Origin of the sequence: Pseudarthrobacter sp. 1C304, assembly GCF_052245515.1 — a bacterium.
Lineage (GTDB): Bacteria > Actinomycetota > Actinomycetes > Actinomycetales > Micrococcaceae > Arthrobacter.
On sequence record NZ_JBQQCH010000008.1, the window covers coordinates 55,368 to 109,652 of the forward strand.

Annotated in this window: 61 protein-coding genes (2 of these 61 running past the window's edge); 29 read left to right on the forward strand and 32 right to left on the reverse strand. The window is 67.7% G+C overall.

Annotated elements, in window-relative coordinates:
* Positions 1-973 carry the 3' portion of an ABC transporter ATP-binding protein gene (locus ACTWQD_RS14565; RefSeq protein ID WP_443196965.1) on the forward strand. The gene continues 452 nt to the left of window position 1, outside the view, so 973 of the gene's 1,425 nt are visible here — the last part of the coding sequence; its start codon lies beyond the left edge, outside the window; the stop codon is at positions 971-973.
* Positions 974-982: 9 nt separating this feature from the next.
* Here the strand turns inward: ACTWQD_RS14565 and ACTWQD_RS14570 are convergent, their stop codons facing one another.
* From ACTWQD_RS14570 to ACTWQD_RS14580, 3 genes are all read right to left on the reverse strand, one after another.
* A complete protein-coding gene (locus tag ACTWQD_RS14570; RefSeq protein ID WP_443196836.1) occupies positions 983-1,357 on the reverse strand; it encodes a nuclear transport factor 2 family protein in 375 nt (124 codons plus the stop codon).
* 139 nt (positions 1,358-1,496) lie between these two features.
* Positions 1,497-2,039 carry a DM13 domain-containing protein gene (locus ACTWQD_RS14575; RefSeq protein ID WP_443196837.1) on the reverse strand — a complete coding sequence of 181 codons (543 nt, stop codon included), beginning with the start codon at positions 2,037-2,039 and terminating at the stop codon, positions 1,497-1,499.
* Entirely contained in the window at positions 2,036-2,560 is a 525-nt protein-coding gene (locus ACTWQD_RS14580) for an alpha/beta fold hydrolase (protein ID WP_443196838.1), read from the reverse strand. The genes ACTWQD_RS14575 and ACTWQD_RS14580 overlap by 4 nt, the downstream gene beginning before the upstream one ends.
* Positions 2,561-2,622: 62 nt before the next feature.
* On the opposite strand from ACTWQD_RS14580, the gene ACTWQD_RS14585 reads away from it, so the two are divergent.
* From ACTWQD_RS14585 to ACTWQD_RS14600, 4 genes are all read left to right on the forward strand, one after another.
* Positions 2,623-3,195, forward strand: a complete 573-nt coding sequence (locus ACTWQD_RS14585) for an MOSC domain-containing protein (protein WP_443196839.1) — start codon at positions 2,623-2,625, stop codon at positions 3,193-3,195.
* Positions 3,196-3,611: 416 nt separating this feature from the next.
* Positions 3,612-3,785 (forward strand): hypothetical protein, encoded by a 174-nt coding sequence (locus tag ACTWQD_RS14590; RefSeq protein ID WP_197410654.1) that lies wholly within the window; start codon positions 3,612-3,614, stop codon positions 3,783-3,785.
* Between the two features lie 174 nt (positions 3,786-3,959).
* Positions 3,960-4,562, forward strand: a complete 603-nt coding sequence (locus tag ACTWQD_RS14595; protein ID WP_443196840.1) for a TetR/AcrR family transcriptional regulator — start codon at positions 3,960-3,962, stop codon at positions 4,560-4,562.
* Positions 4,559-5,539 carry a DMT family transporter gene (locus ACTWQD_RS14600; RefSeq protein ID WP_443196841.1) on the forward strand — a complete coding sequence of 327 codons (981 nt, stop codon included), beginning with the start codon at positions 4,559-4,561 and terminating at the stop codon, positions 5,537-5,539. Before ACTWQD_RS14595 ends, ACTWQD_RS14600 begins: the two co-directional genes overlap by 4 nt.
* Before the next feature lie 12 nt (positions 5,540-5,551).
* On the opposite strand, the gene ACTWQD_RS14605 is transcribed toward ACTWQD_RS14600, so the two are convergent.
* Positions 5,552-6,385 (reverse strand): GOLPH3/VPS74 family protein, encoded by an 834-nt coding sequence (locus tag ACTWQD_RS14605; RefSeq protein WP_443196842.1) that lies wholly within the window; start codon positions 6,383-6,385, stop codon positions 5,552-5,554.
* 226 nt (positions 6,386-6,611) lie between these two features.
* Positions 6,612-6,854 carry a hypothetical protein gene (locus tag ACTWQD_RS14610; protein ID WP_443196843.1) on the reverse strand — a complete coding sequence of 81 codons (243 nt, stop codon included), beginning with the start codon at positions 6,852-6,854 and terminating at the stop codon, positions 6,612-6,614.
* 106 nt (positions 6,855-6,960) lie between these two features.
* Between ACTWQD_RS14610 and ACTWQD_RS14615 the strand changes: the two genes are divergently transcribed.
* Positions 6,961-9,063 carry an FG-GAP-like repeat-containing protein gene (locus tag ACTWQD_RS14615; RefSeq protein ID WP_443196844.1) on the forward strand — a complete coding sequence of 701 codons (2,103 nt, stop codon included), beginning with the start codon at positions 6,961-6,963 and terminating at the stop codon, positions 9,061-9,063.
* Positions 9,064-9,296: 233 nt separating this feature from the next.
* Here the strand turns inward: ACTWQD_RS14615 and ACTWQD_RS14620 are convergent, their stop codons facing one another.
* The 9 genes from ACTWQD_RS14620 to ACTWQD_RS14660 all read right to left on the reverse strand — a co-directional run bounded on the left by ACTWQD_RS14620 (position 9,297) and on the right by ACTWQD_RS14660 (position 13,476).
* Positions 9,297-9,665, reverse strand: coding sequence for a hypothetical protein (locus ACTWQD_RS14620; RefSeq protein WP_443196845.1), 369 nt, complete (start codon positions 9,663-9,665; stop codon positions 9,297-9,299).
* On the reverse strand, positions 9,662-10,294 hold the full coding sequence (locus tag ACTWQD_RS14625; RefSeq protein ID WP_443196846.1) for an Asp23/Gls24 family envelope stress response protein: 633 nt from the start codon (positions 10,292-10,294) through the stop codon (positions 9,662-9,664). The genes ACTWQD_RS14620 and ACTWQD_RS14625 overlap by 4 nt, the downstream gene beginning before the upstream one ends.
* Positions 10,291-10,878 carry an RNA polymerase sigma factor gene (locus ACTWQD_RS14630; RefSeq protein WP_443196847.1) on the reverse strand — a complete coding sequence of 196 codons (588 nt, stop codon included), beginning with the start codon at positions 10,876-10,878 and terminating at the stop codon, positions 10,291-10,293. The genes ACTWQD_RS14625 and ACTWQD_RS14630 overlap by 4 nt, the downstream gene beginning before the upstream one ends.
* 106 nt (positions 10,879-10,984) lie before the next feature.
* The gene (locus tag ACTWQD_RS14635) at positions 10,985-11,215 is read right to left on the reverse strand and encodes a CsbD family protein (RefSeq protein WP_443196849.1); all 231 of its coding nucleotides are present in this window, start codon (positions 11,213-11,215) and stop codon (positions 10,985-10,987) included.
* Between the two features lie 54 nt (positions 11,216-11,269).
* On the reverse strand, positions 11,270-11,875 hold the full coding sequence (locus ACTWQD_RS14640) for a hypothetical protein (protein WP_443196850.1): 606 nt from the start codon (positions 11,873-11,875) through the stop codon (positions 11,270-11,272).
* Entirely contained in the window at positions 11,872-12,453 is a 582-nt protein-coding gene (locus ACTWQD_RS14645; RefSeq protein WP_443196851.1) for a DUF6286 domain-containing protein, read from the reverse strand. The genes ACTWQD_RS14640 and ACTWQD_RS14645 overlap by 4 nt, the downstream gene beginning before the upstream one ends.
* On the reverse strand, positions 12,450-12,803 hold the full coding sequence (locus ACTWQD_RS14650) for a hypothetical protein (RefSeq protein ID WP_443196852.1): 354 nt from the start codon (positions 12,801-12,803) through the stop codon (positions 12,450-12,452). Before ACTWQD_RS14650 ends, ACTWQD_RS14645 begins: the two co-directional genes overlap by 4 nt.
* Positions 12,800-12,991: a DUF2273 domain-containing protein gene (locus ACTWQD_RS14655; RefSeq protein WP_443196853.1), complete on the reverse strand. Its 192-nt coding sequence runs from the start codon at positions 12,989-12,991 to the stop codon at positions 12,800-12,802. The genes ACTWQD_RS14650 and ACTWQD_RS14655 overlap by 4 nt, the downstream gene beginning before the upstream one ends.
* Positions 12,988-13,476 carry an Asp23/Gls24 family envelope stress response protein gene (locus ACTWQD_RS14660; RefSeq protein WP_443196854.1) on the reverse strand — a complete coding sequence of 163 codons (489 nt, stop codon included), beginning with the start codon at positions 13,474-13,476 and terminating at the stop codon, positions 12,988-12,990. Before ACTWQD_RS14660 ends, ACTWQD_RS14655 begins: the two co-directional genes overlap by 4 nt.
* 212 nt (positions 13,477-13,688) lie before the next feature.
* On the opposite strand from ACTWQD_RS14660, the gene ACTWQD_RS14665 reads away from it, so the two are divergent.
* The 3 genes from ACTWQD_RS14665 (at position 13,689) to glgX (ending at position 17,757) form a co-directional block, all read left to right on the forward strand.
* On the forward strand, positions 13,689-14,885 hold the full coding sequence (locus ACTWQD_RS14665) for an NAD(P)/FAD-dependent oxidoreductase (protein ID WP_443196855.1): 1,197 nt from the start codon (positions 13,689-13,691) through the stop codon (positions 14,883-14,885).
* Positions 14,886-14,970: 85 nt separating this feature from the next.
* A complete protein-coding gene (locus tag ACTWQD_RS14670) occupies positions 14,971-15,606 on the forward strand; it encodes an ANTAR domain-containing protein (protein WP_443196856.1) in 636 nt (211 codons plus the stop codon).
* A 99-nt stretch (positions 15,607-15,705) separates the two neighbouring features.
* A complete protein-coding gene (glgX, locus tag ACTWQD_RS14675) occupies positions 15,706-17,757 on the forward strand; it encodes a glycogen debranching protein GlgX (RefSeq protein WP_443196857.1) in 2,052 nt (683 codons plus the stop codon).
* Here the strand turns inward: glgX and ACTWQD_RS14680 are convergent.
* Together ACTWQD_RS14680 and xylA are read right to left on the reverse strand one after the other, a co-directional pair.
* Complete coding sequence (locus ACTWQD_RS14680; RefSeq protein WP_443196858.1) at positions 17,697-19,247, reverse strand: xylulokinase; 1,551 nt, start codon at positions 19,245-19,247, stop codon at positions 17,697-17,699. The genes glgX and ACTWQD_RS14680 overlap by 61 nt on opposite strands.
* A gap of 19 nt (positions 19,248-19,266) precedes the next feature.
* Positions 19,267-20,457, reverse strand: coding sequence for a xylose isomerase (gene xylA / locus ACTWQD_RS14685; RefSeq protein ID WP_443196859.1), 1,191 nt, complete (start codon positions 20,455-20,457; stop codon positions 19,267-19,269).
* A 216-nt stretch (positions 20,458-20,673) separates the two neighbouring features.
* On the opposite strand from xylA, the gene ACTWQD_RS14690 reads away from it, so the two are divergent.
* Positions 20,674-21,900, forward strand: coding sequence for an ROK family protein (locus ACTWQD_RS14690; protein ID WP_443196860.1), 1,227 nt, complete (start codon positions 20,674-20,676; stop codon positions 21,898-21,900).
* A gap of 100 nt (positions 21,901-22,000) precedes the next feature.
* The gene (locus tag ACTWQD_RS14695; RefSeq protein ID WP_443196861.1) at positions 22,001-23,386 is read left to right on the forward strand and encodes an MFS transporter; all 1,386 of its coding nucleotides are present in this window, start codon (positions 22,001-22,003) and stop codon (positions 23,384-23,386) included.
* 111 nt (positions 23,387-23,497) lie between these two features.
* Here ACTWQD_RS14695 and ACTWQD_RS14700 read toward each other — a convergent pair whose 3' ends face one another.
* On the reverse strand, positions 23,498-23,896 hold the full coding sequence (locus tag ACTWQD_RS14700) for a hypothetical protein (RefSeq protein ID WP_443196862.1): 399 nt from the start codon (positions 23,894-23,896) through the stop codon (positions 23,498-23,500).
* Positions 23,897-24,166: 270 nt separating this feature from the next.
* Here ACTWQD_RS14700 and ACTWQD_RS14705 point away from each other — a divergent pair, with 270 nt between their 5' ends.
* Positions 24,167-26,377: a hypothetical protein gene (locus ACTWQD_RS14705; protein ID WP_443196863.1), complete on the forward strand. Its 2,211-nt coding sequence runs from the start codon at positions 24,167-24,169 to the stop codon at positions 26,375-26,377.
* 77 nt (positions 26,378-26,454) lie between these two features.
* Here the strand turns inward: ACTWQD_RS14705 and ACTWQD_RS14710 are convergent, their stop codons facing one another.
* Entirely contained in the window at positions 26,455-26,886 is a 432-nt protein-coding gene (locus ACTWQD_RS14710) for a hypothetical protein (RefSeq protein WP_443196864.1), read from the reverse strand.
* A 232-nt stretch (positions 26,887-27,118) separates the two neighbouring features.
* On the opposite strand from ACTWQD_RS14710, the gene ACTWQD_RS14715 reads away from it, so the two are divergent.
* The 4 genes from ACTWQD_RS14715 to ACTWQD_RS14730 all read left to right on the forward strand — a co-directional run bounded on the left by ACTWQD_RS14715 (position 27,119) and on the right by ACTWQD_RS14730 (position 31,808).
* Positions 27,119-27,895, forward strand: a complete 777-nt coding sequence (locus ACTWQD_RS14715) for an electron transfer flavoprotein subunit beta/FixA family protein (protein WP_443196865.1) — start codon at positions 27,119-27,121, stop codon at positions 27,893-27,895.
* A 12-nt stretch (positions 27,896-27,907) separates the two neighbouring features.
* Entirely contained in the window at positions 27,908-28,891 is a 984-nt protein-coding gene (locus tag ACTWQD_RS14720) for an electron transfer flavoprotein subunit alpha/FixB family protein (protein ID WP_443196866.1), read from the forward strand.
* Between the two features lie 2 nt (positions 28,892-28,893).
* Positions 28,894-30,684, forward strand: a complete 1,791-nt coding sequence (locus tag ACTWQD_RS14725) for a cytochrome b/b6 domain-containing protein (RefSeq protein WP_443196867.1) — start codon at positions 28,894-28,896, stop codon at positions 30,682-30,684.
* A 98-nt stretch (positions 30,685-30,782) separates the two neighbouring features.
* Positions 30,783-31,808, forward strand: coding sequence for a DUF808 domain-containing protein (locus ACTWQD_RS14730; protein ID WP_443196868.1), 1,026 nt, complete (start codon positions 30,783-30,785; stop codon positions 31,806-31,808).
* Between the two features lie 32 nt (positions 31,809-31,840).
* On the opposite strand, the gene ACTWQD_RS14735 is transcribed toward ACTWQD_RS14730, so the two are convergent.
* The 5 genes from ACTWQD_RS14735 to ACTWQD_RS14755 all read right to left on the reverse strand — a co-directional run bounded on the left by ACTWQD_RS14735 (position 31,841) and on the right by ACTWQD_RS14755 (position 35,019).
* Positions 31,841-32,188, reverse strand: coding sequence for a hypothetical protein (locus ACTWQD_RS14735; RefSeq protein ID WP_443196869.1), 348 nt, complete (start codon positions 32,186-32,188; stop codon positions 31,841-31,843).
* A gap of 36 nt (positions 32,189-32,224) precedes the next feature.
* On the reverse strand, positions 32,225-33,010 hold the full coding sequence (locus ACTWQD_RS14740; RefSeq protein ID WP_443196870.1) for an ion transporter: 786 nt from the start codon (positions 33,008-33,010) through the stop codon (positions 32,225-32,227).
* Between the two features lie 62 nt (positions 33,011-33,072).
* Positions 33,073-33,963 carry a helix-turn-helix transcriptional regulator gene (locus tag ACTWQD_RS14745; RefSeq protein ID WP_443196966.1) on the reverse strand — a complete coding sequence of 297 codons (891 nt, stop codon included), beginning with the start codon at positions 33,961-33,963 and terminating at the stop codon, positions 33,073-33,075.
* A gap of 145 nt (positions 33,964-34,108) precedes the next feature.
* Positions 34,109-34,339 carry a zinc-ribbon domain-containing protein gene (locus tag ACTWQD_RS14750; RefSeq protein ID WP_443196871.1) on the reverse strand — a complete coding sequence of 77 codons (231 nt, stop codon included), beginning with the start codon at positions 34,337-34,339 and terminating at the stop codon, positions 34,109-34,111.
* 17 nt (positions 34,340-34,356) lie between these two features.
* A complete protein-coding gene (locus tag ACTWQD_RS14755; RefSeq protein ID WP_443196872.1) occupies positions 34,357-35,019 on the reverse strand; it encodes a GntR family transcriptional regulator in 663 nt (220 codons plus the stop codon).
* A 116-nt stretch (positions 35,020-35,135) separates the two neighbouring features.
* On the opposite strand from ACTWQD_RS14755, the gene ACTWQD_RS14760 reads away from it, so the two are divergent.
* Together ACTWQD_RS14760 and ACTWQD_RS14765 are read left to right on the forward strand one after the other, a co-directional pair.
* Positions 35,136-35,792 carry a flavin reductase family protein gene (locus ACTWQD_RS14760; protein WP_443196873.1) on the forward strand — a complete coding sequence of 219 codons (657 nt, stop codon included), beginning with the start codon at positions 35,136-35,138 and terminating at the stop codon, positions 35,790-35,792.
* Entirely contained in the window at positions 35,789-37,174 is a 1,386-nt protein-coding gene (locus ACTWQD_RS14765; protein ID WP_443196874.1) for an MFS transporter, read from the forward strand. The genes ACTWQD_RS14760 and ACTWQD_RS14765 overlap by 4 nt, the downstream gene beginning before the upstream one ends.
* A 110-nt stretch (positions 37,175-37,284) precedes the next feature.
* Here the strand turns inward: ACTWQD_RS14765 and ACTWQD_RS14770 are convergent, their stop codons facing one another.
* Positions 37,285-38,064: a GOLPH3/VPS74 family protein gene (locus ACTWQD_RS14770; RefSeq protein ID WP_443196967.1), complete on the reverse strand. Its 780-nt coding sequence runs from the start codon at positions 38,062-38,064 to the stop codon at positions 37,285-37,287.
* 143 nt (positions 38,065-38,207) lie between these two features.
* On the opposite strand from ACTWQD_RS14770, the gene ACTWQD_RS14775 reads away from it, so the two are divergent.
* From ACTWQD_RS14775 to ACTWQD_RS14785, 3 genes are all read left to right on the forward strand, one after another.
* Positions 38,208-38,426 carry a DUF2945 domain-containing protein gene (locus ACTWQD_RS14775; protein WP_443196875.1) on the forward strand — a complete coding sequence of 73 codons (219 nt, stop codon included), beginning with the start codon at positions 38,208-38,210 and terminating at the stop codon, positions 38,424-38,426.
* Between the two features lie 4 nt (positions 38,427-38,430).
* Positions 38,431-39,630, forward strand: coding sequence for an NAD(P)/FAD-dependent oxidoreductase (locus ACTWQD_RS14780; RefSeq protein WP_443196876.1), 1,200 nt, complete (start codon positions 38,431-38,433; stop codon positions 39,628-39,630).
* 81 nt (positions 39,631-39,711) lie between these two features.
* On the forward strand, positions 39,712-40,035 hold the full coding sequence (locus tag ACTWQD_RS14785) for a hypothetical protein (protein ID WP_443196877.1): 324 nt from the start codon (positions 39,712-39,714) through the stop codon (positions 40,033-40,035).
* Positions 40,036-40,086: 51 nt separating this feature from the next.
* On the opposite strand, the gene ACTWQD_RS14790 is transcribed toward ACTWQD_RS14785, so the two are convergent.
* Positions 40,087-40,914 carry an alpha/beta fold hydrolase gene (locus ACTWQD_RS14790; RefSeq protein WP_443196878.1) on the reverse strand — a complete coding sequence of 276 codons (828 nt, stop codon included), beginning with the start codon at positions 40,912-40,914 and terminating at the stop codon, positions 40,087-40,089.
* Between the two features lie 118 nt (positions 40,915-41,032).
* On the opposite strand from ACTWQD_RS14790, the gene ACTWQD_RS14795 reads away from it, so the two are divergent.
* Positions 41,033-41,275, forward strand: coding sequence for a hypothetical protein (locus ACTWQD_RS14795; RefSeq protein WP_443196879.1), 243 nt, complete (start codon positions 41,033-41,035; stop codon positions 41,273-41,275).
* A gap of 148 nt (positions 41,276-41,423) precedes the next feature.
* Here ACTWQD_RS14795 and ACTWQD_RS14800 read toward each other — a convergent pair whose 3' ends face one another.
* The 3 genes from ACTWQD_RS14800 to ACTWQD_RS14810 form a co-directional block, all read right to left on the reverse strand.
* A complete protein-coding gene (locus tag ACTWQD_RS14800; RefSeq protein WP_443196880.1) occupies positions 41,424-42,332 on the reverse strand; it encodes a hypothetical protein in 909 nt (302 codons plus the stop codon).
* 47 nt (positions 42,333-42,379) lie between these two features.
* Positions 42,380-43,237 carry a phosphatidylinositol-specific phospholipase C/glycerophosphodiester phosphodiesterase family protein gene (locus ACTWQD_RS14805; protein WP_443196881.1) on the reverse strand — a complete coding sequence of 286 codons (858 nt, stop codon included), beginning with the start codon at positions 43,235-43,237 and terminating at the stop codon, positions 42,380-42,382.
* Between the two features lie 243 nt (positions 43,238-43,480).
* Entirely contained in the window at positions 43,481-43,960 is a 480-nt protein-coding gene (locus ACTWQD_RS14810; protein ID WP_443196882.1) for a GNAT family N-acetyltransferase, read from the reverse strand.
* A gap of 174 nt (positions 43,961-44,134) precedes the next feature.
* Between ACTWQD_RS14810 and ACTWQD_RS14815 the strand changes: the two genes are divergently transcribed.
* Positions 44,135-44,869 carry a DUF3592 domain-containing protein gene (locus ACTWQD_RS14815; protein ID WP_443196883.1) on the forward strand — a complete coding sequence of 245 codons (735 nt, stop codon included), beginning with the start codon at positions 44,135-44,137 and terminating at the stop codon, positions 44,867-44,869.
* Positions 44,870-44,899: 30 nt separating this feature from the next.
* Here ACTWQD_RS14815 and ACTWQD_RS14820 read toward each other — a convergent pair whose 3' ends face one another.
* Positions 44,900-46,900, reverse strand: a complete 2,001-nt coding sequence (locus tag ACTWQD_RS14820; RefSeq protein WP_443196884.1) for a hypothetical protein — start codon at positions 46,898-46,900, stop codon at positions 44,900-44,902.
* Between the two features lie 27 nt (positions 46,901-46,927).
* Entirely contained in the window at positions 46,928-48,316 is a 1,389-nt protein-coding gene (locus ACTWQD_RS14825; protein ID WP_443196885.1) for a sigma 54-interacting transcriptional regulator, read from the reverse strand.
* 93 nt (positions 48,317-48,409) lie between these two features.
* On the opposite strand from ACTWQD_RS14825, the gene ACTWQD_RS14830 reads away from it, so the two are divergent.
* The 6 genes from ACTWQD_RS14830 (at position 48,410) to ACTWQD_RS14855 (ending at position 52,794) form a co-directional block, all read left to right on the forward strand.
* Positions 48,410-49,081, forward strand: coding sequence for an MSMEG_4193 family putative phosphomutase (locus ACTWQD_RS14830; protein WP_443196886.1), 672 nt, complete (start codon positions 48,410-48,412; stop codon positions 49,079-49,081).
* A gap of 25 nt (positions 49,082-49,106) precedes the next feature.
* Positions 49,107-49,808, forward strand: a complete 702-nt coding sequence (locus tag ACTWQD_RS14835; RefSeq protein WP_443196887.1) for an SCO1664 family protein — start codon at positions 49,107-49,109, stop codon at positions 49,806-49,808.
* 104 nt (positions 49,809-49,912) lie between these two features.
* Entirely contained in the window at positions 49,913-50,287 is a 375-nt protein-coding gene (locus tag ACTWQD_RS14840; RefSeq protein ID WP_443196888.1) for a hypothetical protein, read from the forward strand.
* Between the two features lie 104 nt (positions 50,288-50,391).
* Positions 50,392-51,609: a glycosyltransferase gene (locus ACTWQD_RS14845; RefSeq protein WP_443196889.1), complete on the forward strand. Its 1,218-nt coding sequence runs from the start codon at positions 50,392-50,394 to the stop codon at positions 51,607-51,609.
* A gap of 70 nt (positions 51,610-51,679) precedes the next feature.
* Positions 51,680-52,144, forward strand: coding sequence for a phage tail protein (locus ACTWQD_RS14850; RefSeq protein WP_443196890.1), 465 nt, complete (start codon positions 51,680-51,682; stop codon positions 52,142-52,144).
* Between the two features lie 191 nt (positions 52,145-52,335).
* Positions 52,336-52,794 (forward strand): hypothetical protein, encoded by a 459-nt coding sequence (locus tag ACTWQD_RS14855; RefSeq protein WP_443196968.1) that lies wholly within the window; start codon positions 52,336-52,338, stop codon positions 52,792-52,794.
* 20 nt (positions 52,795-52,814) lie between these two features.
* Here ACTWQD_RS14855 and ACTWQD_RS14860 read toward each other — a convergent pair whose 3' ends face one another.
* Positions 52,815-53,303, reverse strand: a complete 489-nt coding sequence (locus ACTWQD_RS14860; RefSeq protein WP_443196891.1) for a hypothetical protein — start codon at positions 53,301-53,303, stop codon at positions 52,815-52,817.
* A 92-nt stretch (positions 53,304-53,395) separates the two neighbouring features.
* Positions 53,396-54,285, reverse strand: the 3' portion of a protein-coding gene (locus ACTWQD_RS14865; RefSeq protein ID WP_443196892.1) for a sugar kinase. 52 nt of this gene lie beyond the right edge of the window; 890 of the gene's 942 nt are visible here — the last part of the coding sequence; its start codon lies off the right edge, out of view — the gene reads right to left on this strand; it ends in the stop codon at positions 53,396-53,398.

Sequence of the window (54,285 nt, forward strand, 5' to 3'; positions counted from 1 at the left end):
ATTCGCCGCGGCCACCATCGGCGGCGCCCGGGTGCTCATTGCGGACGAACCGTCCAAGGGACTGGACCGGAGGGCCCGCGCCGAACTGGCGGAAATCCTGACCCGGCACGTTGACGGCGGCGGCATCCTGCTGACCATCACCCACGATCTGGACCTGGCCCGCGAGCTCGGCGGCCACGTGCTGGTGATGAAGGACGCGCACGTCCTGGAACAGGGTCCGGCCCTGCACGTGCTCACGGACCCCGCCCACCCCTACACACGGCGGCTGCTGGCGGCCGAACCCGCCCGCTGGAAATACTCGTGGATGCGCGCCGCAGCACCGGCAACAGACACCGGTGCACCGCTCATCTCCGGAAAAGGGCTGACCAAGACCCTCGGCGGGCAGCAGCTTTTCACAGACTTCTCCGTCTCCGTCGGCGCCGGTGAGCGGGTGTCGATCAGCGGCCCCAGCGGCAGCGGTAAAACCACTTTGGGCAATGTTCTGCTCCGGCTGCTGCCGCCGGACAACGGATACGTTGAACACTCCGGGACGCTCCGCGGGGGCCGCCTGCAGAAGCTTTACCAGGATCCGGCTCTGGCCTTCGCGTCGCGTATCCGGCTGGGGGACTCCTTCAGAGACGTTCTCCGCCGCCACCGGCTGGAACCGGACCGGCTCGAGGAGCTCATGGCCTCCCTCCGGCTGGCCCCCGCCCTGCTGCAGCGCATGCCGGGGCAGGTCTCCGGAGGGGAACTGCAGCGGCTCGCCATCATCCGGTCCATGCTGCTGGAGCCCGCCCTGGTCTTCGCCGACGAGCCCACTTCACGGCTGGATCTCATCACGCAGGAGGAAACCATCAGCTGCCTCATGGACCGGGTGGAACGCCTCGGTTCCGCCCTGCTTCTGGTCACGCACGACGAGGCCCTGGCCGACGCCGTCACGCATCGCCGGATACCGCTCGGCCTCGACGTCGGAGCCGGGGCAGCTGCACCATGAAACCCACAGCTACGTTTTTTCCACCCACTGGGCACGCCAGGCGGGCGGCTCGAAGGCCTCGCTCCAGTACGCCGTTTCCTTCGCGATCTTGCCGTCCCGGAACTCGAAGATGAAGACGGTTTCATACGTCGGGCCGTCGTAGTCCAGGGTCGCCTCAAGCACCACCAGGTCCCCTCCGCTGACCAGCCTGCGGGGCGTGATGGTGGGCAGCTGCGGGAACGAGCTGTAGATCGCCCTCCGGTTTTCCGCGCCGCGCACCACTTCCCCGGATTGCGGCCAGTGCATCACCGCATCGTCATGGAACAGTTCGTCCATAAGCTCAACGCGGCGGTCATTGAGGCACCCGATGAGCCGTTTGACCACGTTCTCGTTGGGAGATTCCACAGCGCTCACGTTCCTTTCCGTTGATGTTTCGCATTGTGCTCCTGGACACCTGCTTTGCGCCATAGGAGGAAACCTTCCGCAGCACCGCGGCTGGGGCGAGGGTATTGCGGGCCTGTGGGGCCAGCCGTTGGCCTGATGCCTAAACGGCCAGCTCGGCGGAAGCGAAGGATACGGCGAAACGCGCGCACCAGATACTGACTGAGCTGTAATCCGCCAGATTCGCCGCGGGCGGGATCGGATAGTTCTGGTCGCCCTTGTTGGCTTTGAGCGCACCCAGATCGAGATAGGCACCATCGTCAAAGACTTGCCAGCCGGCCGCACCTTCGATCACGGGGGCGTCGCTGAGCCAAACCCGAAGATCCGGGCCGTCGGACGTATCGAGGCCTTCGAGCCTCAGAATCCGGCTGCCGTCGGCGAGTTCGAGGATTTTCACGGTTCCGGAGCTGGCATGTTCATGGCTGATGAGTTCGCCGGCCACCAGCACACGCGGTGCGGTGGCGGAGGGTGCATTTGTTGGCTGCGCCGCTTGGGTGGCGGATTGGCTGGGCGCCGCAGCGACTGGAACGTCCTCAGTCACGGTGGAACTCGTGAAAATCCGCCACGGCTGGAACAGATACAGCCCGACGGCGACCGCGATGGCGGCGAGGATAAGCACGGCCGACACGACAGGGCGTCTTTTCATGCCCCTCCAACGTCCGGGCCGGCAACGAGGTTCCGGTCACGTTCCAAACGCGTCACCCCATGACAACGGAGCTCAGGAACGCCGCCGCCGGGACCGGTGAGGCGGTCGACGTCGTCCATGAAGGCCGGCCGGCCCCGCAGGCTCAAGGGAGAGCCCACCAGGACAAGCGCCGCGACGCGCTCCGGATGCGTGGCGGCCAGCTGCTGTGCCACATAGCCGCCGCTGGAGGAGCCGGGGACGGCGGCCCTGGGCACGTCGAGGGCATCGAGAATGGCGGCGGCGTCCCCGGCCTGTTCGGCCAGCGAATAGCCGCCAGCCGGTTTGTCGGCGTCGTCCTGGCCCCGGAGGTCAGGCGCGTAGACCCGGAAACCGGTCAGCCGGGGCACAAGGCGGTCGAAGCTGCGGCGGGATTCGCCCCAGGCGTGCAGCAGCAGCAACGGCCGCGCGTCCGGGCGTCCATGGACAAGGCACGGCACCGTGATGCCAGTAGTGAGGCGCAGGTTCCTGACCTCGGAGTCCATAGGCCCAGGGTACGCTCACCGCCCGGCTGTGCCGCCCGCTGCGGGGAGGATAGTTTGGGGGCATGACGGCAAACTACCGGTACGACGTCGAGATCCTGCACCTGCTCGTCTCGCCCGCCCATGCGTACTTCGGGCGCGCCCGCGACGGTGCGGCCGAGGTGCCCACGACGGACGCGGACCGGGTGGACGTGGTGGCCGGCAAGGGCCTCGCGGGCGACCGGTTCTTCGGCAAGGCCGCGCACATGGACGCCGCGGTCACTCTGCTCGCCGTCGAGGCGCTTGAGGCGATGGCCGCGGAGCTGGGCGCCGGGCCGTTCGACCCGCTTCTGGCCCGCCGCAACGTGGTCCTCCGGGGCGCCCAGCTGGCTCCGCTGCTGGGTGGCGACTTCGCCCTCGAATCGGGCGGCGGTCAAGTCCGCTTCCGGGCCGGACGTCCCGCGCACCCGTGCGCGTGGATGGACCGGATGCTTGCGCCGGGGGCGCACGCCGCCATGCGCGGGCGGGGCGGCGTGCGCTGCCAGCCGCTCTCCGACGGCGTCCTGCACCGGGGGCCGGCAGTACTGGTCAGCCCCGTGCCCCTGGAGCCCGCGCTCGCCGGTACGCCCAGCCTGCTGCGGCCGTCCCGCCTGCCGTAGCGGCTGCAGCAGGCGGACCTGACCGCTCCCATTCTGTTCACCGCCGTCAGCGGGGCCTTGGCGTGGGCAGGCCTGGTTGACAGCGGCGCCAGCCCTGTCTGCGCCCTGGCGCCGTCGGCACTCCTGTGATGAGACTCACGCGTATTTTTCGCCATCTGGCTTGAGCCGCCCGCGCCACGCTGTGCACTATGGAAATGCACGGCAGGGACACAATGTCTCCACCGCGCAGCCCCGATAAACCCGCTGGCGCGGCGCGCCACGGCACATCAGGGGCACCCATCCTGGTGGACGCAATGAGGCCAAACCGGTGAGCTCGCAGAGCTGCCAAGGTCTCAGGCGTTCCCGGTTTGGCCCTCGGCGGCTCCGCATCGGTGCGGCAGCCGGACCTCCGGATCTAGAAATGGAAGCACTGAACAATGACGTTTGAATCTCCCAACTCCGTTACCCACAAGCTCTGGGACCGCGCCACCATGCACCACGAGCTGGACGCCCTGATCCACGACCTGTCGGAACGCCACAACACCGCCAAGAGCAACATCGCCGTCCACGCGAGCGGCCCGAACACCTTTACGCTCAGCCTGAACCAGTAGGCTCTGGGCCCAGCCAGCCACAAAACGCCGGAGGACGACGGCGGGAGTCAACTCCCGCCGTCGTCCTCCTTTGTGTTAAAGACCCGGACTGAACGGCGTTCCCACACTTCCGCGCGCCGCGCGTGGGTAGGTAGACTGGTCTACCTACCCACCGCCGACACGTCAGGGCCCGTCATGACACCGCACCAGGATGCACCCGCAAACCCGCGCAGGAGGCCCGCCCGCGAGGCGCTGCTCGCCGCGGCGTCACGGCGCTTCTATGCCGACGGCCTGGCGGGAACAGGTATCGACTCCATCACCGCCGAGGCGGGTGTGGCCAAGAAGAGCCTCTACAACAACTTTTCGTCGAAGTCCGATCTGGTGACCGCGTACCTGCACGCCCGGCACCAGGAGTGGCTGGAACTGTACCGGGCACGTGAGGAGGGTGCTGCCACCGCCGCAGACCGCGTCCTGGCCGTCTTCGACGCCTACGCAGACCACGCCGGCTTCGCCTACGACCGCGGCTTCCGCGGGTGCGGCCTCTTGAATGCCGCGGCCGAGCTCCCCGCCGGCGATCCCGGACGGGCGGTAGTCCGGCGGCATAAGGAAGAGGTGGAAACACTGCTGGCCGGCCATGTGGCCGAGCTTCTGCCGCACTCCCCCGAGCGGGCGGGCTCCTTGGCCCGGCACCTGGCGTTTCTCCTGGAGGGTTCCATGGCCCGGGCCGGCCTGGAGGGTGACGACGGCTGCCTCCGGGAGGCCCGCCGGATCGCCGCCGCGCTGATCGGCAACCTGTGAGACCGGCGGGTTTCCAGGGCGCCGCGTGGGGCGCGGTGTTCGTCCTCGCGGCATCCGTCCTGTGGGGCACCACCGGCACTGCAGCCACCTTCGCCCCGGACGTGAGCCCCCTCGCGATCGGAGCAGTGGCGATGGGCTTCGGCGGGCTGCTGCAGGCCGCAATCGCCACCCGGCCCCTGGCCGCCCATCGGTCGTCCCTGCTGGGCCGGTGGCGCATGGTGGGACTGGGGGCGGCGTCCGTTGCGCTGTATCCGCTGGCCTTCTACTCCTCCATGCAACTGGCCGGCGTGGCGGTGGGGACCGTGGTCTCCATCGGTTCGGCACCCCTCGCGTCGGCCGTGATCGAACGCGTCGCGGACAAGCGGCCGTTTACGGGCCGATGGGCGGCCGGGGCGGCCCTCGGCGTCACCGGCGCCGCGCTGTTGTGCATCGCCGACGCCGGCCACGCCGGCGCCGCGGCTCGCGGCGAATGGTCCACGCCGGCGGGCGTTGCCCTGGGCCTGCTGGCCGGACTGAGCTACGCCGTCTACTCGTGGGCCGCGCACCGCCTGATCAACGAAGGGCTGCCGTCGCGGGCCGTGATGGGCGCCGTCTTCGGAACCGGCGGGCTGCTGCTCATGCCGGTGCTTGCGGCCACCGGCGCACCCCTCGTCGGGTCCTGGCAGAACTTCGCAGTGGGTGCGTACATGGCGCTCGTGCCGATGTTCGCCGGCTATGTGCTGTTCGGCTGGGGCCTGGCCCGGGTGCGCGCCAGCACGGCCACCACCCTGTCCCTCGCGGAGACCGTGGTGGCGGCCATCCTCGCAGTGCTGGTGGTGGGCGAACGCCTTCCCCTTCTCGGCTGGGCCGGCGCCGCCCTGATCGCCGGCAGCCTGTTCGTCCTGACGCTGCCGGCCCGGGCGCCAGGGAGGCGCCTGGGCACGTCCGAGGATCCTGCCGGCCAGCGGGAAGCAGCAGTTACGCCGCGGTGCGGCTAAGGCCCGGCAGCGTCACAGGGTCGCTTCTTCTTCTTCCGCGATCCGGGTCAGGCGAAGTTCGTCATCCACCGCACGGGACGGCCAATGGCCCGTCGACAGCGCCATGACGCGGCCCGGATCAGCTCCCGGGAACAGCCTGCCAAGCCGCCCGGCCGCCTGCAGCAGGGCGATCAGCGCCGTGGTCCTGGCATCGGGGGCGTTGCTGGCAGCTTTGGCGTCGGGAGCCTTGGGACCCGGCGCCGCGTCGCCCGGTTTGTCCGTGTCGGGCGTCGGTGCGTCGGACGCAGTGGCGTCGGTTGCCGCCGTTTCGGGCGCCGCGTCGACGCCGGTCGCGCTCTCCGGCGTCTCCACTTTCGGCTCCGTCGGCCCTGGCGTTGCCGCAGCCGACGTCGATCCGTTGAGTGCCGCTTCGATCTTTTGCAGGAGCGCTGCCTCCGGGCCGTGGTTCTTCTCCGGATACCGCGTGGACCTGAACAGGCCGAGGTGCTTTTCCCCGACATGTTCCACGATCCCCAGGGACACCATTCCCTCGTAGATGCGTTGCACTTCAGCGCGGCCTTCCAGGATGGAGACCCACTGCTTGGGGGTGTGCGGCCGGGATTTGCCCCGGATGAGTTCCAGCTCGCGCTGGTAGTCCGTCGCGGGGGTGGAGCCGGTCGCTTTGACGTGTTTCCCCTGCAGTTCGATCGCGCCGAGCAGGTCCAGTTCGGCCAGTACCGCCCCTGCCACAGCGCTCCTGAGCGCGAACACGGGCACTTCAGGTTTGCCGTCCTTGTCGCTTGTTGCCAAAAGGAGGAAAGCCTGGGGAAGGCTCAGCTCCGCTGTCTGGGGTGATTCAGCATCCATAGCTTCATGGTGGACCCGTTGCACCGCCACCACAACGGGGATGTGGCCGCACCGTGAATGCGGCCGGCCGGATCTTATGTGGAGGCATCCGCCGGAACTAATGCGATCGGGTCCGAAAGCAGTGTCGTGAGTATCTATTACTTGGGTGGGTGGCACGTCTCTACTTGGGTCTTCATAAAGGCCTACCTGCGAACCACGCATCATCCGGAAATGGTTTACGCGGACACTAATTTCGGGAAAAAATTTCGTTGAGTTTCACCGATTTTGTCCTGATACTGGTCAGGTACGCCGACGGGTTGTCAAGGTCTTGGTTCTCGGGGTACGCCGCAGCCAAATCAGAGGGTGCCACGGCGGTTGCGGGTTCAGGACGGGCGGACTTTCGGGCCTCGTCCGGCCGGGCGCCCAGGGGGAATATCGCGGATTCCATGGCAGTTCTTTCTTCGCCAAGAAAGAATGCAGAAAATTCCAAGAACGGAAGAATACCTTTTCACTGCCGACGAAAGTGACCAGCAGCACCCACTCAGCAGAATAACCATGGAAACGGCGATCAACGCGTGAAGGAAACGGCGATTAATATGAAACGTACCGTCCGCTGGCTCAGCCAGACCTTGGTAATGGCACTGGTAGTGACCGCAAGCGTCCTGGGAGTCACCAGCTCCGCAACGGCTGCTTCGGACTATGGATATGCCGGCAACAGCTTTAGCGGGGTGAGCAACCCGCCGACGTCGGACAAACCGCAGAGCAAACTCTGGTGGCACGACGGTTCCTGGTGGGCGGATATGTGGACCACCGGCACGGGCTGGCAGATCTACCGGCTGGATGTTCCCACGAAGAAGTGGGTGAGCACCGGCATCACGAACGACACTCGGGCCAGTACCCTCGCGGACACGCTGTGGGACGGCACGCATCTTTACATTGCGTCCCACGTCACAGCGGTCTCCGGTGACACCACCCCGGTGCCGTCGGTTTCGGGCCAGCAGGCCAGGCTTTACCGGTACAGCTACTCCGGCGGGACGTTCCGGCTGGACAGCGGCTTTCCGACGACCATCATGAACAACAGCAGCGAGTCGATGACCATCGACCAGGACAGCACCGGCGCCATGTGGGCCACCTGGACACAGGTCGCCGGCAACGCCACGGACGGTTACACCAACACCGTCTACGTCAACCGCTCCGCGGCCGGTGGAACCGGCTGGAATACGCCGTTCGTGCTTCCCGTGACCAACCCGAACCTCGCCCCGGACGACATCTCGGCAGTGGTGGCCTACGGCGGCAACAAGATCGGGATCATGTGGAGTGACCAGCTGACAAGTTCTGTCAGGTGGGCCACCCGCACGGACGGGACCAATGCCACGGCCGCATCGTCGTGGAAGGTGCAGGACGCCGTCAAGGGCAACGGGCTCGCCGACGACCACATCAACGTCAAGACGCTCCAGTCGGACAATGCCGGCCGGGTCTTCGCCGCCATCAAGACAGGACTCAACGACCTCCCCGGCAACCAGAACCAGGCAGAGATCATGCTGTTGGTGTTCCGGCCCGGCACGGGGAATTTCACCACCTCCACGATCGCTAAAGTGTCTGACTGCGTTTCCCGCCCGCAAATCGTCCTGGACACCGAGAACAACGAGATCCATGCCTTCCACACGGGGCCCAGCAGCGACGTCAGCGGCTGCGCGTTCTCCGGCACCCCGGGCGCGATCTACGAAAAGACCGCGTCCATGGACAACCCCGTCTTCCCTGAGGGCCGGGGCACGCCGATCATCCAGGACGGCGCGTCCGCGAACGTGAACGACGTGACCACCAGCAAGCAGAGCGTGAACAACACCACCGGTCTGGTGGTGCTGGCCAGCAACAATGTCACCAAGCGCTACTGGTTCTCCTACCGCACCCTCGGCGGCGATCCGCCCGCCCCCGGCGAATCAATGCGGCTGAACGACTTCAACGGTGACGGCAACACGGACGTGATCGCCCGTGACGGGTCCGGCCAGCTGTGGCTGTACCCGGGCACGGGGACAGGTGACTGGTTCACCCGGATCAACCTCGGCGGCGGCTGGAACGTGATGACCTCGATTGTCAGCGCCGGTGATTTCAACGGCGACGGCGACGCGGACGTGATCGCCCGGGACACCAATGGGCAGCTGTGGCTCTACCGGGGCACCGGCTCCGGTGACTGGCTGCAGCGCCAAAGCCTCGGCGGCGGCTGGAACGTCATGACCTCCATCGTCGCCCCGGGTGACTTCAACGGCGATGACCGGCCGGACCTGATCGCCCGGGACAGCAGCGGACGGCTCTGGCTATACCCGAACAACGGTGCCGGTGACTGGTTCACCCGCGTCGACCTGGGCGCCGGGTGGAACATCATGAGTTCCATCGTGGCCCCGGGCGACTTCGACGCCGACGGCAACGTGGACCTGATCGCCCGCGACTCCAGCGGCGAGCTGTGGCACTACCCGGGCAACGGCCAGAACGAATGGTTCACCCGGGAGAGCCTGGGCAGCGGCTGGAACACGCTGAACGCCATCACCGCTCCGGGCGACATGAACGGCGACGACCGCCCGGATGTCATCGCCCGGGACACCACCGGAGAGCTCTGGCTCTACCCGAACAACGGTGCCGGTGACTGGTTCAAGCGGATCGACCTGGGCGGAGGCTGGAGCCAGATGACCGCAATCCTGTAACGGCAGGCTCTTCCCTGTAGGGAGCGCTGAACAGGTCCACACCAAGGAAGGTCCCCCGCATTCCAAATGGGAAGCGGGGGACCTTTCCAGTGGGCGGCCGGTCAAGTTGGTGGCGCAGGATCCGGCCGCTGGATCACCGAATGTCAGCGGACGACGGCGGGAGGCCCCGCCGTCGTCCGCTTGCGTTGGGTGCCGCCCGGCGTGCCTGCGGCTGGCAAGGCAGCGGGCTGCCGTCAGGCGCTGATCTGGACCACCACAATCTGCACGGCGCAGGGCCGCGGGCTGAGGTGCTGCCGGACAGCGCCGGCCGCGGCCCGGACCACCGACGGCGCGGGACGGGTTGCGTCCACACCGATCCGGGCCTTCACCGTGAGGCCGGCGTCGGAGTCTTCGAGCGCCACCAGGGCCGGCCGCTCCCCCGTCATGGCGGAGACCGCCGCCCCGGCAATGCTCTGCCACAGCGGCTGGGCCGGATAAAGTGCCGTCACGCCGTCGACCGCCCGGATGACCTCCTGCAGGTCGGCCGCCAGCTGCTCGCGGGACTCCGCACCGGCGGCCACGGCAGCGGCCCCGGCCTCGCCGGGTACTGAAGGCTGGGTCATGGCTTCTCCTCTGGGGTCGGGGGGTGCTCCGCCTGTGCGGCGCCGGAGGCGGGCCGGGGGCCCGCGGGCTCCAGGACATCGGTGATGGTGACGTCAATGGCCGTGATGTTCAGTTCCGTGTGCCGCGCCAGCGCATCAGCCAGCTGCCACCGCAGCGCGGCGGCGCGGTCCTCCATCGGGTGCCCGTACACGACGGCGAGTTCGACGCTGACGGTGACCGGCGCGCCGGGCTCCGTCACGTCCCCGTAGAGGCGGCACTTGCCCGCGGCGGTGCCGGGCAGTCCGTCCGCGATGGACCGGATCAGCGCGGAGACGGACCCTTCCGTTTCGGAGAGGACATCCGCGGGGTCATCGGCGCGGACCGGAATGCTCCGGCCCGGCCGGAGCTCGAGGCGCAGGTTGCCCAGGATGGCCTGCATCCAGTCGTCGGTGCCACTGCCGGCCTCGGTGATGTCGGCGTCGAGCAGGTCGTGGCCGAGGGCGGAGAGCCGGCGCAGTGAGGCCAGGCCGGCCTGGCATTCAGGGCACTGCGCCAGGTGCTCGGGATGGCGGGTTATTCCGGTGTCCAGGTATTCGCTCAGGTCCTCAAGGCTGTGCCCGCAGCCGAGGGTGTCGTCGGATGTGCTCATCGCCATGCCTCCATTTCGCGCGCCAGGGTGATCCGCGCCCGTGCCAGCCGTCCGCGGACGCTTGCGGTGCTGATGTTCAGGGTCCGCGCAATGTCCTCATAGCTCTGGTCGTTGAATTCCTTCAGCACCCAGCATCGCCGCTGCTCCTCGGGAAGGGCAGCCAGCGCGGCTTTCAGGGCCTCCACGCGGGAGCCGCTAACGGCGGCGGACTCGGGATCCGCGCTGCCTTGCCGTCCTGTGCCGACCTCCACCGAGTCTTCCACCTCGGTGACGTCGGCGTGCAGCCGGCGCCTACGGAGGTGGTCGATGCTGCGGGTTCCGGTGATGCGCAGCAGCCAGCCTTTCACCGCCGCCGGGTCCCGGAGGGTATCGAGCTGCCGCCACGCCTGCATCAGCGATTCCTGCACCACGTCGTCGGCGTCGGCGAGCGAGCCGGTAAGCCGGCGGGCGCTGGCCCGCATCAGGGGCCCGTGGCGCCGGGCCAGGGCCTCGAAAGCCGCGGTGTCGCCGTCGGCCGCGCGTCCGGCCAGCAGCGCATCCGGAACCAGATCCAGCTGGTGCGGCGCCGGGGGTGAACCAGTCACGTGTCAGTCACTTTCATCGCGGGGGTGAAGGGGTCCGATGGGGCCGGGCCGCGGCCGGGCCGGTTCCGCCGAGGGCGGCCCGGCCCGGGTACGCGGCGCGCAGGCCCTAGTCCTTGCGGAAGCCGTCCTTCAGCTTCCGGGCGGCGTCTTTGACGTTTTCGCCGACGCCGGCAGCCGCGTCCTTGACCGACTCCGCAGCTTCCTGCAGCTTGGCCTGGGCCTGGTCACGCTGACCCTCGCGCTCAAGCCGGTCGTTGCCGGTCACTTTGCCAGCCCCCTCCTTGGCCGCGCCGAGGTGGTTGATGACCGTGTTGTTGACCTTGTCGTCGATTCCCATAATCTCGTTTCCTCTTCTGTGGTTTGTGCTCTTGGAACTACTGTTGCCGGTGGCCTACCGGGCGCGGCTCGGTTCCGCCACGGCGGATTTAGCTCCGCCGGTGATTCGCACCAGCACCGGAACCGGATGGCCCAGGAGGGCGTCGATGCCGCGGACCAGTTCCTCGGCCGTGTCGGCCAGCTCGCGCGGGGATGTGCCCTTGCGAGCCTGCAGCCGCAGCCGCAGACCGGTGCCGCGCCGGCTTTCCCAGGCCGAGACCGCGGAGCCGAGCACCAGGCGGTTGTTCTCCAGCGCCTGGCTGACGGCTGCCCCGATGAGTCCGGCGTCCACCACGGTGGCGCCCTGGTCCCCGTCGGATTCCCGGGCAAGCCGGGGTGTCCGGCCGCCGCCCTGGGAGGCGATCCAGGCGATGCACAGGCCGGCAGCCAGGAGCAGCCCGGCGACGCCGGCAACTGCCCACCAGCTGCGGGCCGGCCCGGGAAGGGGAGCCGCGGCAAGGGCGTTCCGGAATTGGCCCGAGAGGTTGTTCCCCGTCTCCGCCCACGCGGCCGCCACGCCCGGCACCAGTCCGGCGGCGGCAACGGCGGCGCCGGCCGCCAGCAGCGCCAGCCCTGCCAGGGCCAGCAGGATGCGGTTGAGTGCCCTGTTGGTGTTGCTCACTGTGCCAGCGCTCCTTCCCTCATGACCTGCACCGTTGGTGAGACGCGGCGGTCCAGCTGGTAGGCGAGGAGTTCCCCGTCAACGGCTGCCTGCACCGCCTCCCGGTCCACGGGCAGGCCCGACGTCGGGCGCACCCGGACCCGGACGGACCGGCCGGAGACCGTGGTGGTCACCTGCCCGGGGCTGAGCCCGGCGGCGAGACCCGCCCGCCGCGACACCGCGGCGGCGATGACCTCGTCATCAACCACCACGGCGCTGCGGTCGCTGCGCAGGGCGCGCCGGGACCGGCGGCCGCCCGCCAGGGCCGCCCCCAGCAGGAGCAGACCCAGGAGGGCCAGGCCCGCACCGGCGGCGACCATCCCGGCGGGGATGGTGTTGGCCGGCAGGCCGGTCAGCCAGCGCACCAGCTGGCCGGGGCTGGCGAGCGCCGGGTCTTCCCCGAGCAGCGCCAGAACGGATTCGAGGGCCAGCCAGAGGAACACAGCGGCAAGGACCATAGCGGTCAGCGCGGACGCGGCGGCGCGGGACGAGTGGGTTTCCCGGCGGACCAGCCGCCGGATGGATCGCTCCTGCTTCATGCCACCTTCCTTTCCTGATAGCCGGGTGCCGCCGGTGCCGGCTTCGACCCGCTGAGCCGGATGTCCACCCGGCCGATCGACCTGCCGGTGAGCTCCTGGCCGATGGCCGTGATGGCTGCCCGCGCGGTCCGCGACCGGTCGAAGAGGCTGCCCTGGCCGGCATCCTGCCGGGTGCCCAGCAGGTCCGGAAGCGCCAGCCGGACTGTGACGGCGGCGGCCAGCCGGCCGGCGTCGTCCTCCAGGTCCGCTGTGACGCTCCGCAGCGGAACACCAAAGGCGTGCGCGGTGATGGCCTCGATGGTGTGCCGCAAGGCCGTCCGCGTGATGCGGGTGTGGCCGGGCCGGGTCATGAGGAGGAGCGCTTGCCGCGCAGGGCGTCCAACACTCCGGCGAGGTCCAGCCGGCCTTCGGCCGCCCGGCCAAGCACAGCACCGACGCCCATAAACAGGCCCGTCAGCAGCAGGCCCCAGAACCCGAAGGCCAGCGCCGCCAGAGCGAGGACCGCTCCGGCGGCCATGCCGGTTACCGCGGGGCTCATGCGACCCTCGGCTCGCGCTCGGCGTCGTCGGTGTCGTCGTCATCGGAGGGGACGTGGATGTCGGTGATGGTGATGTTGACCTCGGTGACTTCCATGCCCACGAGGTCCTCGACGGCGGTGTACACCGCGTCGCGGGCGTTGTCCGCGACCTGCTGGAGCGGGTGCGGGTACTCGACCACGAGGGTCACGTCCACGGCCACCTGGGTCTGGCCGACCTCGACGCTGACGCCCTGGGTGAGGTCCTTCTGGCCGACCTTTTCGCGCAGGTTGCCGAGAGCGCGGGCGGCTCCGCCGCCGAGGGCGTGGACGCCGTCAATCTCCTGGATGGCGATGCCGGCGATCTTGGCCACGACGCCGTCGACCACTGTGGTGGCGCCGCGGCCGTCCTTGCCGGCGGGCTGCGCGGGCTTCGCCATTGCCGTAGTTGCGGACTTGGCGTCGGTCTTGGCCTGAACGTCTGCGGGGGTGTGCGTCTGGGTGGTCATGGCATTCTCTCCTGTTCGTAGGGGGGAGGCGCCGTGAAGCGCCGTCATAAGTAGGACGGCGCCCGGCCTGCAATCCTCACGGTCGAATCAACGTGAGCTGGGTCACGCGCGATCAGGCGTATACAGAAATACCCCCCGGGGTATAAAGTGAAAGGCATCACGGTGCTGATCCGGCGCCGCGGGCGCTCGATTTCCAGAGAGGCGATGTAGCCATGTCTATTCACCACGAGATCCTCATCATCGGAGGCGGCAATGCGGGCCTTAGCGTTGCCGCGCGGCTCCGCCGGGCCGGCCGCACCGACATCGGCCTGATCGAGCCCAGCGAACAGCACTATTACCAGCCGCTGTGGACCCTGGTGGGCGGCGGCTCCGCCAGCCAGTCGGAAACGGTCCGGCCGCAGGCCTCCGTGATGCCCCAGGGTGTGGCCTGGATCAAGGACGCTGCCACGGACATCGATCCCGAGCGCCGCAGCGTTGCGCTGGCCTCCGGAGGCTCCGTCACGTACGACTATCTGGTGGTGGCCCCCGGCATCCAGCTGGACTGGGACAAAATCCCGGGCATGGCCGAAGCCATGGACTCCCCCGCCGCATCAAGCAATTACCGCTTCGACCTGGCGCCGAAAACCTGGGACATGATCCGGAACCTGAAGTCAGGAACGGCCATTTTCACGCAGCCTTCGGGGCCGATCAAGTGCGCTGGCGCGCCGCAGAAGATCGCGTACCTGGCGGCCGATTACTGGCAGAAGCAAGGGGTACTGGAGAACATCCGCGTTGTGATGGTCCTGCCCACCCCTGGCATGTTCGGGGTCAAGGTCTTCGCCGAGGAGCTGGAGCGGGTGGTGGCCAAGTACGGCATCGAGGTCCGCTTCAACAGCGAAATGACGTCCGTGGACCCCGCTGCCGGCGTGGCGGTCATCCGGGACAACGCGGCCGGAGCCGAGGAACGGCTGCATTACGACCTTCTCCATGTGGTGCCGCCGCAGTCCGCGCCGGACTGGCTCAAGCGCACCAGGCTCGCTGATCCGGCCAACCCGGCAGGCTATGTGGACGTGGATAAGAACACCCTGCAGCACAAGCGCTACCCGGAAATTTTTGCCCTGGGCGACGCGGGCTCCACCCCCAACTCCAAGACCGGAGCGGCGATCCGCAAACAGGCCCCGGTGCTGGTAAAGAACCTGCTGGCCGCCATCGAAGGCGCCGCCCCGTCCACCCAGTACGGCGGGTACGCCTCCTGTCCGCTGACCACGGCGCGGGGGAAGATGCTGCTGGCCGAGTTCGACTACAGCCTCCAGCCTGCCCCCAGCATCCCATTCATCGACACCACCAAAGAACGCAGCGACATGTGGCTCCTCAAGCGTTATGGGCTCCCGTTCATGTATTGGAACCTGATCCTCAAAGGCAGGGCCTAAGGGCGGCCGGAGGGTGCTATATTCTGGTGCCATCAGGCCTTGGCAGGGGGTAGCCGGGGAAGCAGCACGTCGAATGGCCCCTTGAATGACATCTCAGAGCAAGCATCCCGGTTCCATGGCGGCAGGAGTTCCCCAGGAAGAGTTTCTCAACTGCCCTACGGGGCTGGTTGAGTACTACTTCGCCGACGGTGAATTCCGGTGGTCGGACGGACTGTACCGCATGTACGGGTTTGAACCGGGCCAAATTGTCCCCTCCATGGAGATGGTGCTGCCGCACGTCGAGCCGGAGGACCGGGCCAAGGTCCAGGCCTACTGGGATCGGGTGGCTGCGGCCGGCGGCCCGTCGTCCATCTACGTCTCCATCCGGGACCGCAGGGACCACCAGCACAAGCTGCTGTTTTCTGCGGACTACATCCTCGACGGCACCACGCCCATCGGCGTCTGGGGTGTGGTGGTGGACCTGACGCAATCCATCCACGCCGACCGCCATCAGCTCGCAACCGAGGCGGTCGCCGCATCAGCCCTTAACCGGGCGGCCATCGAGCAGGCCAAGGGGATCCTTATGGGACGGACCGGGGTGGACGCCGACCAGGCCTACGAGCTCATGAGCCAACTGAGCCAGGACACCAACCGCAAGGTCCACGCCATCGCCCACGAAATCATCGAGCGCGCCACGACCGCAGCCCGGGACCCGAAGAGCCGTGCCCAGCCCCAGCTGTAGCGGCAGGACATGCGGGTGCAGGGGACGGCCGCGTCGTTGATTATTAGTCAGCATGCTTACTATAGGGATTCGACCTCTCTGTAAAGAAACGAGCATCGCATGACTCCGGCTCCTGCCACGCGTTCCCTTCCGTACCCGCTGGGCGTCACGCTGCGCGAAGGCGGCGCCAACGTCGCCCTCTACTCGCAGACCGCCGACGCGGTGGAATTCTGCACCTTCGACAGCGAGGGCAATGAGACCCGCACGCCACTCCCGGAACGCACCGGGCACGTCTTCCACGGCGTGGTGCCCGGCGTCGAGGTCGGCACCCGTTACGGGATCCGTGTCGACGGCGCCTGGGACCCTGAGTCCGGGCTCCGGCACAATGTGAACAAGCTGCTGCTGGACCCGCACGCCACTGCCGTGGAGGGCGGGTATGACTGGGGCCAGGCGGTGTTCTCCCATGACCTGAACGACCCCTCCGCGTTCGACGCCACGGACTCGGCCGCCTCGACGCCCCGCTGCGTGGTCACGGACCCGTCCTTCGACTGGGACGCCGGCTCCCCCGACGTCGCACCCCGCACCCCGCTGGCGGAAACCGTTGTCTACGAGGTCCACGTCAAGGGGTTCACCCAGCAGCACCCGGACGTCCCCGAGGACATCCGCGGCACCTATGCCGGCATGGCGCACCCGGCCGCCATCAAGCACCTCACGGATCTTGGCGTGACCGCCGTCGAACTTCTACCGGTGCACCAGTTCGTCCAGGACAGCCACCTGGAGGAAAAAGGCCTGCGCAATTACTGGGGCTACAACAGCATCGGCTTCTTCGCCCCGCACGGCGACTACAGCTCCGCGGGCGACGGCGGCGGCCAGGTCGCCGAGTTCAAAGCCATGGTCAAGGCGCTGCACGCGGCCGGGCTTGAGGTCATCCTCGACGTCGTCTACAACCACACGGCCGAGGGGAACCACATGGGCCCCACCCTGTCCTTCAAGGGCATCGACAACGCCGCCTACTACCGGCTGGTGGAAGGCGAGGAGTCGGCGTACTTCGACACGACGGGCACGGGCAACAGCCTCAACGTCGGCCACCCCGCGGCTCTTGGACTGATCATGGATTCCCTGCGGTACTGGGTCACGGAAATGCACGTCGACGGCTTCCGTTTCGACCTGGCCACCACCCTGACCAGGCAGGACGGCGACGCCGAACTCCACAGCGCCTTCCTCACCCTCATCCAGCAGGACCCGGTGCTGGCGCCGGTCAAGATGATCGCGGAGCCCTGGGACACCGCCGGCTACCAGGTGGGCGGCTTCCCCGCCGACTGGTCCGAATGGAACGGCAAGTGCCGCGACGATTCCCGCGATTTCTGGCACGGCGGCGAGAACGTCCTCGGCGACTTCGCCCAGCGCTTCCTCGGCAGCCCGGACGTCTACGAGGGCAGCCGCCGCGCCCCGGTCTCCAGCGTCAACTTCATCACCGCACATGACGGCTTCACCCTGGCGGATCTGACGGCCTACGACGAAAAGCACAACGAGGCCAACGGCGAGGACAACAACGACGGCGAAAGCGACAACCGTTCGGCCAACCACGGCATCGAGGGTCCCACCGATGATCCCGGCGTCAACGACCTCCGCGGCCGCCAGCGCAGGAACTTCCTCACCACGCTGCTGCTGTCCGCCGGCGTGCCCATGATCCTCGGCGGCGATGAGATGGGCCGCAGCCAGGGCGGCAACAACAACGCCTACTGCCAGGACGATGAGATCTCCTGGTTCGACTGGAACAAGACCGACGGCGGACTGCTGGACTTCACAAAGGACCTGATCGCGCTCCGGCGGGACAACCCGGCGCTGCGCCCGGACTGGTTCCGCCACGCCCCGGAGGCCGGCAGCGCGGACTCCGTCCGGGTCCTCCGGGCGGACGCTGAGGGGTTCGCCGAGGACGACTGGGCGGCAGACCACCGGGCCATCACGTTCGTGCTCGAGCACGACGGCGCCGATGCCTTCGCCGTGCTGTTCAACGCCGCCGAGAACGGCGTGGAGTTCACCGTTCCGCCGGCGCCGCGGCAGGACTGGGAGCTGGCCCTCTCCACCGACCCGGAGCAGCAGGTGGCTGCTCAGGCGGAGAGGCTGATTGTCTGCGACCGCTCGGTCACCGTGCTCCGGTCCCGCGCCTGAAGGTAGTTCTGCCGGATGACCGGACGGTAGTCGGCAGCGGGCGCAGCGTCGAGGGGCACGTCCCAGTCCGGGCGGCGCCCGCTGCAGGCCCACGCCGCCTGGACCGCAGCGCCCCGGGCCACATACTCCCCCGGGCTGGGAACCATGACCGGCAGGTCGAAGACCTGCGCCGCGATGGCCTGGACCGCAGGGTTCTGCACCGCGCCGCCGATCAGGAGCAGCCGCGTCGCGGGGCCGCCCTGCGCGCGCAGGGCCTCCAGACCGCCGGACAACCCGCAGAGCATGCCCTCGATGGCGGCGCGGGCCAGGTTGCTCCGGGTGCTGGAGGCGATGCTGAGTCCATGGAGGCTGGCCTTGGCATGCGGGAGGTTGGGCGTGCGCTCACCCTCGAAGTAGGGCACCAGCACAACGCCCCCGGCGCCGGGTTCCGCTTCCAGGGCCAGCCGCGACAATTCGTCGAGGTCCACGCCGAGGAGGCCGGCCACGGAACTGAGCACCCGCGCGGCATTGAGCGTTACGGCGATGGGCAGGAACGCTCCGCTGGCGTCCGCGAAGCCTGCCACCGTTCCTCCGGGATCGGCGGCGGCCTCCGGCGCCACGGAGAACACCGTCCCGCTGGTGCCCACGGACACCACCACGTCTCCCGGCTGCGCCCCCAGCCCCAGCGCAGCGGCCGCGTTGTCGCCCGCGCCGGCACCGAGCAGGATGCCCGCTCCGGCCCCGGCGGTGCCAGGCAGCTCCGCCTGGGAACCGAAGCAGCCGGGGTGGATCTCTCCGGCGGCATCGCCCGGACCAAGAACGCGGGGTAGGACCACGGCTCCTGACTCCCGCGGCACGGCGTGACCCGCGCTGCCGCCGCTGGCCTCGCGGGCATCCCGGCCCAGGGCCAGTGTGAAGAGCTCAAGATCGTACCCGCCGGCGGAGGGGCTCCAGTAGCCTGTTCCGCTGGCGTCCGAGCGGTCCGTGGTGAGCTGTTCCAGGTCCGGGCCCAGGGGGCTGGAGCCTGCCGGGCCGTAGCCGCGGAGCCGCCAGGTCAGCCAATCATGGGGCAGCGCAACGGCCGCCACCTTGCCCACCAGGTCCGGCTCGTGGTCCCGGACCCAGCGGACCTTGGTGATGGTGAAGGAGGCCACGGGGACCAGGCCTGTCCTGCGGGCGAAGTCCTCCGCCCCCACCTCGTTGGTGAGTGCCTCCGCGGCTGCCGCCGAGCGGGTGTCGTTCCACAGCAGCGCAGGCCGCAGGACGTTGCCGGCATGGTCCAGCAGCACCATGCCGTGCTGCTGGCCTCCCACCGAGAGCGCGCAAACGTCCGCCAGCCCGCCGGCGTCGTCGAACGCTTCACGCAGCGCCCGCCACCAGTGGTCCGGGTGGACTTCCGTTCCGTCCGGGTGGGCGGCGCGGCCTTCGCGGACCAGCGTGCCGCTGCCGGCATCCAGGATCACCACCTTGCAGCTTTGGGTGGAGGAGTCGACGCCGGCAACGAGGTTCATGCGGGCAGCCGCCACGGGATCAGCGGGCGCCGAGCAGGTGCTCAATGAAGAGCTGCTGCAGCTTCACGAAGCCGAAGCCCTTGCCGCCGAAGTAGGCGTCTGCGTCGAAGTCCTCGTAGGACGCGCGGTCGGCGCGGAGCTGTTCGTACCCTTCACCGGGGTTGAGGGTGGGCTCGTTGATTTCCGCGACGCGCGAGGCCTGCAGTGCGGCCTGGACCTCGGGGTCGGCCCGGAAGGCCTTGGCGCGTTCCTTGAGCAACAGGTAGGTCTGCATGTTGGCCGCTGCGGAGTCCCAGACGCCGTTGATGTCCTCGGTGCGGCTGGGCTTGTAATCGAAGTGGCGCGGACCGTCGTAGGCCGGCCCGCCGTCGGGTCCGCCGTTTTCCAGCAGGTCCACCAGGGAAAAGGCGTTCTGCAGGTCCCCGTGCCCGAACACCAGGTCCTGGTCGAACTTGATGCTGCGCTGGCCGTTGAGGTCGATGTGGAAAAGCTTGCCCTGGTAGAGCGCCTGGGCAATGCCGTGGGTGAAGTTCAGCCCGGCCATCTGCTCGTGGCCCGTTTCGGGGTTGATGCCCACCAGCTCGGGGCGCTCCAGCGTTTCGATGAAGGCCAGGGCGTGGCCCAGGGTGGGAAGCAGGATGTCGCCGCGGGGTTCGTTGGGCTTGGGCTCGATGGCGAAGCGGATGTTGTAGCCCTTGTCCGTGACGTAGTCGCCCAGCAGGTTGACCGCCTCACGGTAGCGCTCCAGAGCGCCGCGGATGTCCTTGGTGGCATCGTATTCGCTGCCTTCACGCCCGCCCCACATCACGAACGTTTCGGCACCGAGTTCCGCCGCGAGGTCGATGTTGTCCAGCACTTTGCGGAGTGCGAAGCGCCGGACGCCGCGGTCGTTGCTGGTGAAGCCGCCGTCCTTGAAGACGGGGTGGCTGAACAGGTTGGTGGTGACCATGGGGACCACCATGCCGGTGGCCTTCAGCGCGCCGGTCAGCCGGTCGATTTCGCGCTGCCGGTCGGCAGCGGAGCACCCAAACGGAAAGAGGTCGTTGTCGTGAAAGGTGATGCCGTAGGCGCCCAGGTCGCTGAGGCGGTTGATGGCCTCAACCGTGTCCAGGGGCGGCCGCGTCGCGGAGCCGAACTGGTCCTGGGCTTCCCAGCCCACGGTCCAGAGGCCAAAGGAAAACTTGTCTTCGCGGGTGGGTTGAATCGCCATTGAATTCTCCGAAAGGTCGGTGCGGATGCAGGGGTGCGACGGGTGGCGCACACCTGAACTAATTTGTTCTAGAGACAAACATATTACGGATCAGAGCCGTGTCAACGGGAGATCGATAAAAATTTCCACCGAATCGGAGAGTCTCACCGCGCCAGGCCACTATGTTGCCTCCGGCAGCAAATGGCGCCAACCCTTTCGGCCGCTGATAGTCTCACCATGATGTCCGCGCACACCATTTCCTCCGCAGGGGCGGGCGAACCGGATCCGTCCCGCCGCAACAACCTGTCCCTGCTGACCTCACTGGTCCATCACCACCGTGTCCTAAGCCGCGCCCAGCTCACCCGGCGCACGGGGCTGAACCGCTCCACCGTGGGGACGCTGATCGGCCAACTGGTCTCCCTGGGACTGGTCTACGAGTCCGTGCCCGCCGGCGAGGGCCAAGTGGGCAGGCCGAGCCCGGAGGTCCGCCCCAGCGCGTCGGTGGCGGCACTGGCGGTCAATCCGGAGATCGACGCCGTCACCATCGGCCTGGTGGGCCTGGGCGGCACCGTGCACAAGAAAATCCGCTTCGACACGGAACGGATCCCCACCGCCCGCGAAGCGGTGAACATCGCCGCGGCGGTCATCGCCGGCATGCGCTCCGAACTTGATGCCTCCTACCGGATCACGGGGATCGGCATGGCCGTTCCCGGCCTGGTCACCCGCGACGACGGCGTAGTGCGGCACGCGCCGCACCTGGGCTGGCGGAACGAGCCGGTTGCCCGGATGCTGGGCGAGGCCACCGGCTACCCGTGCCATGCCGCGAACGACGCCTCCCTCGGCGCCGAGGCGGAACTGCTTTTCGGGGCCGGCGCCGGACAAGGGAACCTGATCTATCTCAACGGCGGCGCCAGCGGGATCGGCGGCGGAATCATCGCGAACGGGCAGCTTCTCCGCGGGGCTTCAGGCTACGCCGGCGAACTGGGCCACACCTTTGTCCGCTCCGGAGGAGCAACCTGCCACTGCGGCGCCACCGGCTGCCTGGAAACCGAGGTCTCCCAGTCCCGCCTCCTCGGACTCTCCGGACTGGACCGCGGCAACACCGCAGACCTCGAGGAAGCGCTGGCGGCCAGCAGCAGTGCCGCGCTCAGCGACGAAATTTCACGCCAGCTGGCATTCCTGGGCATTGCCCTGCGCAATGCCGTAAACATCTTCAACCCGGAGGCCATCGTGCTGGACGGCTTCCTCGGGACGCTGCACGCCCTCGCCCCGACGGCCCTGGCCGGGGGGCTGCGGTCCCAGGCGCTGGACGGCCCCGCCGGCGACGTCGAAATCTACCGCGCAGCCCTCGGCTCCGATCTGATGATGATCGGCGCCGCGGAGCTGGCGTTCACGCCGCTCCTGGCCGACCCGGCAGGCTTCCGCTCCGCCAGCCATTCGTCTGACACACAGCCCAGCCAGTAAAACCCGGCCGGTTGGGCCCTCAACCCCCGACACGGCCGCTGTCCGGAGGACCGGGTGGCAACCGTTTCCGGGCCCGGCGGTTGTCAGTACACTGGGACGCATGACCGAGGCCTTGCGCACTCCGGCACAGCGCTCCCGCACGTTCGCCGGGATCCTGGTAAATACCGCCCTGGCCAACATCACCACCAGCTACCTGTGGTTCGCCTTGACGTTCTGGGTGTACCTGCAGACGCGCAACGTGATTGCCACCGGAGTGATCGGCGGCGCGTACATGCTGCTGATCGCCCTGTCCAGCATCAGCTTCGGCACCTTCGTGGACCGCTACCGCAAGCTGGGTGTAATGCGCTTCGCAGCCGGCTTCACGCTGGTGATGTTCGTGCTGTCCGGGGTCATGTTCCTGCTGACACCCGCCGCCCGGCTCCTGGACCTCACACAACCCTGGTTCTGGGTCTTCACCCTGATCATCCTGGTCGGAGCGGTGGTGGAAAACATGCGCAACATTGCCCTCTCCACCACGGTCACCATCCTCATTGAGCCGGACCGGCGGGCTAACGCCAACGGGCTGGTGGGCATGGTGCAGGGACTGATGTTCATCGTCACCTCACTGCTCTCCGGGCTGTCGGTCGGGCTGCTGGGCATGGGCTGGACGATCGTCGTCGCCATAGTGCTCACGGCTCTGGCCTTCGCGCACCTGCTGATGCTGCGCATGCCCGAGGAGGTGCGCGCGGCAGCCACTGACGCCCACGGAGGGTTCGACCTGCGCGGCTCCCTCGCCGCCGTGCTGGCCATTTCCGGGCTGTTCGCGCTGATCCTCTTCTCCACGTTCAACAACTTCATCGGAGGCGTCTACATGGCGCTGATGGATCCCTACGGTCTGGAAATGTTCCCGGTGGAGCTGTGGGGGACCTACTTCGCGCTCGGCGCCACCGGCTTCATCGTTGGCGGCGCGCTCATCGGCAAGTTCGGCCTCGGGTCCAACCCGCTGCGCACCATGCTCATCGCGGTGATCGTGATGGGGGTCCTGGGCGCGGTGTTCACCCTGCGGGAGTGGGCCTGGCTGTACATCGCCGGCATCTGGCTCTACCTGGTCCTGGTCCCCTTCGTGGAGGCCGCCGAGCAGACGGTCATCCAGCAGGTGGTGCCCCTCAACCGGCAGGGCCGGGTGTTCGGATTCGCCATGGCGTTCGAGTCTGCGGCAGCGCCGATCACCGCGTTCCTCATCGCGCCGATCGCCCAGGTCTGGATCATCCCCTATGCCCGGTCGGCCGAGGGTGCCGCCCAGCTGGCCCCGCTGCTGGGCGAGGGCACCTCCCGCGGCATTGCCCTGGTGTTCCTGGTGGCGGGGATCATCATGATCGTGGCCGCGATGCTGGCTTTCCTGACGCCGGTCTACCGCCGGGTCTCGGCGTCGTACGCGGGGACGGCCGCCGAGGAGTCGGCGATGGCGAACACCGTCTCCCCGTCCTCGTCCTCGTCCTCTGAATGAGCAGGACCTGCTGATTCTGGGGTGACCACGTGCAGGCCACAGCTGTGGCCTGCACCTGGTCCTTTTCCGTAGGGTCCGAACGCGGCTGGCGGGCGCGTCTTGAACGACGGGCTAAACCAGCGCCGGCACCCGGGTCGCTGCGACGATTTTGGCTTCGGCCAGGCTCACCATTGCGCGAACCCCGCCACCACCACCGCCGCCGCCGCCGCTGCCGCCCTCATTCGTCAGAACATCGCTAATTGCGTCCCAAGCGCGGCTGGCGAGGTCCCTAACCGCATCCCATATACCCCACAAAGTCAGCGCTAGGGCAAGATGTCCAGAGTTCACTGTCCCAGAAGCCACGAAGTCCGGCGTCTTGCCCTCGGCTGCTAATAGTTCCATTTGATCGTGCACCATCGCACGAAATCCATCTCCCTGACGGGAGTCGAAAAATCCAGATGTAAATGCACCGGGCGCATTTGCGACCGGCCTAAAGACACTTTTAGTCATTTTTTCTCCGTTGATCCCCAAATTCGGAGTTGATAAACAGATGCGGAAGCTTGAGCTTCGCAAACAGCGATATCCCCACTGCTGGGTCGAAACTTGGCGCGGGAATAGTCAGCACACACGCACATTTTGGCAGGTCAGACTCTGATTTAGCCCCCCAATCATTGACTCCCACTCGTTATCGTCCTCGCAGGAGACACGAAAGTCAACGGCGGGGTTGATGGGTGATTCCGAGTCGGTCCAGCAACCCGGAAGTGATGTTCAAGGAAGGTTTGTGGTGGTTATGATTCGGTCATGCCGAACCCTCGATTGGCTCTCGCCCTAGAACGAATTGGCCCCGGAGACTGGGAGGTATTTGAACAGTTCGCATCGGAGTTCTTGGCGGTCGAATATCCGGCACTGCGGACGATGGCAGCCCCGAACGGAGACAAAGGCAGGGACGCCGAAGTATTCACGATTGATGGTGTGCCAAAAGTGGCATTTCAGTACTCAGTCACGGCCAGTTGGAAGTCGAAAATTGCGAGTACGCTGGACACCCTCGAGAGGACTCTCCCTTCGGTCAGCACCATGATCTACCTGACTAACCAAGTGATCGGTCCGGCTGCCGATGAACTCAGGGAAGAGTCTCGACGTGACCGGAATATCACCGTAGATATCCGGGACCGGTCGTGGTTTGTGGAGCGTGAGGCGTCCTATCCGCAACGACGGGTGGCAAGTGAAGAGCTGGCCAGGAGATTTGTCGATCCGCTCCTGTCCAAACGAGGGGTTATCGACAGAACGTCGGCCTTGACGGCGGATGAGAGCAAGGTCGCCGTGTTGCATTTGGCCCTCGACGGCGTGGACCAGGCAACCGATCAGAGTCTCACCAAGAGCTGTTTCGATGCCTTGGTCCTGGCGGCGCTTCACGATTCGAGCGCGACCAGTAGGCTCAGCCTGCGCGAAATCCAGGACGGCGTCGCGCTCCGCATGCCCGTGGGGAAAAGAGGGCAGGTCGATGCCCTAACCCTGAGCGCACTCAACCGCCTGTCCCGGAAGGGGCCCGTCAAACTACACAGGTCCGCTTCCGGGTCTGAGGACACCTACCATCTCAGTTTTGAGGCGGCCACGAGGATAAATGATCAAACAGCCACGTTCCTTCTCGACGAAGCCGTTCTGGATGCGAAACTCGCCGTGGCCGTTCGGGCCATGGCAGCACCGGACGCACCGAACGAAACACAGTTGGCGGAGATTTCCCGGCGACTACGCACGGTGTTGGAAGAAACACTCCTGGAACGGGGTGAGTCGTTTGCCGAAGCCGTGGAAACAGGAGAACCGTTCCAACTCAGCCCTGTAGCCATAGCAGACAGAATTACGGCAAACGGCGGCATCGACGGGCTCTGTTCGGATGCCGCGGCCGCGGCCATCATGCATGTACTGGAGCAGCCGTCGCCGCAGACTCAGTCCCACCTGCGGCGGCTGGCTGACGCGTACACGCTTTTTGCGTTCCTGAAACAGACCCCGGACGTCCAGAAAGTCATGCTCGACGTTTTCAGCGAGGGTGACATATGGATGGACACCACCGCAATCCTGCCGCTTATCGGAGAGAGCCTGGTTGACGATCCCGAAGAGCGACACTTTACGATTCTGATGAGGGCTGCGGTGGACGCAGGGCTGCTCCTGTACGTAACGGAAGGGGTCGTGGAAGAAGTTGAACGCCACCTCAACCTGGCCGTTGCGTATGGTCACAACAGAACGTCGACGTGGACGGGACGGGTCCCCTTCCTCTACTCGGCCTACGTGCTCTCGGGCCGGCCGGAAAACGAATTCCTGGACTGGCAACGGGACATCTGCGGGCGCGAACAGCCGTTGCAGGACGTCAGCGACTACCTTGCCGACGAGTTCTCCATCGAAACCAGGAATCTCCTGGAGTACTCCGATGCCGCGTCGCTCGAACTTCGGGGTGTAGTGCAGGAACTATGGAATGAAACCCATGAGAGACGGCGTCAGCGGGGCGACTACGGAGCCGACCAGGGAACGCGATCGCGCTTGGTTGCCCACGACGTTGAAAACTCAGTCGGCGTCATCGAGTACCGGCGGGCGATTGGACCATCTCCCATGGGCTACCTCGCGTGGTGGCTGACCTTCGATGGAACAGCAATGAAAATGAAAGACCACCTGCGGGAACGCCTTGGCCCCCAGGCGCCACCGTCGCCCGTGTTGAGCCCGGATTTCCTCACCCAACTGCTTCGTCTGGGCCCCCTCCGCACTGCGATCGAGCAGGATCTGCGGGTACAGCTCCCCCTCCTCACGGACATGAGCGTCAATCACTACGCCCCGCAGGCACTGCTCGATTTGGCACGGGAAACGCGCGAAAAGTCGTCCAGTCAGAATGAACGGGTGGTGCGCCGCGAAGTCCGCGACGCGGTGAACCGCGCCAGGCAGCAGATGGGGCCTGCGGCGGTAGGCGGCGTTCGGGCAATGGAGGATCGAATTACAGCGTCCATCAAGCGTCAGTCACCCGGGTGAATCACCGCACCAAGAGCTGACGACGGCGGGAACCCCGCCGCCGCCGGAACCTGTGTGACCGTAACGCTGCCCCTGGACTAACGCGCGTTCACGGGCGGCGTCGGCTCGTCATCGCCGGGCCGCAGGAAGTGCCATGCCGCGACTCCCGCGGTCACCGCGACCGCCACCGCCCCGGCAATCAACCAGGCGTTCCCCGACGCCGTCCGCCGCGACTTGGCCTTAGCGGGTACCCGTGCGCCTTTGGGTGCCACCCGCTGCAGGCCCTCGTGAACACGGGGAGTCAGGGTTTCCACTCCGCCGGCGAGCTCGTCAGCGAGCCGCCGCCGCAGCCCGGCCTGGATCCTCGGCGACGCAGATTCAATCCCGGTATCGAGCCCCAGGACCATTTTTTGCAGTGCCGCCTCGACTTCGGGAGTGGCCCACTCCCTCCCCTTCGCGAGCTGGGACATGAGATTCTCCGAAAGTTGCCGGAACTGGTCGACTTGGACTGTGGGGGTTGCCGTGCGCATAAGTTCCTCCTCGGTGTGATGGATGCCCATAGCCTACGGCGCCCGTCGCCGTCGAAAAAGTCCCCTTCCGGTCCGGACGCCGAGGGTGGCGCGACGCCTTCGTGCCGTTCGCCCGGGTACTCCAGCTCGCGACACGGGCCCGGCCAGCCCGGCGGGAGCCGCACTTTCGTAGACTCATTGGAGATCCAGCTTGTTTCCGCTAGAGACAGGCCCGCCACAGGAAGAGCCATCAATGAAGATCATCGTCCTAGTCAAGGAAGTCCCCGACACCTACGGGGACCGGAAACTGAGCCTCGAAACCGGCCTCGCAGACCGCGCAGCCAGCGACGCGGTCATCGATGAGATCGGTGAGCGGGCCCTGGAGCTGGCCTTGACGTACGCCGACGCGAACCAGGGCACCGAGGTCGCAGTCCTCTCCCTCGCTCCGGAGGGTGCGACGGCCACCATCCGCAAGGCGCTGGCGATGGGCGCGGGAAGCGCCACCCACGTCTCTGACGAGGCGCTCCTGGGCGCGGATCTGGGGCTGACCGCCGAATCCCTGGCCGCGGCGGTCCGGCGCATGGGGTTCGATCTGGTGATCACCGGCAACGTCTCCACCGACGGATCCGGCGGCATGATTCCGGCGATGCTCGCAGAACTGCTCGACGTGCCGCACGCCACCGGCCTCAGCTCCGTGGAGATCAGCGACGGGGCGGTGTCCGGCACCAGGGCCGTTGAATCCGGCGTACAGCAGGTGTCCGCGGACCTGCCCGCGGTCATTTCCATCACCGAAGCACTGCCCGGTCCCCGGTTCCCCAATTTCAAAGGCATCATGGCCGCCAAGAAGAAGCCGCTGGAGGTGCTGACCCTGGCGGACCTCGGGATCACGGCCGACGATCCGGACGCGGCGCGGTCGATCATGCTGACCATCGCCGAGAAGCCGCCGCGGGCCGCGGGCGTCAAGATCCTCGACGAGGGTGACGCGGGCGAGAAACTCGCCGACTTCCTCATCGAAAACCGACTGGCGTAAGGAACACCGATCATGACTGATTTTCCTCGTGACGCAATCCTCGTCGTCGTCGAAGCCCAGGGGTCCGGCGAACTTGAGAAGGCTGCGGCCGGTCTCTTCGCCGCTGCCGCTGCAGCGGGCACGCCGGTGGCCCTGGTCCTGGCCGCACCCGGCGCCGGGAGCGCCGCCGCCGCGGAGGCCGCGGCACTGGGCGCCGCGCGCGTCCTGATCGCGGAGACTTCGGATCCGGCCGCGCTCGGAGTGCCGGGCGTGGACGCCCTTTCCGCTGCGGTGGACCAGGTGCAGCCGGACGCCATCCTGCTGTCGCATTCGCTGAACGGCCGCGACCTTGCCGGCCGGTACGCGGCCCGGGCGCGCGCAGCGGTGTGCGTGGACGCGGTGGGGGTGTCCCGCGATGAGGAGGGGGTGGTGGCGCACCACTCCGTCTACGGCGGCGCTTACAACGTGACCGCGACGGCTACGTTCGGGGCACCGGTCATCACGGTCCGCCAGGGCTCCATCGAGGCGCGCGCCACGGCCCAGCCGGAGGCTTCCGAGACGCTGTCCGTAACGCCCTCCGGGAAGCCGGCTGCGCGGATCGATTCGTTCGAGGAGGTTGTTGCCGCCTCCTCACGGCCGGAGCTGCGGGGCGCCGCCAAGGTTGTGGCGGGCGGCCGCGGCCTGGGCTCGGAGGAGCAGTTCGCCCTCGTGGGCCAGCTCGCCGACACCCTCGGGGCGGCCGTGGGCGCGTCGCGCGCGGCGGTGGACGCGGGTTACATCCCTTCGGGGCACCAGGTGGGCCAGACCGGGGTGTCCGTGTCCTCCCAGCTGTACATCGCGCTCGGCATTTCCGGTGCTGGATCGCACCGGGCCGGCATGCAGACCTCGAAGACCATCGTTGCCATCAACAAGGACGGGGACGCGCCCATCTTCGAGATCGCCGACTTCGGTGTGGTGGGCGACGTCTTCAAGGTGGTCCCCCAGCTGATCAGCGCCCTTGAGGCCCGGAAGAAGTAGGGATGGCTACTCTGTCTCGGGCCATCCGGCGGGGCCTGCCGCGCGTTCCGGGCGGCGAGCCCTGGCCGCCCGCGGGTGAAGCCCCCGCACACCTTGTACCGGAAACGGCACCGCGTCCGACGCCGGCAGTTGCCGCGGACGAACCGGTGACCGCGGCGCCGGCGGCCACCGCTGTTGAATCCCCCGCCGCTCTTCGTCCCGCCGCTGCCGCTGCCGGGGAAACGGCACCGCGTCCGACGGCGGGGCCCGCGCCGGCCGCTGCCGTGAGCGCGGGCACCCCGGTGCAGCGGCAGCTCCGCCGCGGCCTCCCCCGCGTGCCCGGCGGCGAGCCCTGGCCGCCCGCAGGCGAGGCCCCGGTAGCGCCGGCAGCCCCAATTCCTGCTGCCACGCCCGCTGAAGCTCCTGCAGCGCCGGCCGCAACCCCCGCTAACGCTCCTGAAGCACCGGCAGCGATGGCGCCTGCAGCTGCGCCGGCCACCGCACCTGCCACCTCGCCGGCGACGGCGGGAACCACTCCGCTGCGCCGCGGGCTTCCCCGCGTCCCCGGCGGTGAACCGTGGCCGCCGGCCGGGATTGCCCCGGCGGGCGTCAACGCGCCGGCAGTCGCTTCCGCTCCGGCGGCCGGCGAAGCCGTGCCGGCCTCTCCCGAACAGACCGCCCCGGCCGCCAACCTCGTGGAGGCCGTTGCCGAGGAGAAACCGGCGGCCACCGCCAGCGCACCCGCAGCATCACCCGCGCCGGCAGCAACCACCGCCCCGGCGCCTGCGGAGCAGCCGGCGCCGGCCTCCGCTCCCCCAGCCTCCCCGGCACCAGGGGCACCGCAAGCGCCGGCAGCACCGGCCGCCCGGCCCGCCGCCGTCGTACCGCCCGGAAAACCAAAAGCGGAAGCCAAGCTCTACGGCTCGCGCACGCTGGGCCAGTGGATCAAGCGCGCAGTGCTCCTCGCACTCGGCGCCGTGGCGGCCGCAGCGATTCTGGTCCTTGCCGCGCGCGGCGTGACCACGCTGCCGGGTGTGCCGGAGTTCCTTGAGCGGTACCCGGGCGAATACCACCTGCCCGAGGCTGCCGAGCCGGGCTTCCCGTGGTGGGCGCAGTGGACGCACTTCCTGAACTTCTTCCTGATGGTGCTCATCATCCGTTCCGGCTGGCAGGTGCGCACGCAGCAGAAGCCGCCCGCGTACTGGACGCCGAAGGGCGGCGGCAAGAAGATCAGCATCAACCTGTGGCTGCACCAGTCGCTCGACATCCTGTGGCTGGCCAACGGCCTCATTTTTGCGGTGCTGCTGTTTGCCTCGGGCCACTGGATGCGGATTGTGCCCACCAGCTGGGAGGTGTTCCCGAACGCGCTCTCCGCGCTGCTGCAGTACATGACACTCGACTGGCCCGTGGAGAACGGCTGGGTGAACTACAACAGCCTGCAGCAGCTCATGTACTTCGTGGTGGTGTTCATCGCGGCCCCGCTCGCGGCCGTCACGGGAGCGCGCATGAGCGAGTTCTGGCCGAAGGACGCGAAGACGCTGAACCGGGTCTACCCGGTGGAAGCCGCGCGGGCGCTGCACTTCCCCACGATGCTGTTCTTTGTGCTGTTCATCCTCATCCACGTGTTCCTGGTGTTCGCCACCGGCGCGCTGCGGAACCTGAACCACATGTTCGCCGGCACCGACGAGGTGAACTGGGTGGGCTTCTGGCTCTTCGCAGCCGCCATCGCCGTCACCGCGGCCGGGTGGTACGCCGCGCGGCCGCTGGTGCTGGCGCCCATCGCGAAGCTGTTCGGGCAGGTGAGCAGCCGCTGAGGGGTGCCCCGCCGTATAATTCCGAACATGCCATTTACGCGCCTTGACCGAGGCCACCCCGCCCATCCGTCCGCCCTTACGCACTCCGGGAGCGACCTGTGAGCGGCGGTCTCGTAGCCCTGCTGGACGACGTCGCGGCGCTGGCCCGGATCGCGGCCGCCTCGGTGGACGACGTCGCGGCCGGAGCGGCCAAGGCAGGCGCCAAGGCCGCGGGCGTGGTCATTGACGACGCCGCCGTCACCCCGCAGTACGTGTCCGGGGCGGACCCGTCCCGCGAACTGCCCATGATCAAGAAGATCTTCTGGGGCTCGCTCCGGAACAAGCTGCTGATCATCCTGCCGGCACTGCTGCTCATCAGCGCGTTCCTCCCGGGAGCCATCCCGTTCATTCTGATGGCCGGCGGCACCTACCTCTGCTACGAGGGCGCCGAGAAGGTCTGGCACAAGCTCCGCGGCCACCACGAGGCCGAGGAGGATTCGCCGGCCGTGGACCGGGGCCCGGAGGCCGAGGCCAGGGTCACCAAGGGCGCCATCACCACCGACTTCATCCTGTCCTGCGAGATCATGGTCATCTCCATGAACGAGGTGGCGAACGAGTCGCTGTGGGTCCGGGCCTCCATCCTCGTCGCCGTGGCGATCGCCATCACGGTGCTGGTGTACGGCGCCGTCGCCCTGATCGTCAAGATGGACGACATCGGAATCCACCTGGCCACCAAGGACTCCGCGGGCTCCAAGCGCTTCGGCGAAATGCTGGTCAGGGGCATGCCCAAGGTGCTGGCCGCGATCACCTTCATCGGGACCATCGCCATGCTGTGGGTGGGTGGCCACATCATGCTGCAGGGCGCGTACGACCTCGGCTGGCACGCACCCTACGACCTGGTCCACCTCCTTGAGCACCCCGTGGCCGGGATCCCGGTGTTCGGCGGCACCCTGGCCTGGCTTGTGAACACCCTGTGCTCGGCCGTCCTCGGTCTCGCCTGGGGCCTGATTGTCATGGCCATCGTGCAGCCGCTGCTGAAGGTGCTGCCGTTCGGCAAGAAAAAGACCGGGCACGACGACGGCGACGCACACGCCGCAGTGCCCGGCGACGCGCCGGAGAAACACAACGCCGACCCCGCCCCCTAGCTAGCCCTAGCTCCTACATGCCGGGGAAGGGTTCAGGCCACGGGGCCGGTTCCCGGCGGCAGGCTGGCGTCCACGGGAAAGGTCATGAACGCCGGTGTCTCGTACGGGTGCGCTGCGAGGGCGGCCCCGACGACGGCGTTGCGCCGGGCGCGCGGGAAAATGGCCTCGATCCGGGTTTCCGGAACTTCCTCGGGGGAACCCACGGCGCCGATGGCCGGCGTCGCGCCCGGCAGCGGCGTGAAGCGCCCGGTGCCCTCGGCGCTGAACGAGCAGTGCGAGTAGTTGCCCAGCCGGCCTGCCCCGGCGTCGCCGATGGCCTGCCGCACGGCGGGCGCAGCATCAGTGGGGACGTACATGACCAGGCAATCCATGGGCTCCATGGCTGAAAGTCTGGCACCCGCCCTGCTGCTGCGCCATCAGCCGGGCTGGGTTGGCCCGGCAAGCAGCTTTCTGATTTCGGCAAGTTTGGCCTCAGACTCTTCGAGGCTCAGGCGGAGCCTTTCAACCGTGGCGGCGCTCGTGTCCGTTCCAGCGACGGGCGGTGCGGAGCTTTTCTTCCTGGGAGACAGGAAGAAGTTGGCCAGGTAGCCGGTGAAGGTGCCGAAGATCCCGACCCCGACGACGATGACGGCTGTCCCGACCAGACGGCCGGCTTCGGTGACCGGGTATTGGTCCCCGTATCCCACCGTGGAGATCGTGACGACCGTGTACCAAATGGCGTCCGAGGCGGTGGTGATGTTCGCACCCGGGGCGTTCTGCTCGACGCGGAGGATCAGGAGGCTTCCGAATTCCAGCACGAAAATGCCCATGAGCAGCAGCGCATACAGGGAGCTGCCGGCCCGGTCTCTGATCAGCGCACGGCGGACGGTGCGGGTGCCGACATCGTCGAGCAGGCGGTAGACCCGGACCAGCCGGAAGACGCGCAGGATCTTGAACTGCGCCAACGGCACGCTGGCCACCAGGTCGGCCCAGCCAAAGTGCCTGAAGAAATATGCGGCCGCCGAGGGCGCGGTGACGATCCGGTAGAGGAAGTCGGCAACGAATATCACGCTGAAAATGCCGTTCATCACCATGAGCACTGTATCCAGCGACTCGTCCTGCACAACATATAAGAGCAGGAGATTGACGATCGACAGGATCGACAGGATGCCGATGAAGATCTCGTAACCGATGCTCTTCAGTTCACTGCGTTCCTTATTCATGTGAGGATTCTGGCACGCGGGCAGCTGCGTAGCCGACCCTTTTTTCGCCCACGCCAGCCCGGTCAGCCGGTGGTTTCGTGCCGTTCGACGGCGGGGTCGCCGCTGGCGGCCCAACTGGCGAGGAGGCGGAGCCGCTCCGCCGAGGGCGAGCCTGGCTCGGCGGTGTAGACCAAAAGCACCAGCCCGGGCTCGGCGGTGATGGCAAGTTCCTCATAGGCCAGCCTGAGTTCCCCGGCCACGGGGTGGTTAAAGCGTTTGGTTCCGGTGCCGTGGGTGCGTACGTTGTGCGCTCCCCACAGGGCGCGGAACGTCTCGCTGCGTGTCGAGAGTTCTCCGACCAGGTCCTGCATGGTGCGGTCGTGCGGGTCCCGGCCGGCCTCGGCGCGCATGACGCCGACGCACATCTCGCCGAACAGCTCCCAGTCGGGGTAAAAGTCGCGGGAAGCCGGGTCAAGAAACTGGAACCGTGCCAGGTTCGGGGTGCGGCCGCCGTCGCCAATCACTGGAGAGTAGAAGGCGCGCCCCAGGGCGTTCGTGGCGAGGACGTTCTGGTAGGGGTCGCGGACGAAGGCGACGCCCTCGGTGATGGCGTCCAGCGCCCAGTGCAGGCTGGGCCGCGCCGCCCCGGACTGGGCGGCGGGCCGGCGGCGGGGCCGGCCGGAGGTGGGGATGCCGTCGGCTGCCCGGGCCAGGTGGAACAGGTGCGCCCGCTCGGTGTCGTCGAGCCGGAGGGCGCGGGCCAGGGACTCGAGCACGGACGCGGACGCCCCGGCGATGGCCCCGCGCTCCAGCTTGGCGTAATACTCCACGCTGACGTCGGCCAGCAGCGCGACCTCGCTGCGCCGCAGCCCCGCCACCCGGCGGTTCGGCCCGGCCGCGAGGCCCGCCTCTTCCGGTGTGAGCCGTGCACGGCGCGACATAAGGAACTCACGCACTTCAGCCCGGTTATCCATCATTCAAGGGTAGTTGGCCGCGCGGGATCGAGGGGTCCCCTCCCGGTACACCCCTGGCACCTTCCTCCCCACCTACCCTGAGGACGCAGCAGAGCGGTCGGCGGCCCTCCAGTTCAACGGCAAGTCTGAGCGCTGCTGTTCCTTTCTATGTGAGGAGGGCATTCTTCTTCCGGGATTTCACCGCTGAGCTGTGACGGCAGTTGGTGCAGACGATGGTGAAGTTTTTGGATGTTGTGAAGACAGGAATGAAGAACAGCGTGAATTTGGTGGCGCGTTCCTGGAGGTGGTGGTGGACGAATTGGCCGCAGTACTGGCATGTCGCCCGCCTTCCTGGCAGGTCGCGGACGGCGGTCTTGAGACCGAAGAGTAGAAACATATGGTGTGCCTTTCGCCCTAGTACTGCGGTGCGCCCAGCCGGCCGAGCCGGGCATGGCGGGTAGCCACGCCCAGGGCGTACTGCACCAGGTAATCGTTGAGCTCTATCGATGCCTGCTGCGCGGCCGCTGAGTCCCGGGCGAGAATCGACCGGAGAATCTGCAGGTGCAGCTGCTTGCCCGAGCGGACTTCTTCGGCTTCATCGATGACCTGCGCCATCCAAAACCGCCGGGACAGGCCCTGCAAGGGGGTCATCGCGTCCGCCAGATACTCGTTGTGCGCTGCATCGCACAACATCACGTGCGTGGCGCGGACCGCCCGGACGTAATCTCCCAGTTCGTTGATGTCCGCAAGCTCCTCGGTGAGGGCCTGGATGCGCGCCAGCTGCGCCGGGGTGGCACGCTCGCATGCCAGCGCCACCGCAAGGGCCTCCATCGCCCGCCGGACCTCCAGCCGCCGCAGCTGGTCGTCGACGGAGTTGGACGGGATTTCGATCCCCCGCCCGGGCCGGATTCGAACCAGGTGATCCCGATCCAGCCGCTGCACAGCCTCCCGCAGCGGGGTCCGGCCGAGCCCCACTTCCTCCACCAGGCCGACCTCCGTGTGGAAGGTTCCGGGCTCCAGCTGCCCTGTTTCGATCATCTCGGCGAGCTTCAAATACGCCTCGTCAGCCTTCGTCATGCCACTTCCTTTCGACTTCAGGCTACACAATAGATGCCCGCATACTCTTGATATATTTTGCGTATATGCCTTACGCTGATGGTGTCGCAGTGATCCCCACCACACGGAGAGCCATCATGAAGTACAACCCCGCCACGGAATCCAGCCCTTTGCCCTACTCGCCGTTCAAGAGCTGCACGGTTCCCCGCCCCATCGGCTGGCTCTCCAGCGTCAGCACCGATGGGGTCGAGAACATCGCCCCTTACAGCCAGTGGCAGAACCTGACGTTCGATCCGCCGATGGTGATGTTCTCCGCGAACCAGTACCCCGACGGGCGCCGCAAAGACACCGTGATTAACGCCGAGACCACCGGCTGGTTTGTGTGGAACATGGCGACCTACCAGCTCAGGGATGCGGTCAACGTCAGCGCCATGGCGCTGGGCCCGGAGGAAAGCGAGTTCGACCACCTGGGGCTCACTCGCCACTATGCCGACAATTACCCGATCCCCATGGTGCAGGAGAGCCCGGTGAAGTTCGAGTGCAAGTACCATTCCACCCACCGGATTCCGGGGGCCAACGCCGTCGGAACGGTGGACGTGGTCTTCGCGACCGTGGAAACGGTGCACATTGACGATGAGGTCATCACCGTTGACGGCCGGCTGGACATCAAGAAGATCGAGCCCATCGCCCGCCTGGGGTACTTCGATTACACAGTGGTTCGCGAGACCTTTGAAATGCGGGTTCCCGGCGCGGACACGGACGCCCAGATGGGCTTGGAAGGACGAGCAGCATGAGCACGCCAAGCGAAGCCCCCGCAACCAGTGAAGCATCAGCAACCAGAGCCGCTATGACCGAGACCGCCCCCGCCGGCAAGAGCAGGCGCATCAAAGACCTGATCGCCGTCAACTTCGGCAACACCCTGGAGTGGTACGACTGGACGATCTATTCGATCTTCGCGCCGTACTTCGCCGTCCAGTTTTTCAGCCCGGACAACGCCGCGTCGGCGCTGCTCTCCACCCTGGCCGTTTTCGCCGTGGGCTTCGTTACCCGGCCTCTCGGCGGGTTCCTGTTCGGCGCCTATGCCGACCGCGCCGGCCGCCGCAAGAGCCTGACCGTCGCCATGATGCTCACCGCCTTCGGCAGCCTGGCCATCGCCGTCGCCCCCACCTACGCCTCCGTTGGTGTTCTGGCCTCCGTGCTGCTGCTCGGCGCCCGCCTCCTGCAGGGACTGGCACACGGCGGCGAGATGGGAACGTCCGTCACCTACCTCGTCGAGCGCGCCCCCAACGGCCGCCGGGCGCTGTTCGGCAGCACGTCCTGGGTCAGCGTCGTCCTGGGCACCATCCTCGCCACCGTCACCGGCCTGATCCTGAATTCCAGCCTTCCCCAGGAGGACATGCGTTCCTGGGGCTGGCGCATCGCCTTCGGCATCGGCGGCGTCCTGGGTCTTTACGCCCTCTACCTGCGCCGGCGCCTGACCGAGACCGACGCGTTCGAAGAAGCCAGCCACTCCAGTGACCCCCACACCGGCGGCGCTGAACAGACCCGGACACAGTTCAGCCCGGACGTCCCCGCCAAACGGGGCCTGCTGCACTACTGGCGTTCAATCCTGATCGTCTTCGGCCTGTCAGCCGGCGGTTCGGTGATGTTCTACACCTGGCTGATCTACATGCCTACTTTTGCCCAGGTCCACCACAAGCAAGACGCGTCCAGCGCACTGGTCGCCAGCCTGATCGCCCAAGTGTTCTTCCTCGGCGCCGTCCTGGGCGCGGGATGGCTCGGTGACCGCATTGGCCGCAAGCCCCTGGTGATCGCCTTCGGTGTGGCGTTCGTGGTCCTGACCATCCCGATCTACAACCTCGTCGACGGCACCTTCGGCACCCTGCTGCTGGCCATGCTGGTGTCCCTGACGGCAATGGCGCTGTTGTTCGGTGTCAACGGCGCCGTCTGGGCCGAGGTCTTCCCCACCAGGGTCCGCGCCGCCGGCGTCGCCGGGCCTTTGTCCTTCGCCACGGCCATCTTCGGCGGGACCGCCCCCTACATCAACACCGCCCTGGGCCAGGCAGGGCACCAGGACTGGTTCCTGTTCTACCTGGTGGGGGTCGCCGCCATCACACTGCTAACCGGCGTGCTGATGAAGGAAACCAAAAACAACAGCCTGGTGCGCGGGTCGTAGCCCCCGCCGGCTCCGCCCAGCAGCGCAGCGGGGACATGCTCCTTCACAGAGCATGTCCCCCGCTGCTGCATGCTGACGACGGCGGCACCCGTCCCCGGCGGCCCGCCGTATCATCGGATGCCGGGTTCTTCTTCCTCCGCCAGCCGGATCATGCGCAGCTCGTCCTCCACTGCACGGGCCGGCCAGTAGTCCTTCGCCAGCTCGCTCGCCCTGACCTCGTCTGCTTGCGGCACCAGTCTGCCGAGCAGACCGGCCGCCTGCAGCAGGGCGATCAGCGCGGTGGTCCGGGCGTCAGTGGTTTTGGCACCGGGTGCCTGGGCCTCAGTACCCGCGGCAGCTGGCGTCCCGGCGTCGGGTGCTGTGGCCGCAGGCACAGCGGCGGCTGCTGCCCCGCCGTCGGGCGCCGCGGGTAACGACGGCGCGGGTTTCGAGGGCGCAGGGCCCAGTGCCGCTTCGATCTTCTGCAGCAGCGCCGCCTCGGGGCCGTGGTCCTTCGCCGGGTAGCGCACGCTGCGGAACACGCCCAGGTGCTTCTCGCCGACGTGTTCCACGATGCCCCGTGCCGCCATCCCCTCGTAGACCCGCTGCATCTCGGCGCGGCCCTCCAGCATGGAGACCCACCGTTTGGGGGTGTGCGGCCGGGATTTCCCGCGGATGAGCTCCAGCTCGTGCTGCAGCTCCGTGTGCGGTGCCTCGCCGGTGGCCCGGACGTGCTTTCCCTGCAGCCCGATGGCACCGATCAGCTCCAGCTCGGCCAGGATCGCCCCGGCCAAAGTGGTCCGGAGGGCGAACATCGGTACCTCAGGGGTGCCGTCGTCGTCGTTCGTGGCAAGGAGGAGGAAGGCCTGGGGAAGGTTCAGCTCCGCCGTCATTGGCGTTTCAGTGTCCATACGAACATCGTGGCGCAGCCGGGCAGCCACCACAATGAGGAAAACGGGCGGACGATACCCAATAAAGATCATCATGCTTACTATTGAGGCTCCGGAGGCCGTCCATGCGCGGGCTGCCGGGACCGCCTATCCAAGGAGCGCCGATGTCACTGAGCAAGTCACTGAGCCAGGGAACACCCGTGGAATGGAACACGCCCCAGGGCACCACCCACGGCAAGATCGTGGAGAAAAAGATCAAGGACTTCGAGCTGGACGGCAACACCCACCGTGCCAGTGAGGACGAGCCGCAGTACGTCGTGGAGTCCGCCAAGACCGGCGCCCGGGCCGCGCATAAAGCGTCCGCCCTGACTGAGAAGAAGTAACGCCGTGGCCGGGCAGCACCACGAAGTCCTCATTGTCGGCGGCGGCAACGCCGGGATCTCCTTGGCAGCGCGACTCCGCCGCTACGGGGTGAAGGATGTGGCCGTAGTGGAGCCCGGGGACACCCACTTCTACCAGCCACTGTTCTCCCACATCGCCGGCGGGAGGGCCGCGTCATCGGAAGCCACCCGGCCCCAGCGTTCCGTCATGCCGGCGGGCGTGGAGTGGATCCGGGACAGCGCGGTGGGCATCGACCCGGCGAACAACACGGTGTCGCTGGCCTCGGGCGGCCAGCTGGGGTTCGGCCATCTGGTGGTGTGCCCCGGCCTGCAGCTGGACTGGGACAAGATTCCGGGCCTGGCCGACGCCGTCCACTCCCCCGCCGGGGCGTCCCACTACGAGTTCAGCCTGGCGGCGAAGGCATGGGGGCTGCTCAGCGGGCTGAGGTCCGGGACAGCCGTCTTCACCATGCCCGCCGGCCCCATCAAGTGCGGCGGTGCAGCGCAGAAACCGATGTACCTGGCCTGCAATTACTGGCGGGAGCAGGGCGTGCTCCAGGACATCCGGGTGGTCATGGTGCAGCCCTACCCCACCGTGTTCGGGGTGCCCGGCGTGGACGAGGAGCTGGACCGCAAGATCGCCGAGTACGGCATAGAACTGCGGCTGAACAGCGAATTGTTGTCGGTGGATTCGCCGGCCCAGAACGCGCTGATCCGCAACAACACGACCGGGGTGGCCGAGGAGCTGCACTACGACGTGCTGAATGCTGTGCCGCCGCAATCGGCCCCGGACTGGCTGAAGGCCACTGAGCTGCCCGCACCCGGTGACCCGGGCGGGTTTGTGGAGGTGGATCCGCAGACCCTCCGGCACGTCCGTTTTCCGGACATCTGGTCCCTGGGGGATGCCGCGGCCACCACCAACTCCAAGTCCGGCGGTGCGCTGCGGAAGCAGACGAAGGTCCTGGCCAGGAACCTGGTGGCCGCCCGGGACGGAAAGCCGCTGACGGAGAAGTACGACGGGTACTCGGTGTGCCCCTTCACAGTGGCCCGCTCGTCGGTGGTCTTCGCCGAGTTCGATGACCAGTACCGGCCCATGCCCTCTATCCCGAAGGTGCCGACGTGGAAAGCGAGCCGGGCCTCATGGGTTGTGGACCGCGACATCTTCCCTAAGGTCTACTGGAACCTGATCCTCAAGGGCCGCGCATAGGTGCCTGCTCCGGGGAGACGGCACGGCCCAGCAGGCATAAGCTAGGCGAACTACGTCTCTTCCAGCACAGGGGAGCCCCTCATGGACACTGAAACCGCCGACGTCGTCGACCATGACGTCACCACCATCACCTGCGTCTGCGGCAACACCGTCAGCAAAGACGGGTTGATCCAGTGCAACTCGGACGGTATCCCCGTGCACAACGGAGAGGACAGCCCTGTCCCGGCCGGCCTGGCCCCCTGGCCCGCGGATGAGGACCTCCACACCCTGTGCCCCGCCTGCGGCCGCGTGTACCGGGACGCGGTCATCGAGGAGACAGGGGCCGCGCCGGTCGCGTTCCGGGTCGACGTCGCCGAAGCCCGGATCGCCGAGGCCATCCGCATCCACTGGAGTCTCAGCACGTAAGGCCGGGGCGCATGACCCAGACCTCGGGCACCAGTGCGGGCGAAGTCCCGGTCAGCTCCGCGGCATCTGCGGGTGCAGCCTTTCGGTTTCCTGCCAGAACGCCTCCACCCGCGCATTCCATTCGGCCGGGATCTCCTGGAATGGCTGGTGGGACTCGTTTGGCAGCACCTCGAACTGGGCGCCCGGTATGCGGCGGGCCACGTCCTCGCCGAGTTCCGGCCGGGACATCGGGTCCACTCCGCCGGCCAGGACCAGAGTGGGCGCGGTGATCTGTCCCAGCCGGTCTGCCGTTTCATGGACCACGAAGGCGTCCAGGAACTTCAGGAAATCCCCGGTGGACTGCTGGTACGGGAACGCAAGTGCGCCCTCGATGATCTGGCCGACCATGCCGCTGTTATGAGCCCGCGGGGTGTAGACGAGCAAGAAAAAGAACTCCAGGAAGGCGCGCTCGTCCGGTGCCAGCTCGGCCTGCCAGTGGATGGACCGGGCCAGCGTCTTCATGTACTGGTCCATGGCGGACCACGTACTCTGCAACACCAGGCTCCGTACCAGCTGCGGGTGCCGGAGAGCGAGTTCCTGCGCGATGATGCTGCCGCCGGAGAACCCTGCGACGTGCGCCGAGGAGATATCGAGTCCGCGCAGCACCCCGGCCGCGTCGTCCGCCATCGCCTCGACGGTGGGCTGCCCCTCCGGCATGGCCGTGCGGCCGGCACCCCGGTTATCAAACGCCGTCATCCGGTAGTGCTCTGCCAACCCGTCCAGCTGGAGCTGCCAGGACTCCACGGTGTCCCCCAGCCCGCCGATCAACAGCACATCCGGCCCGTCGCCGGCCTGTTCCGTCCAGATATCCAGTTCCCCGGCCTTTACATGCCGCCCCATGTCGCGGCCCTCCTTCCCGTATGGCCGCCGGCTGCCCGGGCATGCCGGTGCCGGCCACCGGGCCGCGCTCGGCAGTCTGCCGGGCGGCCCAGTCGCAATCTACTCCCCTGCGGGCGGGGTGCCTAGGGACGCCGGAATAGCCGGAATAGCCCGTCCGTCTGCCCGGTCAATTTTTCCCTTCTACCGCGGCATCACTGTCCGGCCGTTTGTCGACCCGGCCAAGAGCCACCGTGTAGGCCTGCTCGTCCAGGTCCCCGGCATGGAGACGTTCCAGCGGATGATGGCGTGCGAGGAGGCCTCCGAAGCGAGGAAGTACGACGGCGTCCGTCCGGACACCAACGTGACGCTCGTCGAGCCCTGATCCCCTCGGGCTACTGGCTGAAGGGGACCTTCTCCCAGGACAGAACGTCCGCGTCATCGGCGCTGTTGCCCGCGACGGTGAACCTGACGTAGTTGGTTGCGTTGGCTGATCCGTCGACAGTGATGCGCTGCAGGTCATCGGCGGCGGGCTAGCCGTAGATATTCAGCCAGGGTGAGCCCTCCGCGAGCGGCTGGTTCTCGGCGAAGACGTGGCTGTCGCCGTTGATGAGGTAGACCGGGGCGTCGAAGCTGTTGGTTTCGTCGATGATGGCCTGCACGATGTCGCGGAAGCCGGACATGGTGTCCGGGTTGGCGGTCGCTGCGGCGAGCAGCGACGGATCGAACATGTCGGCCTGGGCCATCAGGACGACGGCGCGGTCGTTACGGCGTTCGGCGTCAGCGAAGGTGTCCCGGATCTGGGCCAGGACGGCGCCCGTCCTGTGCTCCACTTCGGCAACCTGCTCGGGCGTGGCTGTGGTTTCGCCCAGGCCGGTCCAGGGCTGCAGCGAGTTGTTGCTGCCTTGGATATTCAGCACGGAGAACGCCACCCGGTTCTGGGTGAAGCGGACGTTTTCGGGCAGCCCGAGGTCCGCCTGGGTCTTGACCGGCATGGTGATGCCCAGGGTCTTGCCGGGCTGGTCGAAGAAGACTTCGCGAAGCGTACCGAGCCGTTCCAGCGGGTTGTAGGCGCCGTTGTTGGCGCGGTGGCAGTCCACCCATTCGTTGTCGCCCGGGGTGAAGACCAGCGGGTGCTCGAAGGTGTCGAACTGCGTGCGGATGTTCTCGAAGTACTCGTCCGAGCAGACCGAGGAGCCGTTCTTGATGTCGCCCACGTGGGTGACGAACTTCAGCGCGCTGTCGGCGTTGATGTCCTGGATACGGGCGGGGAACTTCGCGATTTCGGCCTCGCCGTAGGGGATGTCGCCGATTACACCGAACGTGAACGCTTTGTTGTCGGCGGTGTCGTCGGCGGCGGTGGCAGTGGCGGGCTGCGCTGCCAGGAGGCCAAGCGCCAGGACGGCTGCCGCCGTCGTCGTCGTGATGGTCTTTGAAGGCATGCCGGTGTTCCTAGTCTTAGCAGGGTTGGGTCTTGAGGTGCGCAGGTTTAGGCGCCGCGGGCGGTCAGGAACTGCTGGAGCGCGGCGAGGTCGTCGGTGTTGATGTGGTCCACGCCGGCGTCGAAGAGTTCGTTCCAGACGGCGTCGCGCGCGGCGCCGGGCAGGTCCGGTGTGGCCCAGAAGCGGACGCGGTAGCCATTGGCGTGCGCGTCGGCCACGTAGGCGCGCAGTTTGGCGCGCTCCGCCTCCGGCATGGGGCCTACGCCCTGCCAGGCGAAGAGCTTGGTCCAGTTGTCGCTGACCAGCGGCATCAGGCCGGCAGGCTTTCCGGAGGTGAGGTCTGCGGAGCGGCCATCGTAGAAGCTGAAGCGCTTCTCCTGTGCCTGCATGGTGGCCAAAGGGCGGTTTCCGCTGATGACCGCGGTGACCGGGCCGGTCTTGGTGGTGCCGTGGCTGTAGCGGCTCATGATGTCGCGGTGCTCGGCCAGTTCCTGCTCGATGGCGGCGTAGGTGGACTCGCCGTCGCTCTTGATGTCGATCAGCAGCTGCAGGCTGCCGTCCCACTTCGGGTAGACGCTGTGGCCCTGGCCGCGGACCAGGTCCTGGAGCGGATCGAGGTAGAGGCTCTCGAGCGTAACACCGGGCTGGACGTCCTCCCGGTCGTGGGCCACCAGCAGCTCGCCGTCCACCAGCCACACGTCCGCTTCCACACTGGTGAAGCCATGCTCCAGCGCATCGAACAGGGGGCGGTCATGCTCATAGTCGTTGTGCGCGTGCCCCTGGGCGAGCGGCTGGCCGACGACGGCGGGGGCCGGCTTGGTCGCCTCTGCCGGGGCAGGGGCTGCTGCCGTCCCGGCCAGGGAGGCAAGGACGGCGACGGCGGCGAGGGTGCTTTTCACGAACACGGAGTACTCCTTGAAGGCAGGGCATTCTCCGCCCAGGCGTGTGGGATGCGCCGGGCAAAGGGGGCGTGAAAAGACTGCTGGCCGCGAGAGAACGGTGGAGGGCGTGATGGTGGCCGGCGGGTGAACTGGAAAGGATCATTGCCGCTTCGGTCGCCCCGGAACCGGATCAATAAATGGTTCCTCGGTCGAACCTCGCATTGGCTCACAGAAGACTGTCCGTCTGCCGTGATCAATGTTCCCGTTTCAGAGCTCGCGGTAGTAGTAGAGCATTGGGTCTGTCTGGTCGGGTTCGGTGTTGGTGAACCCGCGTGCTTCATAGAAGCGGCGCGCATCGGTGTCGTCGCCGTCCACGTTGATCTCCATGAGCTCACCGCCCCGGCCGCGGACCACATCAACGGCCGCGGCCAAGAGTGCGCTGCCGAGGCGGCGGCCGCGGAGGTCCGGGCGGACGTAGAGCTCGTCGAGGATCGCGACCGGCCCCTGGAACCAGACGTTGGGCCGGAAACTGAGCACAGCAACCCCGCTCGCCGGCTCGCCGGTGAGCAGGACCACCACGTCATCCCCCGCCAGGAGCTGCGTCAACCGTGCTTGAAGCTCCCCGACGCCGGGAGTCGGCGTCGAGAACTCAGTGTTGAAGTCATGCAGCAGCCGGGCGACGACGGCGGCGTCGCCCGGCGTCGCCCGCCGCGGCCGTTGGCCGCCACCCGAATCGCCGGAAGTCATGGCTTCATCATCAAGAGCAGGCGACGCGGCGTCCACCCTAACCTGGTGTCAGGCTCCGGCGGGCGCTGGCTGAAGGACTCGAGACGTGCCTGGCGGGGCGGGTGCGGGCAACTGCACTAGGTTGATAGGCAGACACAGGCTCGCTGGCAACCCGCCTCGATTGGACAGGCTTTCATGACCAAACGCACCCCGCACGACGATGTTTCACGTCCGCCCCGTGGCAGCGCAGCTGACGACGGCCTGCCTGCGCCGCCGGAAGGATGGACGCCTTCGCCCAACCGGTCCACGAGCCGATTCGCCTTTGAAATCAGCAGGACCACCCAGTGGTATTTCAACGATGGGAAGGGCAACGGCTACTTTGCGCCGGGCTGGGACGGCGAACGTATCGCGCGCCGGGCGGGACTCCTGGTCTGGATCGGCGCGGCTGCGGCCGCCATCATCCTTGGCGTCGGCGCGTTTCATCTCCTCGAGGAATTCTCGGAACAACGGAACTACACCCAGCTGAAGAGTGAGGGCGTCCTCGTGCCCGCGACGGTGGGGACCGTCACCGTGGAGCATTCAACTCACAGAACCCGAAATAGTACAGGCCGGGATTACATCACCGACACCACGGCAGGTATCAAGTACACGGTTGCGGGACGGACAATTCAGGCTCAGATTGACCACTCCAGAAGCACGAAGAACGAATACCCCGCGCCGGCCTGGCGCCGCGGCGAGGTGGTGAAGGTGTACGCGGACCCCGGCAACCCGGAACGGTTCATCCTCTTCCACGAATACAGGGACGAGGATGCCGGCTCGACCCCACGCACGGCGTTCCTCATCCTTGCCCTTACCGGCGGGCTCCTGATAGTACCGGTCGTGCTGATGGTCGTGGGTGCCAGGAATGTCCGCGCGGCCCGCAGACTCTGAGGCTCGCCCGTCGTCGGCGCTTACATTCACCTACTTCGCCCAGTCGTCGTCGTACGGCCGGCCGCGGAAGTGCGCGCGGAGGTACTCCCCCACGACGGCGGCGCCCAGGTCCCCGGTATCCGGCGCCACCACCCGGCCGTCGATCCGGCGGGCCAGTTTCTGGATGAACCGCTCCAGGCCAGGATCGCTGCCCAGCCGGAAGAACGTGGCCTGCACCCCGGCCCTCCCCAGCCGGTCCAGCTCGGCGACGGTCACCCGGATGGTCTCCGGGTCCGGCGGATAGTCGAACCACGAGTCGCCGCCGGCCAGCAGGTGCGCGGTGGGTTCGCCGTCGGTCACCACCAGCAGCACCGGCTGCATGGACGGGTGCTGGCGGAAGAACCGGCCGGCCAGCAGCAGCCCGTGGTGCAGGTTGGTGCCCTGCTCCCGGAAGGGCGGCAGGGCCGTGAGCTCGCCGATGTCCATCGACTGGGCGTACCGGCCGAAGCTGATCAGCTGCAGCCGGTCGCCGCGGAACTTGGTGGACACCAGGTGGTGCAGGGCGAGGGCGGTGCGTTTCATCGGCACCCAGCGCCCCTCCGCGGCCATTGAAAACGACACGTCCACCAGGAGGGCGACGGCGGCCTGCGTGCGGGCCTCCGTCTCCGTCACCTCGATGTCGTCCACGGCCAGGCGCAGGCCGCGGCGCGGGTCACCGCCGTCGGCAATGGTGCGGCGGATCGCGTTGGTGATGGTGCGGGTGACGTCCCACGTTTCGGCGTCGCCGAACTCCCACGGCCGGCTGGAGCCGGTCTGCTCCCCCGCCGCCCCGGCAACCCGGGTGTCCCGGCGGCCCTGCCGGCCAGAGAGCTGTTGGGCGGTGTCCCGCAGCAGCGACCGGCCCAGCCGGCGCATGGCCTGCGGGGACAGCTTCAGGTCGCCATCGGCGTTCCGCTGGAGGAAGCCGCCGTCGTGTATGGCCTTTTCAATCTCCGCCAACGTCCGGGCGGAGACCGCCGCGTCCTGCCCCAGCTGGCGGGCCAGGGCCTCCAGGTCCAGGTCGTCCAGGCGGGAGCCGTTATAGGACTGGGAGAGCTGCTCGGCGAGTTCGTCCAGTTCGGCGAGGTCCTGCAGCACACCGGTGCCGTCGCCAAGCCCCAGCCCCTCCTCACCCTCGAAGCGTTCGGAGCCGGACCAGTCCTCGCCGGCGCGCAGGGCCTGCAGGTTGGCGTCGAGTTGGCCCAGCTGTGCCATCAGCTCCGGCGAGCCGAACGCCTGGGCGGAGAGCTGCATCAGTTCCTCGCGCTGCTCGGCGGACATGGAACGCAGCATCCGCTGGGCAGCGGCCGCGCGCTGGGCCAGCGCGTCGATCAGCTCCTCGACCGACTGCGGGTTCTCCGGGAAGAACTCGCCGTGCTTGGCCATGAAGTCCTGGAAGTCCGCGTCGGTGTCCTCGCCGCGGCGGTGCTTGTCGAGGAGTTGGTTGAGGTCGCCCAGCATCTCCGCGACGGCGGCACGGTCCTCATCGGTGGCGCCCTCCAGCGCCTGCTTCATGCCGGCGAACCGCTGGTCCAGGACTTCGCGGCCCAACAGGTCCTTGATTTGTTCGTAGGCCTCCCGGGCGGTGCTGGACTGCCAGTCGTAGGAGGCGAGCTCGTTGACGGCCGCGGCCGTTGATGTGGGCAGGTTCTGCAGCTGCATCTCCCGGAACGCGCGGTCCGTGTCGTCCATCCGGACATCGCGGGCCAGCTGCTTCCGCTCCTCCAGCACCGCGGTCTCCAGCAGTTTCTGGACCTCGTTGAGTGTGCCGTCCAGCTTGTGCCTGCCCACGAGGTCCTTGCGCCGCTGCTGCACCCGGCGGGCCAACTGGTCCAGGCCGTCCCGGTCGCGGCCGCCGCGGCGCAGGTACTCCTGCAGGGCGTGCCGGGGCGAGTAGCCGGCCATGACATCCTCGGCGACGGCGTTCAGCGCCTCCGCCAGGTCCACCGGCGGCGCCAGCGGATCCGGCCCGCCCGCATACCGCCCGTACCGGGACCGGTGGTGAACGCTCATGGCAGCCTCCCGTGCTGTCAGCCGGCGTCAGCCGTAGACCGTGGCCTCGTCGTCGGAATCCTTGGAGATCCGCCGCGCGAGGTAGAGCCCTTCCAGGGCCAGTTCGACGGCGGCGGCGCGCTGCCCGTCGTTCTCCGCGCCGAGGCGCTCACTGATGTCGTCGTAGAGGCGGGAGCCGTTGAGCGCCGGCAGGCCTTCCAAAAACTCCCGCGCGGTGACCAGTTCCCCGGTGGTCACGGTGGCGGAGCCGTCCAGTGCGGCCACCAGCGGGCCCAGGTCGATGCCGTGCAGGTGCGCCCGGACGGCTTCGGCGGTGGCCATCCGCAGCAGGTGGTCCAGGATGTCCTGTTCCCGGCCCTCCTCGCCGGACTCAAACTCGATCTTTCCGCCCAGGACGTCGACGGCGGCCTCCAGGTCGATCAGCCGGGCGACGGCGTGGTCCTCGCCGCGCACGCTGGCCCGGCGCAGGGCCGCGGCGGCCACGGTCTCGGCGCCGGCGATGGCGAACCGGGCGGACACCCCGGAGGTCTGGTTGATGGCCGGGGACTGCCGAAGCGCCCGGGTGTAGCGGGCCAGGATCTCGAGGATGACGGGCGGGACGCCGGCCACCAGGTGCCCCTCCTGTTCGATGACGGCCACCTCGTCGTCGAGCTCGATCGGGTAGTGGGTGCGGATCTCGGCGCCGAACCGGTCCCGCAGCGGCGTGATGATCCGGCCGCGGTTGGTGTAGTCCTCCGGGTTGGCGGAGGCGACCACCAGGACGTCCAGCGGCAGCCGCAGCACGTAGCCGCGGATCTGGATGTCACGTTCCTCCATTACGTTGAGCATGGAGACCTGGATCCGCTCGGCGAGGTCCGGGAGTTCGTTGATGGCGATGATGCCGCGGTTGGAGCGCGGCACCAGGCCGTAGTGGATGGTTTCCGGGTCGCCCAGGCGGCGGCCCTCGGCCACCCGCATGGGGTCGACGTCGCCGATCAGGTCCGCGACGGAGGTGTCCGGCGTCGCGAGCTTCTCCACGTACCGTTCGGAGCGGTGCCGCCACGCCACCCGCAGCCGGTCCCCCTCGGTGAGGGCGCGGGCGCGGGAATGCTCGGTGATGGGCTCGTAGGGGTGCTCGTTCAGTTCCGAGCCCTCGATCACCGGCGACCACTCGTCCAGCAGCCCGGCCAGGGTGCGCAGCAGACGGGTCTTCCCCTGCCCGCGTTCGCCGAGGAGGACGACGTCATGCCCGGCCAGGAGGGCGCGTTCCAGCTGTGGCAGAACGGTCCGGCTGAAGCCGAACATCCCGGGCCAGGGATCCCGGCCGGCGGCGAGCGCGGCCAGCAGGTTGTCGCGGATCTCGCGGCGCAGGTCCTTGTGCACGTGGCCGGAGGCGCGCAGCTCACCAACAGTGAAGATTTCGGGGCGTTCACTCACTCCTCCACCGTAGACCTGCACCCGCCGGGGAATCGAGGGATTTTGTGAGATTCCTGCGCGTTGGGCGCTGGCGCGGACGTAGGGTTGATTTCGATGGCTACAGCAACGACAGAATCCTCACCCGTCCCGGCTCCCTCGCGTCCGGCGACTCTCGTGCTGCTGGTGCGGCACGGGCAGACGCCGACCACCGGCTCGGTCCTCCCGGGCAGGGCGCCGGGTCTGCACCTCTCCGACCGCGGCCGGGAGCAGGCCGGACGGGTCGCGGACCGGCTCGCCGGACTGCCCGTCGATGCCCTGTATTCCTCCCCGCTGGAGCGCGCCTGCGAGACGGCGGAGCCGACGGCGGCCCGGACCGGTTTGGCGGTAAAGCACCACGACGGGCTGCTGGAGTGCGACTTCGGCGGCTGGACCGGAGCCGCAATCACAGACCTGGCCGCCCTGCCCGAGTGGCAGACCGTGCAGCGCAGCCCGTCCCAGTTCCGCTTCCCGGACGGGGAGAGCTTCCCGGAGATGCAGGCCCGGATTGTCGGGGCGGTGGAGGCGCTGCGGGACGCCCACGCCGGGGGCGTGGTGGTCTGCTTCTCGCACGCGGATCCGATCAAGGCCGCCGTCGCCCACGCCCTGGGCACGCCGCTGGACCTGTTCCAGCGCATCTTCATCAGCCCGGGCTCCGTCTCCGCCATTTCCTACACGGAGGGGCAGGACCCTGCAGTGCTGATGGTGAACTCGACGGCGGAGCCGCTCAGCGCGCTGAGGCCGTCATGAGCCAGTCTCGGAAGTGGGAGCGACCGTGCCCGGCCCGGAGCTGACCCTGCTGGCCGAGGGCAACATCGAGCTGCTCGGCCTGATCCCGCGGAGCAGCAACCAGACGTTCTTCGTCCAGGTCTCCTGCGGCGACAACGAGGGGTATGCGGTCTACAAACCGGAGGCCGGCGAACGGCCGCTGTCCGACTTTGAGCCCGGGCTCTACAAGCGCGAACGCGCGGCCTACCTGCTGAGCGAATGGCTGGGCTGGGGTTTCGTGCCGCCAACGGTGATCCGCGAGGATGCCCCCTTGGGCGTGGGGTCCCTGCAGTGGTTTGTTGTGGGCGACTTCGAGCAGCACTACTTCACCCTGTTCGAGGACGCCCCGGAAACGCACCGCGAGCTGGCCCGCATGGCCCTGTTTGATTACATCGCCAACAACACCGACCGCAAGAGCGGGCACGTGCTGCGCGGCGACGACGGCCGGATCTGGGGCATCGACCACGGGCTGTGCTTCTCCGCGGCGTTCAAGCTGCGCACCGTGATCTGGGACTTCGCCGGCGACCCCATTCCTGATGCGCTGCTCCAGGACGTCGCCCCGCTGGCCGAGGCCGTCCCGCCCGAGCTGGCGGAGCTGCTCGACGACGACGAGGTGGCAGCCCTCCAGCGCCGCGTCCAGCGGGTGCTGGCTGCTGGGTCCCTGCCGGTGGACCGCACCGGCATGCGGTACCCGTGGCCGCTTGTCTAGGTCCTGTCGATACAACTGGATCTTTAGTCCATTCGCTTGCGCCTTGGCCATGGGCCTGGGCGGAACAGCCCTGGACTTCAACCGCGGTTGCTAGGATCGAACCAATGAATCAAACAGTGCGGAATGGTCAAACCAAAAACGCTTACTGGATACTCCTAAGCATCTTCTTCGCTGCCGGAGTCGTTGTTATTGGCCTTGCCGAGGGGTGGATTCTGCTCGGAGCTGCCATCACACTCGTGGTCGCTATCCTCGGCCTCACAGCTCTGCACGGGCAGTTCAGAAAAGACGTTTTGCGCAGCCTGTCGACTGCGTCACCGGGCGTTGGCATCTCGGCCGCCACCGTCGTTGCCGTTGCCGTCCTGTTGCGCGGCGCTGATCCCGCAGTTTGGGCTGTCCCTCTCCTGGCCGTCGGCGCCTCAGCTGGCCTTTATGTGTGGTTGCACCGCCATGGCCGCTACGTCGACTCCGCTGCAGTTTGAGGACTTAATGCCGGTCCGGCAGCGAAGCCGGCCGCTTCCAGTGACGGACCCCACCTCCTAGAGGCCCGATGCTAGCTTCAGTTGCTGAAGATAGCGTGTGTGGCATGGACATCACCTTCATTGCTAACGACACTCGCGGTGGGGTCGAACCCTATATCGCACTCGCGCGCGAAGCAGCGTCGCGCGGGCATCGGGTGGGCGCAACTGCACCTCCGGATTACGAGGACCAGTTCGTCGCGGCCGACGTACGGTTCGTGCCCCTGCGGGGCACCGATAGGGAGGCCATCACGGCAGCGGGCGGCCGGGTGTCGATGCGCGAAATGGGCCGGCTGGTGAGTGGACTCGCGGGGGACTGGGCTCGTGACACCGCAGAGCTCGCGCGGGGCTCGCATGTGATCGTGTCCGGAATCGGCGGGATGGGCCTGGCGCGGCCGGTCGCGGCTGCGACCGGCGCGACTGTGCTGCGCGCGCACCTGCAGCCACTAGAAGCACCGAGTACCGCCTATCCCGGTCCTCTGGCCCCCGGATTGGACCGTTGGGGTCCCATCGGCCGCCGGATGTCGCACAGTATCACTGCCGCCGGAACGGGGCTGCTCCTTCGAACGCCGGAGCGCGCTGCCCGCACCGCTCTCGGCGTCAAGGGCTCGCCTGTGGTAGTCCTGCCGGAGATCCTGTACGGGTTCAGCCGCGCGGTGGTCCCCGTCCGATCCGATGCGCGCACTCGCCGACTGGCGACCGGGTATTGGACCCTGAGCAGCAACGTCTCCACGGCCGATGCGTCGCTGTCGGAGTTCCTTGACGCGCCGGGCCCGGTGGTGAGCATCGGGTTCGGCAGTATGCACACCAACGACGCACCAACCTTGCGCAGCATCGTCGACGAGGCCGTCCGCCGCGCCGGCGTGCGAGCTGTGCTGCTTACGGGCTGGGGCGCTCTCGGGGGAGGCACGGACCACGATAAGCGGGTTTTCTCCGCACCATCCGTCCCTCATGACTGGCTATTCCCCCGGATGTCGGCGAACGTGCACCACGGTGGCGCCGGTACGACGGGCGCAGCGATCGGTGCGGGTGTCCCCACGGTGATCGTCCCGTTCGGTGCTGACCAGCCGTTCTGGGCGCAGCGGGCCCACCGGCTCGGCGTCGCGCCGAATCCAATACCGCGGCGCAAGCTCACCGCAGCGAATCTGGCCCGAGCACTGGAGCAGGCACTGAGCGACGCGGATATGATCGCACGGGCCCGGGAATTCGGGGCTCTGCTGGGCCGGGAGACCGGTGTGCGGACCGCAGTCGACGAGATCGAGTCCGCCGTGGAGCGCCGCCGGTGACACGCCGAACAGCCATGCGATCCGGCCTCGGGCTACCCTTGACCCACCATGACGAAGACCGGGAGGGCCCATGCCATACGTAGTCGACTTCAAGGACGTCTCCACCGCAGGCCTGGAAACATCTCCGGTTGCCGATGCCCTCGCCGGGCTGCGCGCCAATGAGGCGCGCTACTACAGCAACAAGTACGGCCATACCTTCACAGTCAGCCCAGCCACCGAGGTCCCGGACGTGGTGGACCGGGTGACCCGCATCCTCAAGGAGGAGCGGGACATTGTCATCGGTTCCCGCCCGCTCGAGGCCACAACCTTCGCGGTTGACGGCCTGCGGATAGACTACGTCTTTTACGAGTCGGGGCTGTCCATCAACGCTATGTACAGCATCGCCGACGGCGGCAAGCGCGCGGTCGGGTTCAAGCTGTCCGACGGCATGGACGTCCCCGAGGAGCTCGAGACCCGCTTCAAGTTCGCCCGGCAGAAGTCGAAGCTGGCAGGGACCATCCGCGGGTCGTACTTCGTGATCAAGGGCGAGTACTGAACGACTGATCGCTCCCACCCGCGTCGCCCGAGCCGGCGCGTCAGCGTGGAACGGGGTCGCCGGCTCGCCGTCGCGGACGCGTCGGTTCGGAAGCGCCATTGGACAGACGTCAATTAGACTCGGCCACTGATGCGCGGCACCGGGACCCTCCCGCGGCCGCATAGCGAGAGCCGGGAGCTGCCCCCTTGAACATGAAACTATCCGCCACCTTCGCCGCCGGCATCGTCATCGCCGCCGGGCTCGGCGCCTGTTCCCCGAACCCGGGGCCCGAGGCATCCACGACGCCGACGGCAACAGCGTCGACCATGGCCACCCCGGCGCCCAAGGCATCCGCCGCCAGCACCAGCGGACCCGCGTCCATCAAAGCTTCCTGCGAGCTTTTCAACACCCTGTACCAGGAATACGCGGCTGTTTCTCCAGCCGACACCAACGGCTACGAGGACATCTATCTGAAGTCAGAAGAGGCCAAGGACACCAGCGCTGAGGACGTCCGCGGGCTGTTTGCTGCCCTCAGCCTCATCGCCATCGACCGCTCCAGCACGGCCGGGACCGGCGGGGAACCGGAACAGGAGTCCAAGGATGCGCTAAGGGACGCTGTGTTCGCCAACGCCGGTTCCTGCTCCGCAGAGGGCGTTACCCTCCGGCTCTAACAAGCCCCGGAGCCTCGGCGTCAGCCCTTCTGGCCCAGCTCGAGGAGATTGATGTCCACCGTGCCGCTTCCGGGGACGGGCGAACCGCGGAGCCCCCGCAGCCTCGCCGCCTTGTACTCGGCCCGGGCGAGGCCAAAAGCGTAGAAGGAAAAGCCGCCCGCGAGGGCAGTGAGGAACAGGGCACCCCACAACGGCCCGTCGCCCTCGCCAAGGGGCGCGAGGAAGAGCACCACCGAGAAGACCGCTGCGCACGCGGAAAACGTGGCGAGAACGGCCATTCCCTGCCAGGTCCTCACCTGCGCCTGTCCCCTGCCCGGGCTGAATCCGATCTCATCCGAGGGGTAGCTGTGCAGCTCCCCGGTTTTGGTCCTCCGGAGGACGCGCTTCTCCCCTGCCGCCACGGCCCGCTTATGTTCGGCATAGACGGCGTCGTCGCGCCGGTCCCGCTCCCTGTCGTACATGGCTGCGCACGCCCCCATCTGTTCGTTGTTGCGCCAACGTCCAGACACTAGCAGCCGCGAGTCTGTACCTCCGCCACCGGAGCCGAACTGCGCAGCGTGCAGCGCCGCCTCCGACCCTCGTCCGCCCGGGCGTCGGCGTGTCAGCGTTGAACCGGGTCGCCTGCTCCCAGCAGCCGGGCGATCGCGGCACGGTCGGGCGCCGCTTCCCAGTCTCCGGGCGCGGTGCATGCCACCGCACCGCAGGCGGCGGCAGTGCGGAGACGCCCGCTGAGCGGCGCGCCAGCGAGGAGTTCGGCCAGGTAGCCCGCGACGAATGCGTCCCCGGCGCCGACCGTGTCGACCGCGTGCACGGGGAACGCGGGCTGTTCCGCGGCGCAACCATCGGCAAAGGCGTACGCGCCCTCGGCTCCGAGCTTCACAACCGCCTGCGTTGGGCCCAGCTCGATGATTGCCGCTGCCTGCGCGGCCGGCTCGCGTTCGCCGGTGAGCAGTTCCGCCTCATCGTCGCCCGCGAAGACGACGTCGGCCCGGGCCGCGATCTCGCGGTACGCGGAGGCTGCCGTTGCGTGGTCCCAGAGCCGCGAGCGGTGGTTCACGTCGAACGAGACGATGGTGCCGCCGTCGACCGCGGCGTCGATCGCGGCGTCCAGGGCAGCGCGCGGACCTGCACCCAGCGCGGCCGTGATGCCGGTGACGTGCAGGATACGAGCCTCCCGGATGCGGGCGACGTCGAGGTGCTCAGGCCCCAGCCGGGAGCCGGCGCTGCCCGCACGATAGTACGAAACAGCGCTGGAGCCCACCGCCGGGCGCTCCTTCAGCATCAGGGCGGTAGGTGCGGTCGGGTCATGGGTCGCCGCGGAGGTGACACCCTCGGCGCGCAGTTCCCGCTCGATGAGGCGGCCAAGCGCGTCGTCGCCCAGCCGGCCCATCCACGTCACGGGGACGCCCAGGCGTGCGAGGCCGATTGCGACATTGCTCTCGGCGCCGCCAAAACCCAGATCCATCGTCGGCACAAGCTCAAGCCGCCCGA

Coding starts and splice junctions, on each gene's coding strand:
- ACTWQD_RS14575 (WP_443196837.1), bottom strand. CDS start 2,039: ATGAAAAGACGCCCTGTCGTGTCGGCCGTGCTTATCCTCGCCGCCATC.
- ACTWQD_RS14580 (WP_443196838.1), bottom strand. CDS start 2,560: ATGGACTCCGAGGTCAGGAACCTGCGCCTCACTACTGGCATCACGGTG.
- ACTWQD_RS14585 (WP_443196839.1), top strand. CDS start 2,623: ATGACGGCAAACTACCGGTACGACGTCGAGATCCTGCACCTGCTCGTC.
- ACTWQD_RS14590 (WP_197410654.1), top strand. CDS start 3,612: ATGACGTTTGAATCTCCCAACTCCGTTACCCACAAGCTCTGGGACCGC.
- ACTWQD_RS14595 (WP_443196840.1), top strand. CDS start 3,960: ATGACACCGCACCAGGATGCACCCGCAAACCCGCGCAGGAGGCCCGCC.
- ACTWQD_RS14605 (WP_443196842.1), bottom strand. CDS start 6,385: ATGGATGCTGAATCACCCCAGACAGCGGAGCTGAGCCTTCCCCAGGCT.
- ACTWQD_RS14615 (WP_443196844.1), top strand. CDS start 6,961: ATGAAACGTACCGTCCGCTGGCTCAGCCAGACCTTGGTAATGGCACTG.
- ACTWQD_RS14620 (WP_443196845.1), bottom strand. CDS start 9,665: ATGACCCAGCCTTCAGTACCCGGCGAGGCCGGGGCCGCTGCCGTGGCC.
- ACTWQD_RS14625 (WP_443196846.1), bottom strand. CDS start 10,294: ATGAGCACATCCGACGACACCCTCGGCTGCGGGCACAGCCTTGAGGAC.
- ACTWQD_RS14635 (WP_443196849.1), bottom strand. CDS start 11,215: ATGGGAATCGACGACAAGGTCAACAACACGGTCATCAACCACCTCGGC.
- ACTWQD_RS14645 (WP_443196851.1), bottom strand. CDS start 12,453: ATGAAGCAGGAGCGATCCATCCGGCGGCTGGTCCGCCGGGAAACCCAC.
- ACTWQD_RS14650 (WP_443196852.1), bottom strand. CDS start 12,803: ATGACCCGGCCCGGCCACACCCGCATCACGCGGACGGCCTTGCGGCAC.
- ACTWQD_RS14655 (WP_443196853.1), bottom strand. CDS start 12,991: ATGAGCCCCGCGGTAACCGGCATGGCCGCCGGAGCGGTCCTCGCTCTG.
- ACTWQD_RS14660 (WP_443196854.1), bottom strand. CDS start 13,476: ATGACCACCCAGACGCACACCCCCGCAGACGTTCAGGCCAAGACCGAC.
- ACTWQD_RS14665 (WP_443196855.1), top strand. CDS start 13,689: ATGTCTATTCACCACGAGATCCTCATCATCGGAGGCGGCAATGCGGGC.
- ACTWQD_RS14670 (WP_443196856.1), top strand. CDS start 14,971: ATGACATCTCAGAGCAAGCATCCCGGTTCCATGGCGGCAGGAGTTCCC.
- glgX (WP_443196857.1), top strand. CDS start 15,706: ATGACTCCGGCTCCTGCCACGCGTTCCCTTCCGTACCCGCTGGGCGTC.
- ACTWQD_RS14680 (WP_443196858.1), bottom strand. CDS start 19,247: ATGAACCTCGTTGCCGGCGTCGACTCCTCCACCCAAAGCTGCAAGGTG.
- xylA (WP_443196859.1), bottom strand. CDS start 20,457: ATGGCGATTCAACCCACCCGCGAAGACAAGTTTTCCTTTGGCCTCTGG.
- ACTWQD_RS14690 (WP_443196860.1), top strand. CDS start 20,674: ATGATGTCCGCGCACACCATTTCCTCCGCAGGGGCGGGCGAACCGGAT.
- ACTWQD_RS14695 (WP_443196861.1), top strand. CDS start 22,001: ATGACCGAGGCCTTGCGCACTCCGGCACAGCGCTCCCGCACGTTCGCC.
- ACTWQD_RS14705 (WP_443196863.1), top strand. CDS start 24,167: ATGCCGAACCCTCGATTGGCTCTCGCCCTAGAACGAATTGGCCCCGGA.
- ACTWQD_RS14710 (WP_443196864.1), bottom strand. CDS start 26,886: ATGCGCACGGCAACCCCCACAGTCCAAGTCGACCAGTTCCGGCAACTT.
- ACTWQD_RS14715 (WP_443196865.1), top strand. CDS start 27,119: ATGAAGATCATCGTCCTAGTCAAGGAAGTCCCCGACACCTACGGGGAC.
- ACTWQD_RS14720 (WP_443196866.1), top strand. CDS start 27,908: ATGACTGATTTTCCTCGTGACGCAATCCTCGTCGTCGTCGAAGCCCAG.
- ACTWQD_RS14725 (WP_443196867.1), top strand. CDS start 28,894: ATGGCTACTCTGTCTCGGGCCATCCGGCGGGGCCTGCCGCGCGTTCCG.
- ACTWQD_RS14735 (WP_443196869.1), bottom strand. CDS start 32,188: ATGGAGCCCATGGATTGCCTGGTCATGTACGTCCCCACTGATGCTGCG.
- ACTWQD_RS14740 (WP_443196870.1), bottom strand. CDS start 33,010: ATGAATAAGGAACGCAGTGAACTGAAGAGCATCGGTTACGAGATCTTC.
- ACTWQD_RS14745 (WP_443196966.1), bottom strand. CDS start 33,963: ATGGATAACCGGGCTGAAGTGCGTGAGTTCCTTATGTCGCGCCGTGCA.
- ACTWQD_RS14750 (WP_443196871.1), bottom strand. CDS start 34,339: ATGTTTCTACTCTTCGGTCTCAAGACCGCCGTCCGCGACCTGCCAGGA.
- ACTWQD_RS14755 (WP_443196872.1), bottom strand. CDS start 35,019: ATGACGAAGGCTGACGAGGCGTATTTGAAGCTCGCCGAGATGATCGAA.
- ACTWQD_RS14760 (WP_443196873.1), top strand. CDS start 35,136: ATGAAGTACAACCCCGCCACGGAATCCAGCCCTTTGCCCTACTCGCCG.
- ACTWQD_RS14765 (WP_443196874.1), top strand. CDS start 35,789: ATGAGCACGCCAAGCGAAGCCCCCGCAACCAGTGAAGCATCAGCAACC.
- ACTWQD_RS14770 (WP_443196967.1), bottom strand. CDS start 38,064: ATGGACACTGAAACGCCAATGACGGCGGAGCTGAACCTTCCCCAGGCC.
- ACTWQD_RS14775 (WP_443196875.1), top strand. CDS start 38,208: ATGTCACTGAGCAAGTCACTGAGCCAGGGAACACCCGTGGAATGGAAC.
- ACTWQD_RS14785 (WP_443196877.1), top strand. CDS start 39,712: ATGGACACTGAAACCGCCGACGTCGTCGACCATGACGTCACCACCATC.
- ACTWQD_RS14790 (WP_443196878.1), bottom strand. CDS start 40,914: ATGGGGCGGCATGTAAAGGCCGGGGAACTGGATATCTGGACGGAACAG.
- ACTWQD_RS14800 (WP_443196880.1), bottom strand. CDS start 42,332: ATGCCTTCAAAGACCATCACGACGACGACGGCGGCAGCCGTCCTGGCG.
- ACTWQD_RS14810 (WP_443196882.1), bottom strand. CDS start 43,960: ATGACTTCCGGCGATTCGGGTGGCGGCCAACGGCCGCGGCGGGCGACG.
- ACTWQD_RS14815 (WP_443196883.1), top strand. CDS start 44,135: ATGACCAAACGCACCCCGCACGACGATGTTTCACGTCCGCCCCGTGGC.
- ACTWQD_RS14820 (WP_443196884.1), bottom strand. CDS start 46,900: ATGAGCGTTCACCACCGGTCCCGGTACGGGCGGTATGCGGGCGGGCCG.
- ACTWQD_RS14830 (WP_443196886.1), top strand. CDS start 48,410: ATGGCTACAGCAACGACAGAATCCTCACCCGTCCCGGCTCCCTCGCGT.
- ACTWQD_RS14840 (WP_443196888.1), top strand. CDS start 49,913: ATGAATCAAACAGTGCGGAATGGTCAAACCAAAAACGCTTACTGGATA.
- ACTWQD_RS14845 (WP_443196889.1), top strand. CDS start 50,392: ATGGACATCACCTTCATTGCTAACGACACTCGCGGTGGGGTCGAACCC.
- ACTWQD_RS14850 (WP_443196890.1), top strand. CDS start 51,680: ATGCCATACGTAGTCGACTTCAAGGACGTCTCCACCGCAGGCCTGGAA.
- ACTWQD_RS14855 (WP_443196968.1), top strand. CDS start 52,336: ATGAAACTATCCGCCACCTTCGCCGCCGGCATCGTCATCGCCGCCGGG.